Source organism: Phyllobacterium sp. SL163, from assembly GCF_049896885.1.
Taxonomy (GTDB): domain Bacteria; phylum Pseudomonadota; class Alphaproteobacteria; order Rhizobiales; family Rhizobiaceae; genus Phyllobacterium; species Phyllobacterium calauticae.
On sequence record NZ_JAFCVE010000004.1, the window covers coordinates 453153 to 510823 of the forward strand.

General features: G+C 60.2%; 51 protein-coding genes (2 of these 51 cut by a window edge). 27 read left to right on the plus strand and 24 right to left on the minus strand.

Features of this window, described 5'->3' with window-relative positions:
• The 6 genes from ACP7B1_RS11950 to ACP7B1_RS11975 form a co-directional block, all read left to right on the plus strand.
• A protein-coding gene (locus ACP7B1_RS11950; protein ID WP_426136927.1) for an alpha/beta fold hydrolase crosses the window boundary here: on the plus strand, nucleotides 1–273 show its 3' end. It extends 696 nt beyond the left edge of the window; 273 of the gene's 969 nt are visible here — the last part of the coding sequence; the start codon falls outside the window, past its left edge; the stop codon is at nucleotides 271–273.
• Between the two features lie 5 nt (nucleotides 274–278).
• On the plus strand, nucleotides 279–1466 hold the full coding sequence (locus ACP7B1_RS11955; RefSeq protein WP_346306677.1) for a CaiB/BaiF CoA-transferase family protein: 1188 nt from the start codon (nucleotides 279–281) through the stop codon (nucleotides 1464–1466).
• Nucleotides 1450–3099, plus strand: a complete 1650-nt coding sequence (locus ACP7B1_RS11960) for a thiamine pyrophosphate-binding protein (RefSeq protein ID WP_346306678.1) — start codon at nucleotides 1450–1452, stop codon at nucleotides 3097–3099. The genes ACP7B1_RS11955 and ACP7B1_RS11960 overlap by 17 nt, the downstream gene beginning before the upstream one ends.
• Before the next feature lie 74 nt (nucleotides 3100–3173).
• Nucleotides 3174–3920 (plus strand): glycosyltransferase family 2 protein, encoded by a 747-nt coding sequence (locus ACP7B1_RS11965; RefSeq protein WP_403177046.1) that lies wholly within the window; start codon nucleotides 3174–3176, stop codon nucleotides 3918–3920.
• Nucleotides 3913–4233, plus strand: a complete 321-nt coding sequence (locus tag ACP7B1_RS11970) for a lipid-A-disaccharide synthase N-terminal domain-containing protein (protein ID WP_223612700.1) — start codon at nucleotides 3913–3915, stop codon at nucleotides 4231–4233. Before ACP7B1_RS11965 ends, ACP7B1_RS11970 begins: the two co-directional genes overlap by 8 nt.
• 25 nt (nucleotides 4234–4258) lie before the next feature.
• A complete protein-coding gene (locus tag ACP7B1_RS11975; protein WP_346306680.1) occupies nucleotides 4259–5944 on the plus strand; it encodes a glycosyltransferase family 39 protein in 1686 nt (561 codons plus the stop codon).
• Between the two features lie 154 nt (nucleotides 5945–6098).
• Here ACP7B1_RS11975 and ACP7B1_RS11980 read toward each other — a convergent pair whose 3' ends face one another.
• The 8 genes from ACP7B1_RS11980 to ACP7B1_RS12015 form a co-directional block, all read right to left on the minus strand.
• Nucleotides 6099–7418, minus strand: coding sequence for a UDP-glucose/GDP-mannose dehydrogenase family protein (locus ACP7B1_RS11980; protein ID WP_346305239.1), 1320 nt, complete (start codon nucleotides 7416–7418; stop codon nucleotides 6099–6101).
• A 155-nt stretch (nucleotides 7419–7573) separates the two neighbouring features.
• Complete coding sequence (gene mgrA, locus ACP7B1_RS11985; protein WP_346305240.1) at nucleotides 7574–8635, minus strand: L-glyceraldehyde 3-phosphate reductase; 1062 nt, start codon at nucleotides 8633–8635, stop codon at nucleotides 7574–7576.
• A 168-nt stretch (nucleotides 8636–8803) separates the two neighbouring features.
• Nucleotides 8804–9805: an ABC transporter ATP-binding protein gene (locus tag ACP7B1_RS11990; protein ID WP_346305241.1), complete on the minus strand. Its 1002-nt coding sequence runs from the start codon at nucleotides 9803–9805 to the stop codon at nucleotides 8804–8806.
• Between the two features lie 28 nt (nucleotides 9806–9833).
• A complete protein-coding gene (locus ACP7B1_RS11995; protein WP_346305242.1) occupies nucleotides 9834–10901 on the minus strand; it encodes a Gfo/Idh/MocA family protein in 1068 nt (355 codons plus the stop codon).
• A complete protein-coding gene (locus ACP7B1_RS12000; RefSeq protein WP_223612694.1) occupies nucleotides 10898–11737 on the minus strand; it encodes a carbohydrate ABC transporter permease in 840 nt (279 codons plus the stop codon). Before ACP7B1_RS12000 ends, ACP7B1_RS11995 begins: the two co-directional genes overlap by 4 nt.
• Before the next feature lie 12 nt (nucleotides 11738–11749).
• Nucleotides 11750–12700: a carbohydrate ABC transporter permease gene (locus tag ACP7B1_RS12005; RefSeq protein ID WP_223612693.1), complete on the minus strand. Its 951-nt coding sequence runs from the start codon at nucleotides 12698–12700 to the stop codon at nucleotides 11750–11752.
• Nucleotides 12701–12909: 209 nt separating this feature from the next.
• Nucleotides 12910–14169, minus strand: coding sequence for an ABC transporter substrate-binding protein (locus tag ACP7B1_RS12010; RefSeq protein ID WP_223612692.1), 1260 nt, complete (start codon nucleotides 14167–14169; stop codon nucleotides 12910–12912).
• 34 nt (nucleotides 14170–14203) lie between these two features.
• Nucleotides 14204–15115 carry an N-acetylmuramic acid 6-phosphate etherase gene (locus ACP7B1_RS12015; protein WP_346305243.1) on the minus strand — a complete coding sequence of 304 codons (912 nt, stop codon included), beginning with the start codon at nucleotides 15113–15115 and terminating at the stop codon, nucleotides 14204–14206.
• A 197-nt stretch (nucleotides 15116–15312) separates the two neighbouring features.
• Here ACP7B1_RS12015 and ACP7B1_RS12020 point away from each other — a divergent pair, with 197 nt between their 5' ends.
• The 9 genes from ACP7B1_RS12020 (at nucleotide 15313) to ACP7B1_RS12060 (ending at nucleotide 24222) form a co-directional block, all read left to right on the plus strand.
• Nucleotides 15313–16200: a BadF/BadG/BcrA/BcrD ATPase family protein gene (locus ACP7B1_RS12020; protein WP_426136928.1), complete on the plus strand. Its 888-nt coding sequence runs from the start codon at nucleotides 15313–15315 to the stop codon at nucleotides 16198–16200.
• Nucleotides 16193–16981: a GntR family transcriptional regulator gene (locus ACP7B1_RS12025; RefSeq protein ID WP_223612690.1), complete on the plus strand. Its 789-nt coding sequence runs from the start codon at nucleotides 16193–16195 to the stop codon at nucleotides 16979–16981. The genes ACP7B1_RS12020 and ACP7B1_RS12025 overlap by 8 nt, the downstream gene beginning before the upstream one ends.
• A 17-nt stretch (nucleotides 16982–16998) precedes the next feature.
• Entirely contained in the window at nucleotides 16999–18009 is a 1011-nt protein-coding gene (locus tag ACP7B1_RS12030) for an SIS domain-containing protein (RefSeq protein ID WP_223612689.1), read from the plus strand.
• Nucleotides 18006–19175 carry an N-acetylglucosamine-6-phosphate deacetylase gene (gene nagA, locus ACP7B1_RS12035; RefSeq protein WP_346305244.1) on the plus strand — a complete coding sequence of 390 codons (1170 nt, stop codon included), beginning with the start codon at nucleotides 18006–18008 and terminating at the stop codon, nucleotides 19173–19175. The genes ACP7B1_RS12030 and nagA overlap by 4 nt, the downstream gene beginning before the upstream one ends.
• An 81-nt stretch (nucleotides 19176–19256) precedes the next feature.
• Nucleotides 19257–19856, plus strand: a complete 600-nt coding sequence (gene pncA, locus ACP7B1_RS12040; protein WP_223612687.1) for a bifunctional nicotinamidase/pyrazinamidase — start codon at nucleotides 19257–19259, stop codon at nucleotides 19854–19856.
• Between the two features lie 162 nt (nucleotides 19857–20018).
• On the plus strand, nucleotides 20019–21329 hold the full coding sequence (ugpB, locus tag ACP7B1_RS12045; protein WP_346305245.1) for a sn-glycerol-3-phosphate ABC transporter substrate-binding protein UgpB: 1311 nt from the start codon (nucleotides 20019–20021) through the stop codon (nucleotides 21327–21329).
• A 65-nt stretch (nucleotides 21330–21394) separates the two neighbouring features.
• Entirely contained in the window at nucleotides 21395–22285 is an 891-nt protein-coding gene (ugpA, locus tag ACP7B1_RS12050) for a sn-glycerol-3-phosphate ABC transporter permease UgpA (protein WP_288194052.1), read from the plus strand.
• 11 nt (nucleotides 22286–22296) lie between these two features.
• Nucleotides 22297–23145 (plus strand): sn-glycerol-3-phosphate ABC transporter permease UgpE, encoded by an 849-nt coding sequence (gene ugpE, locus ACP7B1_RS12055; RefSeq protein ID WP_346305246.1) that lies wholly within the window; start codon nucleotides 22297–22299, stop codon nucleotides 23143–23145.
• A gap of 6 nt (nucleotides 23146–23151) precedes the next feature.
• Nucleotides 23152–24222: a sn-glycerol-3-phosphate import ATP-binding protein UgpC gene (locus ACP7B1_RS12060; protein ID WP_346305247.1), complete on the plus strand. Its 1071-nt coding sequence runs from the start codon at nucleotides 23152–23154 to the stop codon at nucleotides 24220–24222.
• Between the two features lie 58 nt (nucleotides 24223–24280).
• Here the strand turns inward: ACP7B1_RS12060 and ACP7B1_RS12065 are convergent, their stop codons facing one another.
• From ACP7B1_RS12065 to ACP7B1_RS12085, 5 genes are all read right to left on the minus strand, one after another.
• A complete protein-coding gene (locus tag ACP7B1_RS12065) occupies nucleotides 24281–25063 on the minus strand; it encodes a MetQ/NlpA family ABC transporter substrate-binding protein (RefSeq protein ID WP_374042746.1) in 783 nt (260 codons plus the stop codon).
• Between the two features lie 31 nt (nucleotides 25064–25094).
• On the minus strand, nucleotides 25095–25760 hold the full coding sequence (locus tag ACP7B1_RS12070) for a methionine ABC transporter permease (RefSeq protein ID WP_346307078.1): 666 nt from the start codon (nucleotides 25758–25760) through the stop codon (nucleotides 25095–25097).
• Nucleotides 25750–26790, minus strand: a complete 1041-nt coding sequence (locus tag ACP7B1_RS12075) for a methionine ABC transporter ATP-binding protein (RefSeq protein WP_223613457.1) — start codon at nucleotides 26788–26790, stop codon at nucleotides 25750–25752. The genes ACP7B1_RS12070 and ACP7B1_RS12075 overlap by 11 nt, the downstream gene beginning before the upstream one ends.
• 643 nt (nucleotides 26791–27433) lie before the next feature.
• Entirely contained in the window at nucleotides 27434–28741 is a 1308-nt protein-coding gene (locus ACP7B1_RS12080; RefSeq protein WP_346307079.1) for an O-acetylhomoserine aminocarboxypropyltransferase/cysteine synthase family protein, read from the minus strand.
• A gap of 211 nt (nucleotides 28742–28952) precedes the next feature.
• Nucleotides 28953–30050, minus strand: coding sequence for an NADH:flavin oxidoreductase/NADH oxidase (locus tag ACP7B1_RS12085; protein ID WP_346307080.1), 1098 nt, complete (start codon nucleotides 30048–30050; stop codon nucleotides 28953–28955).
• A 110-nt stretch (nucleotides 30051–30160) separates the two neighbouring features.
• Here ACP7B1_RS12085 and ACP7B1_RS12090 point away from each other — a divergent pair, with 110 nt between their 5' ends.
• Nucleotides 30161–30463 carry an ArsR/SmtB family transcription factor gene (locus ACP7B1_RS12090; RefSeq protein ID WP_223612679.1) on the plus strand — a complete coding sequence of 101 codons (303 nt, stop codon included), beginning with the start codon at nucleotides 30161–30163 and terminating at the stop codon, nucleotides 30461–30463.
• 345 nt (nucleotides 30464–30808) lie between these two features.
• Nucleotides 30809–33151 (plus strand): putative bifunctional diguanylate cyclase/phosphodiesterase, encoded by a 2343-nt coding sequence (locus ACP7B1_RS12095; RefSeq protein WP_426136929.1) that lies wholly within the window; start codon nucleotides 30809–30811, stop codon nucleotides 33149–33151.
• Between the two features lie 44 nt (nucleotides 33152–33195).
• Here ACP7B1_RS12095 and ACP7B1_RS12100 read toward each other — a convergent pair whose 3' ends face one another.
• The 5 genes from ACP7B1_RS12100 to ACP7B1_RS12120 form a co-directional block, all read right to left on the minus strand.
• Nucleotides 33196–34992, minus strand: coding sequence for an acyl-CoA thioesterase (locus ACP7B1_RS12100; protein ID WP_403177145.1), 1797 nt, complete (start codon nucleotides 34990–34992; stop codon nucleotides 33196–33198).
• A gap of 292 nt (nucleotides 34993–35284) precedes the next feature.
• On the minus strand, nucleotides 35285–36085 hold the full coding sequence (locus ACP7B1_RS12105) for an inositol monophosphatase family protein (protein WP_346307083.1): 801 nt from the start codon (nucleotides 36083–36085) through the stop codon (nucleotides 35285–35287).
• A gap of 23 nt (nucleotides 36086–36108) precedes the next feature.
• A complete protein-coding gene (locus tag ACP7B1_RS12110) occupies nucleotides 36109–37170 on the minus strand; it encodes an ABC transporter ATP-binding protein (RefSeq protein ID WP_346307084.1) in 1062 nt (353 codons plus the stop codon).
• The gene (locus ACP7B1_RS12115; protein ID WP_346307085.1) at nucleotides 37167–39395 is read right to left on the minus strand and encodes an iron ABC transporter permease; all 2229 of its coding nucleotides are present in this window, start codon (nucleotides 39393–39395) and stop codon (nucleotides 37167–37169) included. Before ACP7B1_RS12115 ends, ACP7B1_RS12110 begins: the two co-directional genes overlap by 4 nt.
• Nucleotides 39396–39481: 86 nt before the next feature.
• Nucleotides 39482–40510, minus strand: coding sequence for an ABC transporter substrate-binding protein (locus tag ACP7B1_RS12120; protein WP_346307086.1), 1029 nt, complete (start codon nucleotides 40508–40510; stop codon nucleotides 39482–39484).
• 201 nt (nucleotides 40511–40711) lie between these two features.
• Between ACP7B1_RS12120 and ACP7B1_RS12125 the strand changes: the two genes are divergently transcribed.
• Nucleotides 40712–41725, plus strand: coding sequence for a LacI family DNA-binding transcriptional regulator (locus tag ACP7B1_RS12125; RefSeq protein ID WP_426136930.1), 1014 nt, complete (start codon nucleotides 40712–40714; stop codon nucleotides 41723–41725).
• Between the two features lie 6 nt (nucleotides 41726–41731).
• Here ACP7B1_RS12125 and ACP7B1_RS12130 read toward each other — a convergent pair whose 3' ends face one another.
• Nucleotides 41732–43066, minus strand: coding sequence for a diguanylate cyclase (locus ACP7B1_RS12130; RefSeq protein ID WP_346307088.1), 1335 nt, complete (start codon nucleotides 43064–43066; stop codon nucleotides 41732–41734).
• Between the two features lie 209 nt (nucleotides 43067–43275).
• Nucleotides 43276–43782 carry a peptide deformylase gene (locus ACP7B1_RS12135; RefSeq protein ID WP_346307089.1) on the minus strand — a complete coding sequence of 169 codons (507 nt, stop codon included), beginning with the start codon at nucleotides 43780–43782 and terminating at the stop codon, nucleotides 43276–43278.
• A gap of 170 nt (nucleotides 43783–43952) precedes the next feature.
• On the opposite strand from ACP7B1_RS12135, the gene ACP7B1_RS12140 reads away from it, so the two are divergent.
• From ACP7B1_RS12140 to ACP7B1_RS12165, 6 genes are all read left to right on the plus strand, one after another.
• Nucleotides 43953–46130 carry a PAS domain-containing sensor histidine kinase gene (locus ACP7B1_RS12140; RefSeq protein WP_346307090.1) on the plus strand — a complete coding sequence of 726 codons (2178 nt, stop codon included), beginning with the start codon at nucleotides 43953–43955 and terminating at the stop codon, nucleotides 46128–46130.
• Between the two features lie 595 nt (nucleotides 46131–46725).
• Nucleotides 46726–47178, plus strand: coding sequence for a (2Fe-2S)-binding protein (locus ACP7B1_RS12145; RefSeq protein ID WP_346307091.1), 453 nt, complete (start codon nucleotides 46726–46728; stop codon nucleotides 47176–47178).
• A 19-nt stretch (nucleotides 47179–47197) separates the two neighbouring features.
• Nucleotides 47198–49489: a molybdopterin cofactor-binding domain-containing protein gene (locus ACP7B1_RS12150; RefSeq protein WP_426136931.1), complete on the plus strand. Its 2292-nt coding sequence runs from the start codon at nucleotides 47198–47200 to the stop codon at nucleotides 49487–49489.
• Between the two features lie 11 nt (nucleotides 49490–49500).
• Nucleotides 49501–50799 carry a c-type cytochrome gene (locus ACP7B1_RS12155; protein ID WP_346307093.1) on the plus strand — a complete coding sequence of 433 codons (1299 nt, stop codon included), beginning with the start codon at nucleotides 49501–49503 and terminating at the stop codon, nucleotides 50797–50799.
• 64 nt (nucleotides 50800–50863) lie between these two features.
• A complete protein-coding gene (locus ACP7B1_RS12160) occupies nucleotides 50864–51481 on the plus strand; it encodes a TetR/AcrR family transcriptional regulator (protein WP_346307094.1) in 618 nt (205 codons plus the stop codon).
• A gap of 45 nt (nucleotides 51482–51526) precedes the next feature.
• Nucleotides 51527–52747 (plus strand): MFS transporter, encoded by a 1221-nt coding sequence (locus ACP7B1_RS12165; protein WP_403177209.1) that lies wholly within the window; start codon nucleotides 51527–51529, stop codon nucleotides 52745–52747.
• Between the two features lie 3 nt (nucleotides 52748–52750).
• Here the strand turns inward: ACP7B1_RS12165 and ACP7B1_RS12170 are convergent, their stop codons facing one another.
• Nucleotides 52751–53125, minus strand: coding sequence for a DUF4406 domain-containing protein (locus ACP7B1_RS12170; protein ID WP_223612663.1), 375 nt, complete (start codon nucleotides 53123–53125; stop codon nucleotides 52751–52753).
• Nucleotides 53126–53151: 26 nt separating this feature from the next.
• Complete coding sequence (locus tag ACP7B1_RS12175; RefSeq protein WP_346307096.1) at nucleotides 53152–53736, minus strand: NUDIX domain-containing protein; 585 nt, start codon at nucleotides 53734–53736, stop codon at nucleotides 53152–53154.
• Between the two features lie 88 nt (nucleotides 53737–53824).
• On the opposite strand from ACP7B1_RS12175, the gene ACP7B1_RS12180 reads away from it, so the two are divergent.
• Nucleotides 53825–54580, plus strand: coding sequence for a DeoR/GlpR family DNA-binding transcription regulator (locus ACP7B1_RS12180; RefSeq protein ID WP_346307097.1), 756 nt, complete (start codon nucleotides 53825–53827; stop codon nucleotides 54578–54580).
• Between the two features lie 34 nt (nucleotides 54581–54614).
• On the opposite strand, the gene ACP7B1_RS12185 is transcribed toward ACP7B1_RS12180, so the two are convergent.
• Nucleotides 54615–55184 carry a TetR/AcrR family transcriptional regulator gene (locus tag ACP7B1_RS12185; protein WP_346307098.1) on the minus strand — a complete coding sequence of 190 codons (570 nt, stop codon included), beginning with the start codon at nucleotides 55182–55184 and terminating at the stop codon, nucleotides 54615–54617.
• A 92-nt stretch (nucleotides 55185–55276) separates the two neighbouring features.
• Here ACP7B1_RS12185 and ACP7B1_RS12190 point away from each other — a divergent pair, with 92 nt between their 5' ends.
• Both ACP7B1_RS12190 and ACP7B1_RS12195 read left to right on the plus strand, forming a co-directional pair.
• Complete coding sequence (locus ACP7B1_RS12190) at nucleotides 55277–55489, plus strand: hypothetical protein (protein ID WP_346307099.1); 213 nt, start codon at nucleotides 55277–55279, stop codon at nucleotides 55487–55489.
• A 401-nt stretch (nucleotides 55490–55890) separates the two neighbouring features.
• Nucleotides 55891–57024 carry a porin gene (locus ACP7B1_RS12195; RefSeq protein ID WP_346307100.1) on the plus strand — a complete coding sequence of 378 codons (1134 nt, stop codon included), beginning with the start codon at nucleotides 55891–55893 and terminating at the stop codon, nucleotides 57022–57024.
• 354 nt (nucleotides 57025–57378) lie between these two features.
• On the opposite strand, the gene ACP7B1_RS12200 is transcribed toward ACP7B1_RS12195, so the two are convergent.
• On the minus strand, nucleotides 57379–57671 hold the end of the coding sequence (locus tag ACP7B1_RS12200; protein WP_426136932.1) for a hypothetical protein. Its footprint extends 883 nt past the window's final position; only the last 293 of its 1176 coding nucleotides appear in the window; its start codon lies off the right edge, out of view; its stop codon occupies nucleotides 57379–57381.

A 57671-nucleotide genomic window follows, 5' to 3' on the forward strand; every position in this document is an offset into this window, starting at 1 on the left:
CGCCTTGCCAAGGTACGGCGCACCCTGCCCTTCAATCTCGCCGGCGGGGCGGAAGATCCCGCCACGGCCGGGGGCAGCGCCGTGACGCATCTCGGCAGGCGGATGCAGCGGCTCGGCTTCAGCGATGTCACGACCAAAGTTTATGCCGACACCCGCCACGAAGGCTTGAACGAAATCAACCGCGACGTAATCATGCGTGACTTCACCGATTGGGCGGTTCGAGTCGTTCAGCAACAAGCCCCGAAACAAACACTGAATTTGGAGCCACTTTAACAACCATGACTGAAGCTCCCCTCAAAGGCGTGCGTGTCATCGAACTCGCCCGCGTCCTCGCCGGACCATGGGCCGGACAGATTCTGGCCGATCTTGGTGCCGATGTGATCAAGGTGGAGAATCCCGCCGGCGGCGACGAAACCCGCGGCTGGGGCCCGCCCTTCATCACCAGCAAGGAAGGCGAAAACCTCTCTGCCGCCTATTTTCATTCCTGCAACCGCGGCAAGCGCTCGATCACCGTCGATTTCACCTCGCCCGAAGGCCAGGAGACGGTGCGGGCACTCTGCCGCACGGCGGATGTCGTCCTGGAAAACTTCAAGGTCGGCGGCCTGAAGAAGTATGGTCTCGACTATGAAACATTGAGCACCGACAATCCGCGCCTCGTCTACTGCTCCATCACCGGTTTCGGCCAGACCGGCCCCTATGCCAGCCAGGCCGGTTATGACTTCATCATCCAGGGCATGTCCGGGCTGATGTCGGTCACCGGCGAGCCGGACCGCGAACCGCAGAAAGTCGGCCTTGCCGTCGCCGATGTGTTCACCGGGCTTTACTCGGTCATTGCCATTCAGGCGGCACTGGCGCATGCGGCAAAGACCGGCGAAGGCCAGCTGGTGGATATGGCATTGTTCGATGTGCAGTCCGCCGTCATGGCCAATCAGGCGATGAACTATCTCGCCACCGGCAAAAGCCCGAACCGCATGGGCAATGCCCATCCCAACATTTCGCCCTACGAGGTCGTGCCCACCTCCGACGGCCATCTCATTCTTGCCGTCGGCAATGACGGGCAGTTCGCCCGTTTCTGCGCGATCATGGGGCTGGACGGCCTCAGCGCCGATCCGCGCTTTCTCACCAACCGGGCTCGGCTGGAAAACCGGGCCGCACTGACCGCAATCATCCGGGCCGAAACGCAAAAGCGCACGCGCGCCGACCTCCTCGCCGCCTGCGCCCAGAATGCCGTGCCTGCCGGGCCGATCAACCGCATCGGCGAAATGTTCGACGATCCGCAGATCGTCTCCCGGCAGTTGCGTCTCGACCTTGATGATGCCCATGGCAGCAGCATCCCCTCGGTGCGCACGCCGATCGTCATGTCGAAGACACCCCTCACCTACAACAGACCCTCGCCGCGCCTCGGCGAACACAGTGCAGACATTCTCCAGGAATTGAAGGACGCATCCGATGAAAACCGGCGGTGAATTGATCGTAGAAGCCCTGAAAGCCAATGGCGCGGAACAGCTGTTCTGCGTTCCCGGCGAAAGCTACCTCGCCGTGCTGGACGCGCTGGTGGATGCCGATGTGGGCGTGACCGTCTGCCGGGCCGAAGGCGGTGCGGCGATGATGGCCGAAGCCTGGGGCAAACTGACCGGCAAGCCCGGCATCTGCTTCGTCACCCGCGGCCCCGGCGCAACCAACGCCTCGCCCGGCATCCACATCGCCATGCAGGATTCGACCCCGCTGATCCTGTTCATCGGCCAGGTGCAGCGCGATGCACGTGAACGCGAAGCCTTCCAGGAAGTGGAATACCGCCGCTTCTTTGCCGACACCGCCAAATGGGTAGCCGAAATCGACGACGCCCGCCGTATCCCGGAATTCGTCACCCGCGCCTTCTCCGTCGCCACGTCAGGCCGCCCCGGTCCTGTCGTGCTCGCCCTGCCGGAAGACATGCTGACCGACAAGGTCGAAGCGGTGGCCGCACAGGGCTGGCAGCCGGTCGAGACAGGCCCGTCGCCTGCCAGCATCGAGAAACTCGCCGACCTGCTGCAGGGCGCCAAAAAACCGTTCATGATCCTCGGCGGCTCGCGCTGGGACGAAGCGGCCGTGCGCTCCATCACCCGCTTTGCCGAGAAGTGGCACCTGCCGGTCGGCTGTTCCTTCCGCCGCCAGATGCTGTTCGATCACCTGCATCCGAATTATGCCGGCGACGTCGGTATCGGCATCAACCCGGCACTTGCCACACGCGTCAAGGAGGCTGATGTGCTTCTGCTCGTCGGCGGACGTTTCGGCGAAATGCCGTCCTCGGGCTATACGCTGATGGACAGCCCCTACCCCAGGCAGACACTGATCCATGTGCATCCCGACGCCGATGAGCTCGGCCGCGTCTATCGCCCCGCCCTTGCCATCAACGCCGCACCGGATGCCTTCGCCGCGGCGGTAGACCATCTGGCGCCGCCATCGCATATCAACTGGCCCGGCGAGGCGGAAGTTGCCCACGCTGCTTATCTCACATGGTCGACCCCGCCGCAGACCGGACCCGGCAATGTCGCCATGGGCCCGATCATGACCTATCTGGAAAGCGTGCTGCCGGAAGACGCCATCATGACCAATGGCGCGGGCAACTACGCCACCTGGCTGCACCGTTTCCATCGCTTCCGCCGGTTCGGCACGCAGGCTGCGCCGACATCGGGCTCGATGGGTTACGGCCTTCCCGCCGCTGTCGCGGCGAAACGGCTTTATCCCGAGCGGACCGTGGTCTGCTTTGCCGGTGACGGCTGCTTCCTGATGAACGGTCAGGATTTTGCAACGGCGGTGAAATACGGGTTGCCGATCATCGTGCTCGTCATCAACAACAATATCTACGGCACCATCCGCATGCATCAGGAGCGGGAATATCCCGGCCGCGTGTCGGCAACGGACCTGACCAACCCTGATTTTGCCATGCTGGCCCGCGCCTATGGCGGACATGGAGAGACGGTCGAGAAGACGGCTGATTTCGAAGGTGCATGGCAACGCGCGGTGCAAAGCGGCAAACCGTCGATCATCGAAATCCGGCTCGACCCCGAAGCAATCACGCCGGCGAAAACCTTGACGGACATCCGCAATAAGCGTTGATCATTCCCTGTTGAATGATTTGAGGATGGAAAGGCGGCTCTTTCAGTGTTAAGGAGCGCGCCTGACCAGACAATATGAAAGCCTGCACATTGAGCAATCCGGCAATCACAATCGTAATTCCATGCCGAAACGAGGCCGCAAACCTGGCCTTCCTTCTCGATGAAGTGGATGCAGCCATGGAAGGCCGCAGCTACGAAGTGGTGGTGGTCGATGACGGTTCGACCGATGGAACGGGCGACGCCCTGGCCGAACGCATCCGAGCCGGAAAGCCGCTGCGCCATATCCGCCACGACAAATCTGCCGGCCAGAGCGCTGCGGTCCGATCCGGCGTTTTCGCCGCAAGGGGCAAAGTCGTCGTGACGATGGATGGCGATGGCCAGAACGATCCGGCCTATCTGCCCAGGCTCGCCGATGCGCTGATCCAGGCGGGCCCCGCCGTGGGCATTGCCGCCGGCCAGCGCCTGAAGCGCACCGACACCAAGCTCAAGCAGATATCGTCGAAACTCGCCAACAAGCTGCGCGGCGCCATCCTGAAGGACAACACGCGCGATTCCGGCTGCGGGTTGAAGGCGGTGCACACCCAGCTTTTCCGCGAACTGCCGTTCTTCGACGGCTGGCACCGCTACCTCCCCGCGCTGGTGATCCGCGAGGGTTACGGCGTCGTGCATGTGGATGTGGTGGACCGCGAACGCCGCCACGGCAAATCCAATTACGGTATTCTCGACCGCGGCCTGCGCGGTATTCTCGATCTTTACGGTGTGTGGTGGCTGAGAAAGCGCCGCAAGACCGTTCCAACCATCACGGAGATCAGCCATGGCTGACGCATTTAGCAATTGGCTGCACTCGGTCTTTGTCGCCCAGTTTGACGCTTGGATCCTTCTCGGCTTTTTCGCACAGGGCTGCTTCACCATGCGCTTCGTCGTACAGTGGATTGCTTCGGAAAAGGCCAAGCGCAGCGTTGTTCCGGTGACGTTCTGGTTCTTCTCGCTGTTTGGCGGCGTTCTGCTCTTCATCTACGCGATCGTGCGCAAGGACCCGGTGTTCATCGCCGGTCAGGGTTTGGGCCTTGTCGTCTACATCCGCAATCTGTGGCTGATCGCCAATGAGAAAAAGGCAATGACGCAGGACAGCTGAGCCGAAGGCACCGCAAGGTACGATCATGACCCACTCTGACCCTGCTTCTGCGGGTACCGCAAAACTCCGCTTCAGCCACTACCTGCTGCTCATTTTCATCTGCCTTGTGTCGTTCGTGCCCGGAATCGCCGCGATTCCGCCGCTCGACCGGGATGAAGCGCGCTATATCCAGGCCACGCACCAGATGGCGGAAACCGGCGATTACGTCGACATCCGCTTTCAGGATGCCTCGCGCTACAAGAAACCTGTCGGCATCTACTGGCTCCAGAGCGCCGTGCTGAAGGTCACCGGCTATGACCAGACGGCGCCGGTCTGGGTCTACCGGCTCGTCTCGGTCGGCGGTGCCACGCTGGCGGTGCTCGCCACGGCGGCGCTGGGCGCATTCCTGTTCGGCCAGAGCGCCGGGCTGCTCGCAGGCATGGCGCTTGCGGCCATTGTCATGCTCGGCTTCGAAGCGCGCGTGGCGAAAACCGATGCCACCCTGCTCGCCACCGTGGTGTTTGCCCAGGGTGCGCTGGCGTGGATATGGATGGCCAGCCGCAATAACACCCCGGCAAAATGGGCGCCCGCCCTTGTCTTCTGGATCGCAACGGCCATAGGCGTTTTGATCAAGGGGCCGATCACGCCCTTCGTCAGCGTTCTCACAGCCGCCGCGCTCTGTCTCTTCTACCGCGAATGGCAATGGCTGAAGCGGCTGAAGCCCCTAAGCGGCATCGCCATTCTGCTGGTCATTGTCCTGCCCTGGCTCGTCCTGATCACGCTGAAGAGCGGCGGCGCCTTCTTCAACGAATCCGTCGGCAATGACCTGTTGTCCAAGGTCGGCGACGGGCAGGAAAGCCACGGCGCACCGCCCGGCTATTTCGCCCTGATTTTCGTGCTGTTCCTCTGGCCCTTCGGCGTCATGGCCGTGCGCGGCGGTCTGCAGGCGCTCAGCCGTTTCCGCACCGATCCGCGTCTCGCCTTCCTGACGGCCTGGTACATTCCCTACTGGCTGGTCACGGAGATGATCCCGACCAAGCTGCCGCACTATATCCTGCCCGCCTATCCCGCGCTGCTGCTGATGATGGCCTGGGCGGTGGACAGCGGCATTGCCAGCCAGCCCTATCGCGGGCGCTGGCAGATCTGGCTTGAACGGCTGACGCTGCTGGGTCTGGCCATTGCCACGCTGGCGCTGATGGGCGCAGGCACCGTCCTGCCCTTTGTCATGGCCCACACGCTTCCCATTGCGGGTATCATTGCCTTCTTCACCGCAGCGGCGGCAGGCATCTTTGCCAGCGGCCTCGTGCTGAGGGATAATCTGACGCGTGCCATACAGGTGACCGCAGCCTTTGCCATTGTCACGCTGGCTCTGCTCACATGGGGCGTGGCTCCGGCCATCACGCCGATCTGGATGAGCCCGGCCATCAACAATGCCTTCAACGCGGCAAAACCCTGCGCCAACAGCGTGCTGGCATCGGCGGGCTATGCCGAGCCGAGTCTGGTTTTTCTGGCGGGGACAAAGACCATCCTGACCAGTGGTGCAGGCGCGGCAAAGTATCTGCTCGACAATCCCGCCTGCGCGATTTCCGCCGTCGACGAGGGCAGCCAGGTGGAGTTTCTGCGAAACCTGCCGCAGGGGGAAAAATCCGTCGTCGTGGCCGGCAGTGTTTCAGGCATCAACTACAGCAAGGGCCGCAAGACAACCATAACACTGTACAGGGCCGCGCAGTAATCTTATCCGATGGCATATCTTCCGTGCGTGGTTCGACAAGCTCACCATGAGGGAAGCTTGCGGGCTGCAATCAAACCACCGCCCTCATGGTGATAAACCACCTCCCTCATGGTGAGCTTGTCGAACCACGCACCACCACGATGCAAATGTTGTTTTAAACGCCCTGCCCGAGGCGCGGGCGGCCGATGGAGTGGTATTCCAGCCCCGTGCCGTCGATGTCCTGCTCGCCATAGACGTTGCGCAGATCGAACAGGAGATTGCCCTTCATCAGGCTGGCAACCTTCTTCAGATCGAGTGCGCGGTAGGCGTTCCATTCGGTCAGGAGCACGGTAATCCCGGCGCCCTCGACGGCCTCATAGGCGGATTTGCACCAGACGACGCCCGGCAGCACCGGTTCGGCAGCCGAGCGCGCTTCCGGATCGTGCGCGCGCACCGTCAGGCCCGCCTTTTGCAGGGCGGGGATGATATCGAGCGCCGGTGACTCGCGAATATCGTCGGTGTTCGGCTTGAAGGCGATGCCAAGCGCCGCAATGGTTTTTGCACCGCTCCTGGCGGCCGCCGCGATCACCCGTGCGGCCATGGAGTGCTTGCGCTGCTCGTTGACCACGACGACCTGCTCGATCAGGGTCTGCGGCGCATTCATCTTGCGCCCGGTCGCCGCATAGGCGCGGGTATCCTTGGGAAAGCAGGAGCCGCCGAAACCGGGCCCTGCATGCAGGAATTTCGAGCCGATGCGGTTGTCCATGCCGATGGCGCGCGCCACGTCCTGCACATTGCCGCCGGTCTTTTCGCACAGGTCAGCCACCTCGTTGATGAACGTGACCTTCATCGCCAGAAAGGCATTGGCGGCATATTTGATGATCTCGGCATTTTCCAGCGTGGTCACGATCATCGGCGTTTCGCGCAGGTAAAGCGGCCGGTAGACGCGCTTCATGGCATTGGAACCGGGCTCGTCATGCACGCCGACCACAACGCGGTCGGGCCGCAGGAAATCCTCGACGGCCGAGCCCTCGCGCAGGAATTCCGGATTGGACACCATCGAGAACGGCACATCGGGCCGCGCCCGGGCAATATGCGCGCGCACATCGGCATTGGTGCCGACCACGACCGTCGATTTGATTACAATCACCGCGCCCGGCTTCATGGCGGCGGCGATCTCATCCGCGGCGGCATAGATATATTGCAGGTCGGCTTCCCCGTCGCCGCGCCGCGACGGCGTGCCGACGGCGATGAAAATCACATCCGCGTCAGCGACCGTCGATGCCAGCTCCGTCGTAAAGACCAGACGCCCGTCACGGGCATTGCGGGTCAGGAGTTCGTCCAGACCGGGTTCGTAGATCGTCACTTCCCCGGCCTGCAGGCGCTCGATAATGGCCGGGTTCTTGTCGACGCAGGTCACCTGAAAACCGAATTCGGCAAAGCACACACCAGAAACCAGACCGACATAGCCAGTCCCGATCATTGCAATCTTCATCGCACTATCCCATTCGTGACGTCAATTTCGGGCAGACATGTCGCATATTCGCGCGGCGCTGCCAATTGCGGGTTGCATCCCGTTCAAAAAACGCCAGCCACGGGATCGCGGCCAGCGTTTTCGAAGTTTCTTATCTAAAGCGTTTCAACGCGTGTTCAAGCCAGTTTCGGCGGGGTGCGCTCCGGTCCCCGGCGCTCGGCCGACGCAGCCCAGAGGTTGATGTTCGCATCGTTTGCGTAAGTGTCGATTTCGGCAAGCTCGGCATCGGTAAAATCGAGATTTTCCAGAGACTTGACGCAATCGATGACCTGCTGCGGCTTGCTCGCGCCGATGAGCGCGGTGGTGATCCGGCCGCGCCGCAGCACCCAGGCAAGCGCCATCTGCGCCAGAGTCTGGCCGCGCTTTGCGGCAATCGCGTTCAATGCGCGGATATTGGCAAGATTCTGTTCACTGAGGAAGGCCGGATTGAGCGACTTGCCCTGGGCTGCGCGGCTTTCTTCCGGCACACCCTTGAGATATTTGTCGGTCAGCATGCCCTGCGACAGCGGCGAGAACACGATGGAGCCGATGCCGAGTTCTTCCAGCGTGTCGACAAGACCGTCATCCTCGATCCAGCGGTTGATCATGGAATAGCTCGGCTGATGGATGAGGCACGGCGTGCCGAGTTCTTCCAGTATGGCCGCCGCTTCGCGCGTGCGATGCGAGTTGTAGGAGGAGATGCCGACATATTGCGCACGCCCGGAACGCACGATGTGGTCGAGCGCCATCATGGTCTCTTCGAGAGGCGTATCCGGATCGAAGCGGTGCGAATAGAAGATGTCGACATAATCGAGACCGAGCCGCTTCAGGCTCTGGTCGCAGCTGGCGATCATGTATTTGCGGCTGCCCCACTCCCCGTAAGGGCCGGGCCACATACCGTAGCCGGCCTTGGAGGAAATGATCAGCTCATCACGATAGCCCTGGAAATCCGTGCGCAGGATTTCGCCGAATGCTTCTTCGGCGGAACCGGGCGGCGGGCCGTAATTGTTCGCGAGATCGAAATGGGTGATGCCGAGATCAAAGGCCTGGCGGCAGATCGCCTGCTTGGTCTGGTGCGGCGTGTCGTGTCCGAAATTGTGCCACAACCCCAGGGAAATCGCCGGCAGCTTGAGGCCGCTCTTGCCGCAGCGATTGTACTTCATCGTGTCGTAGCGTTTGGAGTCCGCAGTCCATTTCATGATCGATCTCTTCCCTGTCGTCTTGCCTCGGCGCCGAGCCGGACGATTCCCGTTTCAGCGCGCCGGACTATGAACGAAAGTCATAGGGATGTCATGACGTGAAATAGATAAGTCGCTTTGGCAAAATACGTATTCTACGTAAAATACGTATTTTGCACTCAACCCGCATCACGCCTTGATGATCTGGTCGTTGGCATCGAAACGGTATGTCCGCCCGGCATCCGGCGTCGCATAGAGCACCTGATCGACCTCATACTGGTGCTCGCCGAAGAGGCGGACCGTCAGCGGACCGAAATCCGTCTGCAGATAGATGATCGTATCAGCTCCAAGATGCTCCACGTGGATGACCGACCCCTTCCAGGTGCCGGATGTATTGCTGACCTGGATGTGCTCCGGGCGAATCCCGACGGTCTTTGCCGCAGGGTCGCCGAGCTTTGCGCCCTCGACGAGGTTCATCTGCGGCGAGCCGATGAAGCCCGCGACGAACAGCGTCTGCGGTGAATTATAGAGTTCCATCGGCGAGCCGACCTGCTCGATCCTGCCCTTGTTCATGACGACGATCTTGTCGGCAAGCGTCATGGCTTCCACCTGATCGTGCGTCACGTAGATCATCGTCGCCTTCAGCTGCCGGTGCAGGCGGGCAATCTCCAGCCGCGTGTTGACGCGCAGCGCCGCATCGAGGTTCGACAAGGGTTCGTCGAACAGGAAGAGCTGCGGCTCGCGCACGATCGCGCGGCCGATGGCCACGCGCTGGCGCTGGCCGCCGGACAATTCGGCCGGGCGTCGCTCCAGATAATCATCGAGCGACAGCATGGCCGAAGCGATCTTCGTGCGCTCCTTGATTTCCTCCGCGGGTTTGCCAGCCTGCTTCAGGCCAAGGCCCATATTGTCGCGCACCGACAGGTGCGGATAAAGCGCGTAGGTCTGGAACACCATGGCGATGCCGCGTTTTGCCGGCGGTGTGTTGTTGACCTTTTTGCCGTCGATCAGGATCTCGCCCGAGGTCGCATCCTCAAGACCGGCGATCACGCGCAGCAAGGTCGACTTGCCGCAGCCGGACGGCCCGACAAAAATCACGAACTCGCCATCCCGCACCTCGAGATCGATGCCTTTCAGCACGTCCACCTGGCCGAAAGACTTGCGAATATTTTCTATCTTCAAAGAACCCAATGTCTTGTTCCCGTCTTCAAACTTTTAATTACAGGTCTACCGGCTTGCCGGTGCGCACGCTTTCATCCGCCGCAAGGCAGACACTGAGCGACCGCACGGCATCCTGCATGTGGCGGCCCAGGTCGAGATCCTCGCGAATGGCTTTGAGAACAAAGGCCTGCTCCAGGTCGCAAAGCTCCTGATGGCCGGGTTCGCCCGCCATGTTGAGCAGTTCGTCCGGCTTGGCAAAACGCCCGTCCGCACCTGTCCTGGCCGAATGCAGCCGGATGGTCGATGTCTTGGTGTGCGAATCGATGTCATCCGACTTGGCGTTCTGGTCCATGACGATGGACACGCAGCCATTGGGCGAGATCACGTCCTTCACGAAGAAAGCCGTTTCCGAAATCATCGGGCCCCAGCCCGCCTCGTACCAGCCGACGGAATTGTCGTCGAAGAGAACCTGCAGATGACCGTAATTGTACATCTTCGCATCGACCTCGTCGGAAAGCCGCACGCCCATGCCGCGCACCTGAACCGGCGTGGCATCGGTGATCTGCAGCATCACGTCGAGATAATGCACGCCGCAATCGACGATGGGCGACGTGGTCTGCATCAGCGCCTTGTGGGTTTCCCATGTCGGGCCGCTCGACTGCTGGTTGAGGTTCATGCGGAAGACATAGGGTCCGCCGAGCTTGCGGGCTTCCTCGATCAGCCGCACCCATGACGGATGGTGGCGCAGGATGTAACCGATCACCAGCTTTCGGCCATACTGCTTGGCCGCGGCGACCACACGCTGCGCATCGGCGACGGTTGTCGCCAGCGGCTTCTCGACAAAGACGTCGGCACCCGCCGCCATGGCGGCAACGGCATAGTCCGCATGGCTGTCGGAATAGGTGTTGATCGAAACCAGCTCCGGCTTGAGGTCGGCCAGCGCCTGTTCGAACGAGGGGTGGATCGTGTAACCCTGCAATTCCTTGGCCAGCGGCACGACGGAGCGGTTGACCAGCCCGACAATCTCGAAGCCGGGATTGTTGTGATAGGCGAGCGCGTGGCTCCGGCCCATATTGCCAAGCCCGGCAACCAGAACCCGCACGGGCTTTTGCGTATTCGCGCTCATTTGACTGCTCCCGATGTAATGCCGCGGATCAGTTGCCGCGAGAACAAGAAGTAAAGGACGAGCACCGGCAGGATGGCGAGGGTCAGCGCCGCCAGAACGGCATTCCAGTTGGTGACGAACTGGCCGATGAATACCTGCGAACCGAGGGTCACGGTCTTGGTGGCATCGCTTGGCGCCAGGATCAGCGGGAACCACAGATCGTTCCAGATCGGGATCATCGTGAACACGGCGACCGTTGCCATGGCAGGCTTGACCAGCGGCAGCACCAGCCGGAAAAAGATCGAATATTCCGTCAGACCGTCGATACGGCCGGCATTCTTCAGGTCATCCGACACGGTGCGCATGAATTCGGTGAGAATGAACACGGCGAGCGGCAGGCCTTGCGCGGTGTAGACGAGGATCAGCGCGGTCAGGGTGTTGACGAGGCCGGTCGCAACCATGCCCTGCAGAATCGCGACCGTTCCAAGGCGGATCGGGATCATGATGCCGAGGGCGAGATAAAGCCCCATCAGCGAATTGCCGCGGAAGCGGTATTCCGACAGCGCAAAGGCTGCCATGGCGCCGAACAGCAGCACGAAGAAGATTGATACGGAAGTGACGATCAGGCTGTTCTGGAAATACAGGGTGAAATCACCCTGTGTCAGCACCGAGTTGTAACCGACCAGACTGAAGCTGGATGCATTCGGCAGGCCAAGCGGGTTGCGGAAGATCGACGCCCGGTCCTTGAACGAATTGATGATGATCAGGAACACCGGAAACAGCGCGATCAGCGTGTAGATGATCAGGGCGACGTGAACGAAACCGGAGCGGAGGGGTGATGTACGGGCTTTTGCCATGACGGGACCTTCCTAGAACTGGTACCGGCGCATGCGCCGCTGGATGGCAAAGAGATAGATGCACACACCCGTGAGGATGATCAGGAACATCACCGTGGCAATGGTCGCACCCATGGATTTGTCGCCGATCTGCAGCTGGAAGCCGAAGAAGGTGCGGTACAGCAGCGTTCCCAGGATATCGGTCGATCCGTCCGGGCCGGCAAGCGCGCCCTGCACCGTATAGACAAGGTCGAAGGCGTTGAAATTGCCGACAAAGGTCAGAATGGAAATGATGCCGATGGAGGGCAGGATCAGCGGCAGCTTGATCTTCCAGAACTGGCTCCAGCCGGTAATGCCGTCGCATTCCGCCGCTTCGAGAACCTCTTCGGGAATGCTCAGCATCGATGCGTAAATCAGCATCGTCGGAATACCGACATTCTGCCAGACCGAGATAAGCGATACGGTGATGAGCGCCGTGTCGGGCCGGCCCAGCCAGGGTGCGAACAGCGATTTCAGGCCGACGAGATCAAGCAGGTAGGGTGATACGCCCCAGATCGGCGACAGGATCAGCTTCCAGATGAAACCGACGATCACGAAGGACAACAGGGTCGGCAGGAACAGCGCCGTGCGGTAAAAGGCGCCAAAGCGCAGCTTCGGCACCGACAACAGCGCAGCCAAGGCGACGCCGATCGGGTTCTGCACCAGCATGTGGATCAGGAAGAACACGAAATTGTTGCGCAGCGCGTTCCAGAAACTCGCCGACCAGCGCGGTTCGCCGAACAGGGTCTGGAAATTGCCGAAACCGACAAACACGCTCTGCCCGTCAACCACGTTGAACAGCGACAGGCGCAGCGTTTCGATCAAGGGCAGGATCATGATCGCCGTATAGACGATCACCGCCGGCAGCAGGAACACAAGGATGTGCCAGCGCCGTGCGCGTTTGTCCTGACCGCTGTCAGACTGGGAATAGTCGGCCGTGCTCATTAACTCGCAAACCCCTGCTTATTGATTTGTTGGTCATGGAAAACCGGTCCACGACTGCCGTTCGTCAAACGAATGCAGCGGCAATGATTGCCACTTCTGAGCACGTTTTGTTTGGGCCCAAATACATCGGCCTTGGTTTCGCATAAACAAAATGTGCTCGGAATAAGCGAAATGCCGGAGCGGCGCGAACCGCCCCGGCATTCGATTGCTTACTTCGCAGGCTTGTACCAGCTGTCGAGACCGTCCTGCAGCTTCTTGGCTGCAACTTCGGGCGTATCGGTGCCGTTGATCACATTGGCCGATTCAACCCAGGTTTCGTTTTCCAGGTTCGGCTTGCCGCGCGACAGGATCTGATAGGTCGAACGGATCGTCGGCTTGCACTTTTCGCGCCAGGACACGAATTCCTGCGCCAGCGGGTCCTTCATCTTGACAGGCGTCGACGACAGGCTGAAGAAGCCCGGCAGCGCGTTGGCATAGATGTCGGCGAATTCTGGAGAAGCAACCCAGCTGAGGAACTTCTTGGCCGCTTCCGGATTCTTGCTCTTGGCATTCATCGCTGCACCAAGATCGGCATGATCGGAGATGTAGCAGGTGTCGCCGGCCTTCTGCACCGGTGGCAGGAACGCGCCCATCTTGAACTGTGCCTGCGTGTTGAACAGCGAGATTTCCCACGAACCGGCGGGATAGATCGCGGCACGGCCGAGCGTGAACAGGTTCTGGCTGTCCGGATAGGTCTGGGCTTCGAAACCGTCGCCGAGATAATCCTTCCACTTGGCAAGCGTCTTGTAAGGCGCAACCCAATCTGCATCGGTAAGTTTCTGCGTACCCTTGATCAGCGCGGTACGGCCTTCTTCACCCTTCCAATAGTTCGGTCCGATGTTCTGGTAGCCCATGGTTGCGGCTTCCCAGAGGTCCTTCGTGCCCATGGCGAGCGGAATGTAGGTGCCGTCCTTCTTGATCTTGTCGAGAGCGGCGAAGAACTCGGCTTCGGTCGTTGGAACCGCAATGCCCAGCTTGTCGAAGGCATCCTTGTTGTAGATGAAGCCGTGAATGACCGATGCCATCGGCACGCAGAACGTGTCGGAACCGTCATCGGTGCTCCATGCCGCCTTGGCAACAGGCGTGAAGTTTTCCATGCCCGGAAGGCTCTTCAGGCTCGACAGGTTGCCACGCTTGAACTGTTCCAGCGACTTGTCGAACGGACGGCAGGTGATGATGTCACCGGCGCTGCCGGCATCGAAGCGGGCGCCAAGAGCGGCATCATATTCGGTCGGCGGCGTCGGAGCGAACTTGACCTTGATCCCGGGATTCTTCGCTTCAAAGGCCGGAATGAGCTTTTCCTGCCAGATGGCAAGATCGTCCGTACGCCAGCTTTCGATTGTCAGCGTTGTATCGGCGGCATGAGCAAAGCCGGCCGAAGCCAGGATGCTCGTTGCCATGAGCAGTGATTTTAAAGTCGTGCTTCCCATTTTAGTCTCCTGTTGCACCCTTTGAGCAGTGCCGTTAACGAGAGCCGAGGCTCCCTTTCAGTGTCGAAAGCGACGGGCGTAGCCTCTGTTGATTGCTTTCGAGAATGTGTGATGCCTGTTTTGCGTCGGCTGCACCCGCTGCCAGCAGGATTGCGCGCTTTACTGATCCATCGGTTGAAGCCAGATGCTGTTTCGCATCGGCGATGTCGCAGGCGGCGATGGCCGAAACGATGAGAGCGGCGCGTTCGCGCAGCTTTTCATTGTCGGCAACAAGATTGACCATGTAGCCGTCATGCACGTGGCCCAGATGCACGGCCATGAGCGTGGAGAGAAGATTGAGCGCGATTTTCTGCGCGGTCCCTGCCCCCATGCGTGTCGAACCGGCGACGATTTCCGGGGGTGTTTCCAGCGTGATCGCCACGTCGGCATGCCTGAACAGCGGCACAGCCGGATTGTTGGCAATGGCGATGATCTTCAGCCCGCGCCGCTTGGCCTCATCGATGGCCGCCACCGCATAGGGCGTCGTGCCGCTGGCGGAAATGGCAATCAGGCAATCGCCCTGCCCAAGGCCGGCGCCGGCAATGTCGCGGGCGGCCTGCTCGACATCATCTTCATACCCGCCGGCAAGGCGGACAAGACTTTCGATACCACCCGCCAGAAGGATCACCACACGGTCCGGCGCGATGCCATAGGTGCCGGGCAGTTCGAGTGCATCGGCAAGCGCCATCAGGCCGGAGCTGCCGGCGGCGGCATAGGCAATACGCCCGCCCGCAGCCAGGGTTTCGGCGGCAAGCAGCGCCGCCGCGGCAATGGAATCCGTCGCCCGCGCCACCGAAGCCGCTGCCTCGATCTGCGCCTCGTGCAGCAAACGCAAAACATCGGCTGGCGATCGCTCGTCCAATCCGGATGCCTTGTCGTTGCGTTGCTCGGTACGGGTTACCACCACTCGCCTCTCCTCGTTGCGATAATTAATGCCAAAAAAATACCACTTGTCCAGAGGTTCTTAAAAAAATCATGCACTGTTTTTCATACAAGTTAAATTACTCAATAAAATCAGCATGATGAATAAAAGTGGAAAAAACCTGGAATTAACGCTTGGCTATTGGTATTTTATTGGTATTCTATTTTCGGAGGGCAACGAGTGTGAGATATCTCCTGGGAATTGATGGTGGTGGAACAGGCTGCAGGGCAGCCGTGGCCGATATGACAGGCCATGTTCTGGGCATCGGCAAAAGCGGTTCGGCCAACATCATGACCGACATGGAAAACGCGCGCCTGAATATTCTCGGCGCGACAAATGCAGCCTTTGCCGAAGCCGGGATCGATGCCGCAATGATTCCCGCGACCGCGGCGGTTCTTGGGCTCGCTGGCGCCATGGTCGGCGGCAATGGCGAGAAGCTGCGGACAACCCTGCCCTTTCAGCATTCCCTGGTCACATCCGATGGCACGATCGCCCTGCAGGGTGCGCTCGGCGACAATGACGGAACCGTGGTCATCATCGGCACAGGCACCCTGTTCGTCACACGCGAAGGCGATGACATCCGGTTTGCCGGCGGCTGGGGCTTCAAGGTGGGTGATCTTGGCGGCGGCGCGCGAATCGGCCGCGATCTCCTGGAAGAGGCCCTGCTGGCCCATGACCGGTTTCACCCTTCGTCACCCCTGACAGAGGCCGTCCTCCAGCGCTTTGAAAACAATCCTCACCGGATCGTCGAGTTTGCCCACGCGGCACGCCCCAGCGATTTCGGTACGCTTACGCCGCTGGTTTTTGATTATGCTGCCCGCAACGATGCCGTGGCGCTGGCGATTGTGAACAGGGCGGCGGCACAGATCGAAGAGGGGCTCGATGCCATCATGCCATCCGCACAGGAACGCCTGTCATTGATCGGCGGACTGGGGCCATTGTTCGAACAGCGTCTTTCACCCCCGTACCGGGCAAAGCTGCAAAAGCCGCTGCATGATGCGCTGATGGGCGCGGTGCAACTGGCGGTGAAAAACTTCGCGCCGGCGCGCAAGGAGGCCGTGCATGGCTGATGGGTTGATTGATATCCTGCCTTCCCTGAACGACGGCTCCGCCAGCGGCGGCCCGCTCTATGTCAAGCTGCAGCGGCTGATCGAAACGGCTGTCCGCGACGGCATGCTGCAGCCAGGCGATGCCTTGCCGCCCGAACGGGAACTTGCCACCATCGCCGATATTTCGCGTGTCACCGTGCGCAAGGCGGTTCAGGGGCTGGTCAACACCGGCCTGCTCGTGCAGCGGCATGGCTCCGGCACCTTTGTCGCGCCCCGTTCGGAGCGGGTCGAGCAATCGCTGTCGCACCTGACCTCGTTCACCGAGGACATGGCGCGGCGCGGCATGATCGTACGCTCCACATGGCTCGATCGCGGCATCTATCCGCCCTCGCCGGAAGAAATGGTCACGCTCGGTCTTTCCTCGGGCGAGAAAGTTGCCCGCATCAGCCGCTTGCGCGTTGCCAATGACACGCCCATGGCGATTGAACGCGCCGCCCTGTCCATTCAGGTACTGCCCAATCCGGAACTTGTCACGCTGTCGCTCTATGCGGTGCTGGCTGAGGGCGGCAATCGCCCGGCCCGCGCCATTCAGCGCATTTCGGCGGCAATCCTGAAGGAGGCCGATGCCAAATTGCTCGAGGTGCCGGCGGGTTCGGCCAGCCTCAACATCGAGCGCATATCCTATCTCGAATCGGGAAAAGTGATCGAATTTACCCGGTCGATCTATCGGGCGGATGCCTATGAATTTGTCGCGGAGCTGAAGCTCGGCGACTCCTCGGAAATTTCAGGAGCAGTACTTTGACCACCAACGGAACTCTCATGCGCGAAGAAATTCGCTCCATCCCGGATGTAACCGCGCGGTTTCTCGATGCTTCCCGCGATACGCTGGCCAATGCCGGAGCAAGACTGCGCGAGAAGAACCCGCCCTTCCTGGCCTCCATTGCCCGCGGTTCATCCGACCATGTGACAGCCTATCTGAAATACGCAACGGAACTGACCGCAGGCATTCCCGTCGCCTCGCTCGGACCGTCCGTCGCCTCGATCTATGGCATCACCCTGAAACTCGAGAGCGCCGCGACCCTCTCCATTTCCCAGTCCGGCAAGAGCCCCGACATTGTCAGCATGACCAAGGCGGCACGCGAAAGCGGCGCGCTGACGCTCGCCATCACCAATGAAATCAATTCCGATCTCGCCTATGCCAGCGATCTCGCCATCGATATCCTGGCGGGGCAGGAACGCAGCGTCGCCGCCACCAAGACCTTTGTCAGCTCGGCGGTCGCCGGTCTCGCCATGATCGGCCACTGGACGCAGAACAAGGAACTGCTTGCCGCCATCGATGAACTGCCCAAGGCCCTTGCAGCGGCCATCCGTTGCGACTGGTCGCCGTTCGGCGCCGCCATGAAGGGCGAAAATTCGCTTTTCGTGCTTGGACGCGGACCATCCCTTGCCATTGCCAACGAAGTGGCGCTGAAATTCAAGGAAACCAGCGCCATGCACGCGGAATCCTACAGCGCCGCCGAAGTCATGCACGGACCCAAGGCCATCGTCGGCAAGGATTTCCCCGTTCTGGTGCTTGCAGCGCGCGATGCGGCTGAGGATTCAATCGTGCAGGCTGCCGATCGCCTTGCCGAACAGGAGGCCGCTGTCTTCCTGACATCGGCGAAGCCGTCGAAAGCCACCGCATTGCCGTTCATCGCGACGTCGCACCCATTGACGGACCCGCTCACTCTGCTGGTATCATTCTATGCTTTCGTGGAAGATTTCGCCCGCAGCCGCGGATTGAATCCGGACGAGCCACCGCATTTGAGAAAAGTGACTGAAACAATATGAGCACTGTCTATGCACTGACCGGCGCCGACATTTTTGACGGCGAAAACTGGCATGCCGGTTCGGCGATTCTCGTCGATGCCGGCACCATCACCGGTATCGTTGCCCAGGCGGACATCCCTGCGGATGTTCGCCGGGTCGCGCTCAACGGCGGCAAGCTTGTGCCCGGTTTCATCGACGTGCAGGTGAATGGCGGCGGCGGCGTTCTTCTGAACGACGGCCCGAGCGTCGAGGCGATCAGGACCATCTGCCAGGCGCATTTCGCCTTCGGCACGACCGCCCTCCTGCCGACCCTGATCACCGACACCCCCGCCATCACCAATGCGGCGATTGCCGCCGGCAAGGCGGCGGCGCTGGAAAAAGTCACCGGATTTATCGGCCTGCATCTGGAAGGGCCGCACCTTTCCGTCTCGCACAAGGGTACGCACGATCCCGCGCTTATCCGCCCGATGGAGGACAGCGATCTTGTGGCGATCGTGGAAGCCGTGCAGGCACTGCCGGTACTGCTCACCACTGTCGCCCCGGAGACCGTTCCCGTCGACAAGATCAAGGCCATGGTCGATGCGGGCGTCATCGTCAGCATCGGCCACAGCGGCGCAACGTATGAAATGGCGGTCGCGGCCAAGGATGCCGGCGCGTCCATGGCAACTCATCTTTTCAATGCCATGAGCCAGCTCGGAAACCGCAGCCCCGGCGTTGTCGGCGCCATCCTTGAAACCGGCGAATTGTCGGCAGGGCTGATTGCCGATGGTTTCCACGTCAGCAAGGCCTCGATGGCGATTGCCCTGCGCGCCAAGCAGGGTCCGGCCAGGATTTTTCTCGTGACCGACGCCATGTCGACCATCGGCACGGATATCACCACCTTCACGCTGAACGGACGGACGATCCGGCGGCATGACGGCCGCCTGACGCTCGAAGACGGCACGCTGGCGGGAGCCGATCTCGACATGATTTCGGCAGTCCGCTTCGTCCATCGCGAGCTTGGACTTGACCTGGAGGAAGCCCTGCGGATGGCCTCGCTCTATCCCGCCGAGAGCATCCGTATCGATCATCGCTACGGGCGCATTAGCACCGGATATGTCGCCAATATCGTGCATCTCGATGATGCACTTGACGTCGATCACGTCTGGATCGACGGCGATCTGCATTACGCCCGAAACCCGAGTTGACGGGCTTCTCCGATTGGCCATACTGCCATATCCAGTGGAACGAATTTGACATTCGGACCACTGGACAATCGGAGAAATAAAATGGCTGGGGATGCGCTTGTCGTCATCGATGTGCAGAACGATTTTTGCCCGGGCGGTACACTGGCCGTGGATGGCGGAAGCGAAATCGTCCCGATCATCAACAAACTGATCATCCGGTTCGATCACGTCATCCTAACGCAGGACTGGCACCCGGCCGGCCATTCGAGCTTCGCTTTCTCCCATCCCGGCAAGGCGCCCTTCGACACGGTGAAAATGCCCTACGGCGACCAGACGCTGTGGCCGGACCATTGCATTCAAGGTACGCCGGGTGCCGATTTCCATGCGGATCTGCAGTGGACCAAGGCCGAACTGATCATCCGCAAGGGCTTCCGTCCCCACATCGACAGCTACTCGGCGTTTTTCGAAAACGACCGCAAGACCCCGACCGGCCTTGCCGGCTACCTGCGCGAGCGCGGCATCACCAATGTGACCTTTGTCGGGCTGGCGACAGACTATTGCGTCGCCTATTCCGCGCTGGATGCGGTGGCGCACGGTTTTACCGCCGATGTGCTGCTCGATGCCTGCCGCGCCATCGACATGGGCGGGTCACTGGCCGCCATGGTCGCTAATATGCGCAAGGCCGGCGTCACCCTCATCTGACCGGCGCAAAAGTGAACAGCTGAGCATTTTTTCCACAGGCGTTAACCCAGACATTCGACCAAAGTCATAAAACTGTTGTTTCTCTGTCACATAATGAGGATAGTGCCCATAAGCGCATCCAATAAGCGTGTTCCTAACGACGCCTCATTATGGGAGACATACATGACATTTCGCGGCACTTCGCTCAGCCTTGCGCTCGGACTTATCCTCGCATCGTCCACCTCATCCTTTGCCGTCACCGAAATCAGCTGGTGGCACGCCATGACCGGTGCCAACAACGAGGTTGTTGAAACCCTGTCGAAGGAATTCAATGAAAGCCAGAGCGACTACAAGGTCGTTCCAGTATTCAAAGGCACCTATCCGGAAACGTTGAACGCCGGCATTGCCGCGTTCCGTGCCAAGCAGGCCCCGCATATCATGCAGGTATTCGACGCGGGAACCGGCGTCATGATGGGCGCCGAGGGCGCGATCAAGCCGGTGGCCGACATTCTCTCGATGGGCGGCGCAAAGTTCGACAAGAGCCTCTATCTGCCGGGCATCGTCGCCTATTATTCCAAGCCGGACGGCACGATGCTGTCCTTCCCCTACAACAGCTCCTCGCCGATCCTTTACTACAACAAGGATATCTTCAAGAAGGCGGGCCTCGATGAAAACAACCCGCCAAAAACCTGGCCGGAAGTCTGGGAAGCCGCCAAGAAGATCAAGACCAGCGGCGCTGCCAAGTGCGGCTACACCTCGACATGGCTGACATGGATCCACACGGAAAACTTTGCCGCCTGGAACAATGTCTCCTACGGCACCAATGAAAACGGCATTGCCGGAACCGATGTCGAGCTGAAGATCAATGCTCCGCTTTTCGTCAAGCATTTCCAGGAACTGGCCGACCTCGCCAAGGACGGCACCTTCCGTTATGGCGGGCGCACATCCGAAGCCAAGCCGCTGTTCCTGTCGGGCGAATGCGGCATCTTCACCGAATCCTCCGGCGGCCTGGGCGATGTGGTCAAGTCGGGCATGAACTACGGCACCGGCCAGCTTCCCTATGACCCCGATGCCAAGGGTGCACCGCAGAACACGACACCGGGCGGCGCCAGCCTCTGGGTGTTCGCCGGCAAGTCCGACGCGGAATACAAGGGCGTTGCCGCCTTCTTCACCTTCCTGTCGCGTACCGACATCCAGGCCCGCCTGCACCAGGTATCCGGCTATCTGCCGGTGACCCTTGCCGCCTATGAGGACACCAAGAAGTCTGGTTTCTACGACAAGAACCCTGCCCGCGAAATTCCGATCAAGCAGATGATGGGCAAGGCGCCGACGGAAAACTCCAAGGGCGTTCGTCTGCCGAACCTGCCACAGGTGCGTGATATCGAGAACGAAGAGTTCGAGAACATGCTTTCCGGCAAGCAGACCGCCCAGCAGGCCCTCGACAATGCCGTCAAGCGCGGCAATGCAGCCATCAAACAGGCGAACGGCCAGTAAGAGCCGGTTCATGAACGCCCCGTCCGCATGTCTTGCGGACGGGGCTCTTTTCAAGAGGGGCAATCATGGCATCGTCAACGCGTGTCACTTTTCCGAACAAGATCCTGCCATATCTGCTGCTGGCGCCGCAGCTTGCCATCACGATTGTCTTTTTCTACTGGCCCGCGTCCCAGGCCATCCGCCAGTCGGTGCTGCGCGAGGATCCGTTCGGCCTGTCGACCCAGTTCGTCGGCCTCGGCAATTTCAAGCGCATCCTGAGTGACCCCAACTACTTGAACTCGCTACAGGTCACGGTCATCTTCTCCATCGCCACGGCAGTCATTGCCATGGGCTTCGCGCTGCTGTTCGCCGTCATGGCCGACAAGGTCATCCGCGGCAAAGGTGTCTACCGCACCCTGATGATCTGGCCCTATGCCGTCGCTCCGGCCATTGCCGGCATGCTCTGGCTGTTCCTGTTCAACCCCTCGATGGGCACATTCGCCTATATGATCCGCTCCGCCGGTTACAATTGGGACCCGCTGCTCAACAGCAATCAGGCCATGCTGCTGGTGGTTGCCGCCGCCGCGTGGAAGCAGATCAGCTACAATTTCCTGTTCTTCGTTGCCGGGCTGCAGTCCATTCCCAAATCGCTGATCGAAGCCGCCGCCATCGATGGTGCGGGCGAAACCAAGCGCTTCTGGACCATCATTTTCCCGCTGCTTGCCCCGACGACGTTCTTCCTGCTGGTCGTCAACACCGTCTACGCCTTCTTCGACACGTTCGGCATCATTCATGCCGTCACCGGCGGCGGCCCCGGCAAGGCCACGGAGACACTGGTCTACAAGGTTTACAATGACGGCTTCGTCAACCTGATCCTTGGCGACTCTGCGGCGCAATCGGTGATCCTCATGGTCATCGTCATCGGCCTGACGGCGATCCAGTTCCGTTATGTCGAGCGCAAAGTGCATTACGGCTGAGGAGCGCAGAGATGATCCAGAACAATCCCATCGGCCGTCTCGTCGCCCACATCATCCTGATTGTCGGCATCCTGATCGTGGCCTTCCCGATCTACTACGCCTTCATCGCCTCCACCCAGTCGCTGCAGGATATCATGCGGCCGCCGCTGTCCCTGCTGCCCGGCGGGCATTTCTGGGAAAATTACACGACGGCGCTTTTCGGCGGCATCGGCCGCATCGGCGGCGTGAGTGTCGGTCGCCTGCTCATCAACAGCACGATCATGGCGCTGGCGATTGCCGTCGGCAAAATCATCATTTCGATCCTGTCGGCCTATGCCATCGTCTTCTTCCGCTTTCCCGGCCGCATGGTGTTCTTCTGGCTGATCTTCATCACCCTGATGCTGCCGGTCGAGGTCCGCATCCTGCCGACCTACAAGGTCATGGTCGATCTCGGCCTCATCGATACCTATACGGGCCTGACGGTTCCCCTCATGGCATCGGCTACCGCAACGCTCCTGTTCCGGCAGTTCTTCATGACCATACCGGGCGAGCTGGTGGAAGCGGCACGCGTCGACGGTGCAGGCCCATGGCGCTTCTTCAAGGACATCCTGCTGCCCCTGTCCAAAACCAACATCGCAGCGCTGTTCGTCATCCTCTTTATCTACGGCTGGACCCAGTATCTCTGGCCGCTGCTGATGACAAACCGCAATGACATGACGACCATCGTCATCGGTCTGCGCAAAATGATTTCCTTCGCCGATGCCGACACCGAATGGCATCTGGTGATGGTGACCTGCATTCTGGCCATCCTCCCCCCGATCCTCGTCGTTGTGCTGATGCAACGCTGGTTCGTGCGCGGTCTGGTCGAAACGGAGAAATGATCCCATATGGCAAGTGTTGAACTCACCAATGTCCGCAAGGTCTATGCAGGCGGCGTCGAGGCGGTCAAAGGCGTCGACATAGACATCAAGGACGGCGCCTTATGCGTGCTTGTCGGCCCGTCGGGCTGCGGAAAATCGACCCTCCTGCGCATGATCGCGGGGCTGGAATCCATTACCGACGGCACGGTCAAGATCGACGACAAGGTTGTCAACGATCTCGGCCCCGCCGAACGCGACATCGCCATGGTCTTCCAGAATTATGCGCTCTATCCGCATATGAAGGTCTATGACAACATGGCCTACGGCCTGCGCAACCGCGGCATGCCGAAAGACCAGATCGACAAGCGCGTGCGTGAAGCAGCGGCAACGCTGGAGCTGGCGCATCTGCTCGAACGACGTCCGCGCGAATTGTCAGGCGGTCAGCGGCAGCGTGTCGCCATGGGCCGCGCCATCGTGCGCAACCCCAAAGTGTTCCTTTTTGACGAACCCCTCTCCAATCTCGACGCCAAGCTGCGCGGCCAGATGCGGGTGGAAATCAAGAACCTGCAGCGCCAGCTCGGCGTGACCAGCGTTTATGTCACCCACGACCAGCTGGAGGCCATGACGCTTGCCGACATTCTCGTGGTGATGAATGCCGGTGCTGTCGAACAGATCGGCGCGCCGCTGGATATCTACGAAAAGCCCGCCAGCACATTCGTCGCCAGCTTCATCGGCGCCCCGCCGATGAACCTCATTCCGGTGACCGCCGGCGAATCCGGCCTGATCCTGAAGGACGGCACGCGGATCGGCGCCGAGGGGCTTGCCGTATCCGACAAGGATGCGGTGATCGGGTTCCGTCCGGAAGATCTGGAGGTTGCCACCGGCACGGAAAACCACATTGGCGGCCTGCTGCTCGACCTCAAGGTGCTCGGTGTCGAGCCGGTCGGCGCGGAAAGCTATGTCTATGGCATCATTGGGGGTGAGCGGGTCGTCGTGCGGGTTGCCGGCCGTTCCGTATCCCAGCCCGACGATCATCTCAGGGTGATCATCCCCAAGGAAAAGCTGCATCTTTTCGGCGGCAACGGCAAGCGCATCTGAAGACATTAAAGCAAACCACTCCCCTCCACCCACCGGCGAAGGGGAGTGAAAGTGTCGATTACCAAGCTGGAACAGCCGCACCCTTGTACTTGTCGAGGATGAACTGCTTGACCGGATCGGAATGGTAGGATTCGATCAGCGTCTTGACCCAGGGCTTGTCCTTGTCGGCCTTGCGCACGGCGATCAGGTTGACGTAGGGCGCCTTTTCGCCTTCCTTCAGGATCGGGTCCTTCATCGGATCAAGGCCAGCTTCAAGCGCGTAATTGGTGTTGATGGCAGCGGCATCCACATCGTCGATGGAACGCGGCAGTTGGGCAGCATCCAGTTCGACGAACTTGAAGTTCTTCTTGTTCTCGGTGATATCGGCGAGCGTCACCTTGAGGCCTGAACCTTCCTTCAGCTTGATCACACCCTTGTCGGCAAGGATCAGCAGCGCCCGGCCGCCATTGGTCGGATCGTTCGGAATGGCAATCGTCGCGCCATCGGCCAGTGCATCGAAGCTCTTCACCTTCTTCGAATAGACGCCCATCGGGAAATTCACGGTGTTGGCGACATCGACGAGATCGAACTTGCGGTCGGCAATCTGGTTGTCGAGATAGGGCTTGTGCTGGAACGAGTTGGCATCAAGCTCGCCGTCGTTCAGCGCCTGGTTCGGCACGACATAGTCGGAGAATTCGAAGATTTCGATGTCGAGGCCCTTCGGCTTGGCGATTTCCTTGACCTTCTCCATGATCTGCGCGTGTTCGCCCGGCGTCACGCCGATCTTGATCGTTTCGGCCAGAGCGCCCGTCGCGCTGAGCATTGCCGCCACCGCAGCGGTGACGAGGATTTTCTTCAACATTGTACTCTCCTGTTTTAACGTAAACGTGTTTTCAGCGGGGACGGATGCGCTTGTCGAACCGCCGTGCCAGCCGGTCACCGGCGCTCTGCACAAGCTGAACCAGCACGATCAGCACCAGAACCACGATGGCCATCACATCCGGCATGAAGCGCTGATAGCCGTAGCGAATGCCGAGATCGCCGAGCCCGCCGCCGCCGACGGCACCGACCATGGCAGAATAACCGATCAGGCTGACGATGGTGAGCGTCAGGGCCGATGTGATGCCGGGACGCGCTTCGGCCAGCAGAACCTTGAACACGATCTGGGCGGGACTTGCACCCATCGCACGGGCAGCCTCGGTCAGCCCCGGATCGACCTCGCGGATTGCCGATTCAACCAGCCGCGCGATGAAGGGAATGGTTGCGATGGTCAGCGGTACAATCGCGGCGGTGGTTCCGATGGAGGTCCCGGCAATCATGCGGGTGAAGGGAATGATGGCGACGACCAGAATGATGAAGGGCGTCGAGCGGGCCGCATTGACGATAAGCCCGAGCACCTTGTTGACCGAAGGCGCAGCAAAAAGCTCGCCGCGGCCGCTGGTCGCCAGAAAGACACCGAGCGGAATGCCGAACAACGAGCCGATCAGGCCCGCCACGGCGACCATGTACAGCGTCTGGCCGGTGGACTTCACCAGCAGTGCAAAAATATCAGCGGACATAGCCGACAACCTCCGATGACAGGCCGTGATCGGCAAGAAAGCTTCGGGCTTGGACTATCTTTGCCTCATCGGCGAGCAGGGAAACAACCAGCATGCCGAACGGGCGCCCGGCAATCTCGTCGACCGCACCGGCCATTATATTGACCTCGATACCGAGATCGCTGCCGAGCCGCGCCAGCATGGGCTCCGTCGCATTCTCGCCCTTGAAGATGATGCGCAGGATCGTCCGCAAGCCCGGCTCCGGCTTCTCGACCATCTGCCGCGTCAAAAACTCCGGCAGGTGCAGCCCTGCCAATCCACCCAGCAGCGACCGGGTTGTCGCATGGGTATGACCGGTGAACACATCGAAAGTCGGGCCCTGTTCGACGATGCGTCCGCCATCGATAACCGCCACGTGATCGGCAATGGTCTTGATCACTTCCATCTCATGGGTGATCAGCAGAACAGTGAGGCCAAGCTCCTTGTTGATGGTCTTGAGCAGGGCAAGAATCGACCGGGTTGTTTCAGGATCAAGTGCCGATGTCGCTTCATCCGAGAGAAGCAGTTTGGGTTCCGTTGCCAGAGCCCGCGCGATGCCGATGCGCTGTTTCTGCCCGCCGGACAGTTCGGAGGGATAGCGATTACGCTTGTCCGACAGCCCCACCAGATCGAGGAGCGGTGTCACCCGCTTTTCGATGGTCTGTCTGTCGACACCGGCGATTTCAAGCGGCAGGGCGATATTGTCGAAAGCCGTGCGCGACGAAAGCAGATTGAAATGCTGGAAGATCATGCCGATGGAGCGGCGCACGTCGCGCAGCCGCTTTTCATCAAGCTCGGCGATGTTCACCCCGTCGACAACGACGCGGCCGCTTGTCGGCTTTTCCAGCCCGTTGACCAGCCGAATCAGGGTGGACTTGCCCGCGCCGGAGCGGCCGATAATGCCGGTGACGGAGCCGCGCGGGACAATCAGATCGACACCGTCGAGCGCGGCCACTTCCGCACTGGTGCGCCCTGCCGCAAAGCGCTTGGAAACGCCTTCAAACGCCACCATCGGATCAGCCGCCGCGGTCAATCCATCACCGGCAGCCGTTCCCGCCGCTTCTCCCGTCTTCCGTGTCACAACCGTCATCATCATTTGCGCTGCCTGTGCAGCCGCCCTGTTGTCTGTTTGCGACCGTCTATACCGATCCGGTCGACTTTTCGATAGGGCATACGGGCAAGCATGAACATTTTCGATAGTGGAAATCGTGGATTCATCGGCCGGCGGCCGGCATAATGCGTCAAGATCGCGCCAAGCGCATTCGACTATAGTTGAAAATTACTATTCAAAACAACCGCTTACCTCAAATGATTCAACTCTGCATTTCTAGCGGGGCTTTGTGAAAACGGGCAATGGATTGAACAGGCGTTTTACACGTGATCCATTTGAGGGCGAAGCAGCAAGCACCGAGCCAGCCGGTGCATCGGGGAGATGGGCCTCCCCGACCACGGCAATGGCCTTGCTCTCAAAACTGGAGGTGATCTATGCGGAAATTGCCGTTTAGTATCACACTAGTCGCGAAAAGAACCCGGACCGGCTGGCAGCTGATAGTCCGGGTTCGATTTACACTTTAGAAACGAGGGGTGGGTGAAAGCCCATCCCTCACTCCAGAACTTTACAACATCCGCCCCACGATTCCAACCAACCCTGGGTTTCAAGCGGCGAGCGCCAGTTTCGATGCATTCAGGCCGCGCTCCAAATCGCCAAGAATATCATCGATATGCTCAATGCCGACCGAGAGCCGGATGTACCCTTCCGAAACACCGCTCGCCCGCTGTTCTTCCGGCGAGAGCTGGGAATGCGTGGTCGTTGCCGGATGGATGGCGAGGCTGCGGACATCGCCGATATTGGCTACGTGATAGAAGAGTTCGAGCGCTTCGATAAATTTGCGCCCTGCCTGCAGGCCACCCTTGAGCTCGAAGCCGACCAGACCACCAAAACTGCCCGAGAGATATTTTTCCGCCCGCTCGCGATCGAGACCGCTCTGCTGTGATGGATGGATGACCTTGGCGATCTCCGGCCGTTTGGCCAGGAACTCGGCAACCTTCTGCGCATTCTCGACGTGGCGTTGCAGACGCAGCGACAGCGTCTCGATGCCCTGGATAGTCTGGAACGCATTGAAGGGGGACAGCGCCGCGCCAAGGTCGCGCAGCAGCGTAACGCGCGCCTTGATGATATAGGCGACGGGTCCGATGGGTTTGACCGCCTCCGTCCAGACCGCACCGTGATAGCTTGGGTCAGGTGTGTTCAGCGCTGGCTGCCGTTCAGGGAATTTCTCCCAGTCGAACTGGCCGCCATCGACAATGATGCCGCCGATGGAGGTGCCGTGCCCGCCAAGATATTTGGTGGTGGAGTAGACGACAATGGCGGCGCCGTGCTGCAAAGGCCGCGCGATCAACGGTGCCGCCGTATTGTCGACGATCAGCGGAATACCATATTCGCGCCCGATGGCGGCGACTTCGGCAATGGGAAACACGGTGAGTTTCGGATTGGGCAGCGTTTCCGCGTAATAGGCACGGGTTCGCTCATCCGTAGCCCGGCGAAACGCTTCGGGATCCCGGGGATCGACAAAGCGCACCTCGATGCCCTGATCCTTCAGCGTATTGGCAAACAGGTTCCATGTGCCGCCATAGAGATCGGTGGAACTGACGATATTGTCACCAGCCCGCGCAAGGTTCTGCACGGCAAGCGCAGACGCCGCCTGCCCCGAAGAAACCGCGAGCGCAGCAATACCGCCGTCAAGCGCAGCAACACGCTTCTCCAGAACATCGGTGGTCGGGTTACCGATACGCGTATAGATGTTGCCGAGTTCTTTCAACGCGAAGAGATTGGCCGCGTGCTCCGTGTCACGGAACTGGTACGAGGTCGTTTGGTAGATCGGCACAGCCACGGCGCCGGTTGCGGGATCGGCCCGCCAGCCGGCATGCAGGGCGATGGTCTCGGGGTGCAAATGGACTGCCATGGTTTTCGTCCTCGTGTTGGTGCGGAATGATCACCCGAAACACTAGGAGAAGTTGCAATGAGGGAATACGCAGGCCGTTGCTTATTTCAGCGTGTTCGCGAAATCCCATACTAAAAGCGGGGCGCAACGCCCCACTTTATGCCAATCGCGCACCTATGAAACCGGGTATGGAGAATTCCATTCCCGGCTCCATGCTATTTACCCGGAGGGCTCAAGCAGCCCGATAACGTTCCAGCCAATGGGCGTAGGGTGAAGGCAGAACCCAGGCCGGCTTCTCGACGCCCAGTTCCTTGGCGGCGCGGAACGGCCAGTGCGGATCAGTCAGCAGCGGACGTGCCAGCATGACGAGATCGACCTTTTCATCACGGATAAGACCGTCGGCTTCCTGCGGCGTGCTGATGTACCAGGATGTCGAGGCCGGCAGACCGGTTTCGCGGCGGACACGCTCCGCAACGGACCCAAGGAATGCCGGGCCCCACGGAATATTGGTCTTGCCCAGCGAGAAGCCCATGCTGACATCGATGAAGTCGAGGCCATTGGCCTTCAGCTGTTTGACAAGCTCTATGGCTTCGCTGAGGGTTTTTTCGTCCTGCCCGTCATACTCGATGACGCCGAGACGCGCTGTCAGCGGCAGGTTTTCCGGCCAGACGGCCCGCACGGCCTGCACCGTTTCGATGAGGAATCGGCTGCGGTTCTCAAAACTGCCGCCATAGTCGTCGGTCCGCGTGTTGGAATGCTCGGACAGAAAACTCTGCGCGAGATAGCCATGGGCAAAATGCAGTTCGAGCCATTCGAAGCCGGCGGAAAGTGCCCGCTTCGCGCTGTCGACGAATGCCTGCTTCACCCGCTCGATATCGGCCTTGGTCATTGCGTGCGGAACCTTCGACAGCCCGCCGCCATAGGCAATGGCCGAAGGGGCAATCGTTTCCCAGCCGCGCGGATCATCGTCCGCAATATGGTTATCGCCTTCCCACGGCCGGTTCGCGCTGGCCTTGCGGCCCGCATGGCCAATCTGGATGCCGGGAACGGCGCCCGCATCCTTGATGGTCTGAACCGCCGGTGCGAATGCCTTCGCCTGTTCATCATTCCACAACCCAGCGCAACCCGGGGTAATCCGGCCTTCCGGCGACACGGCGGTTGCCTCGACAATCACCAATCCGGAACCGCCACGCGCCAATCCGCCGAGATGAACGTGATGCCAGTCATTGATCACGCCGTCATTTGCCGAATACTGGCACATGGGGGAAACGGCTATTCGGTTGCGTAATGTCACATCCTTCAAGGTGAAGGGGTCGAAAAGAGAGGCCATATATTTACTCCAAGGTGGGGTGCTGCAGACATTCGGGTCCGCTGATATTTCTATAGTTCGATATTATTCGAACAATAGCAATACACAAAATTTTGTGCTAGGATGCGTGCATGAGAGAATATCGCCATCCCCAGATCACCGAAGTGCAGCTCGAATCCGTGCTTTACGCGCTGAGCGACCCCATCCGCCTGTCGATTGTCCGGCAGTTGGCCCGTGAAGGTGAGGCAACCTGCGCCGCGCTTGAGAACGGACGCCCGAAATCCAGCGTGTCGCATCATTTCCGCGTGCTGCGGGAAGCCGGGATCATCAAGACCCGCAACGACGGCACCTCGCGGATCAACGAATTGCGCGACAATGAACTGGCTGAGATTTTTCCGGGCCTGCTGCCGGCAATTCTCGCAGTCCGGGGCTAGGGTCCGGACCCTGGAACAACGCGGCAAGGCGGACCGCTTGAATGATCCGCCACACAGCCGGTGAATGCGCCCGCCTTATACATGGAAGCAACTTTGATTTTTACATGAATTTAACAATACAAGACATCGATATTCTCTTTTATATTTGAATATTCACATTCAATTCGCATCGTCAGCGGAGAAATTACAAAACTTCTTACAAATAATCTCATATTACTCGGGCATAAACCATACAACCATAAAGACATTGGTAACTATTATAAAAAATGGTAAGCAAATTAACCAATGCCGAACGTAATAAAAATAGCATAGGGAAATATGAACTCGCCTTTCTGAGGTCCGTGAGTGCAACTGTCGAATTTCCATACGCCTGACGCTATCCGTTCCATGTTCGGCATGCGGGGAACGATAAATCCTGCCGTCAAGCGGCGGGTCTACGCTGAACAGATGGATGTGGCGCTGCGACTGGCGCCCTTTACCGTCATCGTGGCCATGAGCGTCGTGTTCGTGGTGGCGTTTGTCTTCTGGGATCAGGGACATAGCCTGTATCTGGGCAGTCTGGCGACCATCGTCACCGTCATGACCGCCGCATCGCTGTTTGCCTGCTGGCAATGGTACAAGGTGCCAAAGGTCAAGGAGCTTGGCTTCGCCGGCATCAAATACCTGATCATTATATCCGCATGTTACGGCCTGTGCCTGGCCAGCATTCCACTCATGCTTTTTCTGGAAGCCGACGCCTACCACAGGCTGCTGATCGCCTGCACGGCGGCCGGTCTCATGGCGACCGGCATCGGCGTGGCCGTGGTTCCGTTGGCCGCCATTGCCTTTTCGGGCGCCATCATCACCGGCTCGTTCTTTGCCCTCGCCTCGACCGGCGAGGATTTCTTTCTTTTCATTGCGATCTTGCTGGCCATCTATGCGCTGTTCATCCTGTTCACCATCGTGCACATGAGCAACCTGATCGTCATGCGCACGCTCGACCAGATCAAGGTCGAGCAGCAGAAGGAGGTCATCAGCCTGCTTCTCTATGATTTCGAAGAGAATGCCAGTGACTGGATTTGGGAAACCGACGCCGACCTGAAGCTCCAGCACACCTCGCCGCGCCTGGCACAGATCGCCGAGAAGACCACCAAGCAATTGCAGGGAATGCCTTTCGCGCAACTGTTCAAGGTCGACCAGTCACACGCTGAAGAGGCGGTGAAGGTGGGGTCGATCTGGCAGGCCATTGAAAACCGCACGACCTTCCGCAACCATATATTGCCGATCAATATAAAGGGCGAAACCCGCTGGTGGTCACTGACCGGCAAGGCAATCTTTGACAATGCCGGGCAGTTCTGCGGTTATCGCGGGGTTGGTTCCGACGTGACAGCGGCAAAGCAGTCGGAAGACAAGCTGTCCTATCTCGCCCGCTACGACGTGCTCACCGATCTGCCGAACAGAACCCTGTTCACCGATCAGCTCGCCGAAGCAACCAAGGAACTGGAAACCGGCCTCGCCGGCTTTGCCGTGTTCTGCATCGACCTCGACGAATTCAAGACCGTCAATGACAGCTTCGGCCACGGCATCGGCGACCAGTTGCTGAAGCAGGTCGCGGAGCGTTTGCGCGGCACATCCCCTGCCCGCTACATCGTGGCGCGCCTGTCCGGCGACGAGTTTGCAATCCTGGCCCCCGGCGCCGGCCAGCCCGAAGCGACGGCACTGGCGGAAGATCTCGTGCGCCGCATCTCACAGCCATTCTGGATCGATGGCATCCAGATCAACATCCATATCAGCATCGGCATCGCGCTTGCCCCCATGGACAGCGTCAGCGACATCATGCGCTGCGCCGACCTTGCGCTGTACCGCACCAAGAACGAAGGCCGGAACAGCTATCGCTTCTACGAAGTCGAAATGGATGCGCGGATCGAGGCCAAGCGCGCCCTGGCGATGGATTTGCGCGGCGCGCTGGCGCGGCAGGAGTTCATCCTGCATTTCCAGCCGATCGTGTCGGCCATCACGCTCAAGACCGTCGGGTTTGAAACCCTCCTGCGCTGGAAGCATCCGGTGCACGGGTATATTTCTCCGGCCATCTTCATTCCGATTGCGGAAGAGACCGGCAATATCATCCCCCTCGGCGAATGGATCATCCAGGAGGCTTGCAAGACGGCGGTGTCCTGGCCCGACGACATCCATGTGGCGATCAATATTTCCGCGATCCAGTTCCGTCATTCGGATCTCGCCTCCATCGTTCGCGATGCGCTGACAACCAACAAGCTGAAGCCCAACCGCCTGGAACTCGAAATCACCGAATCCGTGTTCCTTGAAGCCAATGTCGCGGCGATTTCCCTGCTGCGGCAGTTCCGGGCAATGGGTGTAAGCATTGCGCTTGACGATTTCGGCACCGGCTATTCCAGCCTCAGCTATCTGCGCAAGATGCCGTTCGACAAGATCAAGATCGATCAGTCCTTCGTGCGCGACCTCCCGCACAACAGGGGAAGCCTTGCCATCATCCGTGCGGTGATGGGCCTTGGCGCGAGCATGGGCATGAAGATCACCGCGGAAGGCGTTGAAACCCGTGAACAGCTGGCCTGCCTGCAAAAGGAAGGCTGTGATCAGGTGCAGGGCTTCCTGTTCAGCCCGGCGGAGCCGTTTGACAAGACAGCCGACCTCATGTCGTTCGACCGCGACCGCTACGAAGTCGCCAGCTGAGGCGCGTTCTCAAACCCGATGAAGAGAGGAAGCAGCCCGGCGGCTCACGCCTGCCGCTTCGTCTTGTCCTGAACAGTCGGACGATAGCTGGGTGACAGCCGCGAATCCTTTGGCCAGTAGGCCAGGAAGCCTTTGATGACTTCGCCGGGAATATCGAGCGGATTGTACTGATCCCTGTCCACGAACATCAGGGACTGTTCGCCATGGCCGAGCAGGCCTTGCGCTGCGCTGTGGATTTCGTGCTGCAGCGTGACGAATTTGCGGTTGTGCCGGGCGATCTTGATACGAACGCTGATCTGCTCGAACTCTTTCGATTCCCGCCGGTAATCATGGGTGAAGGAACGTGTGAGGATGTAGAACCGCGTCGTCGCCAGATCGAAATCCGGCATGCAGACATTGAAGAACAATTCGCGCGCCTTGCCCACCCAGCGCACATAATTGGCGAAGTAGACGTTCCCGACCGAATTGGTGTCGTCATAGGTCGGGGTGAGATGCATGACGAACCACTCGCCATCGAAACCATGCGACTGCGATATTTCCTCGCCGCCCGACGTGTTTGTCAGCGGGGCAGTGCTCATCATCCGAATGGGCTGGTCGACGATTTCAACCGGGATCGCCTTCGAGCGGGGTCCCACCAGTTCGATGATGACCGGCAAAGCGCCGATCAAGCCGATGAACGGCGACAGGAACAGGAAGCCGGGTACAGGCTGGATATAGCCGAGAACGAAGATCAGCGACGATCCGCAGCCGATCAGGAAGCTCAGCACCGGATCGAATTTCGGTTTCGCGCCCAAAGCCTCGCAAACCAGATTGGCGGACGCGCTGACGAACAGCGTGGCGAAAGGCATCATGAAATACATGAGCGAAAAGTTTGCCGGTACGGCGGCATAGGCAACCCAGGTCGCGCCGATCAGCAGCCACAGCGGCGACGACGCAATGCCATCGGGAATAAGCGCCAGCAGCGGACTGTTGCTGCGCATGTTCTTGCCGCGCAGATACCAGTTCGTCGCGCAATAAAAACTGTCGACCGTCGATGTGAGCGCCGCAATCGTCCAGATCGCAAAGGCAATCGCCAGATAGGGCGCACCATTTTCCGCGGCCAGGACAACCGCTGCGGAAACCGACCCTTGCGCGCTCGGCAGGCCGTCAATGGAAATGATGCTGCCGATGGGACCGACCGTCGACGCGATGGAAGCATTGAGCAGGAGAAAACCGAAGAACAGCAAGGCACCGGCGCCATAGGCGATCCCGACCGACCCGCCCTCGCGCTTGATATAGACCGCCCGCTGCCAATGCTGGATATCGAGCCACGGGCCGAGCAGGAAGCCGATCACCGTCGGCATGACAAGGCCGTAAAAGCGTGCATCGAACTGCTGGAGCGGGACACCGGGATAGTCCGACGTCTGCCGCAGACCGGAAAGCAGCACGAGCCCTGCGGCAACGCCGATCACCGTATAGAGGATATGCAGCTTCTTGATCTGCTCCAGTGAAAGCGCATGGCCGATGGCGCAGGAAGCCAGAAGCAGGAAAGCAACGCCTATTGTCGCGCCCTCGCCCACAATCGGCTGCCACAAATAGGCAACGAAGCCGAAAACCGTCACCACCAGCGCCGCCATCTGGAACAGCAGAAAGACGCCGACATAGCGGTTTTCGATGTCCTTCATGATCTGGTCCGGCGTCCGCTTGCTGCGGCCGAGAATAAAGCCGAACAACCACAGACCACCAACATTCGAGATCGCGAAACCGAAGAAACCAAGCCAGCCATAGGTCAGCGTGACGTGGATGGAATAGAAAAAACCCAGACCCCACAGCCAGGATAGGCCAATTGTAGGCGCCCACATAAGATTTCGCACGAACGTCATGTCTATCCAGCTTTACGAGAGTCGGTGATCGACAACACCAACTTTAATCCACGTTATTCGCTGTAATAAGTCAATGATCTGCTCTTAGCAGTTGCGGAAAGTTTCAAGATTTTTGCTTGCTTTCCCATTGCGAATGCAAGCAGCCTTTATCGGGATTTTTACCCAGCGAAGCACGCGAAATACTGCGGGAACGAGGTCGTACACTCATAAAATCTGGTTGAAATGGTATCAAGCCCGCCAGCGCGGATGCGCCGGCGGTGCGCGGGCGGGATCAGAGGCCCGCGATCTTTCTCAGGTCGTCCACTGCGCCGGAACCGGCGGCAAGAACCGGCGCACCCCGGGTCAACGCCTCGCCCTTTGCCGGGAATGGATGGTGCCAACCGCCGGCTTCCTTGACGAGGCAGTAGCCGGCCATGCAATCCCACGCATGCATGTAGGGCTCGTAATAACCGACAAGGCGGCCAGCGGCGACATAGGCCAGCATGAGCGCGCCCGATCCGTTGCGAATGAAATTGCCGCCGGCTTCCAGCAGCTTTTCCACCAGCGATGCAACGACTGCCGGAGTGACGTGGTGATTGGCGCCGATACCCGTCACCGCATTGCGAATGGTCTTGCTCGGATCGATGGAGAGCGCCTTGCCGTTCAGGGTCGCGCCCATGCCGAGCGCCGACGCATAAAGCTCCTCATTGCACGGGACATAGATGACCCCGACGACGATCTCCTCGCCGCGCAGCGCCGCAATGGAGATGCACCAGGTTGGCATGCCGTTGACGAATGGGCTGGTGCCGTCAATCGGATCGATCACCCAGGTGAACTCGGAGGTTCCCGCGCTGACGCCATATTCTTCGCCAAGCACCGCATCGCCGGGAAAGGCCGCCGCGATGCGGGCGCGGATCAGTTCTTCCACTTCCCGGTCGGCAATCGAAACCACATCCTGCGGATCGGCCTTGGTCTCGATGACCAGCCGCTCGCGCGCATTGAAATGCGCCAGCGCCACGGCGCCGGCTTCGATAGCCATTTTCTGGGCCAGGGCAAAACGGCCCTGCAACTCGGCTTCGGCATGCGATGTCATGATAGTCCTTTGAAAATGCAGTTTCAGTTGTTGATGATGGCGATGCCGCGATGGTGGAAGCCGATGCTGACACTGGTTGCGGGAGGAAGATTGCGGTCTACGGCCGGATCGACCACGAAGAGCGTTCCGGACGCGGTTTCCACTTCATATTCGACGTGATCGCCGAGATAGGCGGCATGCCTGATACTTCCGGCAAACGCACCGTTCTCGCCCGGTTCCAGCGTGATCGCATTGGGCCGCACGGCGAGCTTCGCCGGTCCCGGCCGGGCGTTGCGGCCCGGCACGGTGTGTTCCAGCGTGCCGACACGGATGATGGCATTGCCGCCGTCGCTGCGCAGCACTTCACACGGCACAACATTGGCCTCGCCGATGAAATCCGCAATGAAGGATGAAGCCGGAGCTTCGTAAAGTTCGCGCGGCGAGCCCTGCTGGGCGATGACGCCCTCCTGCATGACGATGATCTGGTCGGACACGGCGAGCGCTTCCTCCTGATCGTGCGTGACATAAACAGCAGTGAAGCCGAGCCGCTGCTGCAACTCACGGATTTCGGTGCGCACGCGGCGGCGCAGCCGCGCATCGAGATTGGACAGGGGTTCGTCCAACAGCAGCACCTGCGGCTCCAGAACCAGCGCCCGCGCGACGGCGACACGCTGCTGCTGGCCGCCGGACAATTCCGCCGGAAGGCGCTGGCCGTAGCCGGAAAGACCAACCTGCTTGAGCCCTTCTTCCGCCTTTTCCCGCGCATCGGATTTCTTCATGCCCGAGGATTCAAGCCCATAGGCGACATTTTCCGCCACCGACATATGCGGAAACAGCGCATAGGACTGGAAGACCATCGAGACATCGCGCTCATTGGCGGGAAGCATGGTGACATCCTTGCCGCCGATCAGGATACGGCCGGCGGAGGGGTGCTCCAGCCCCGCCAGCATGCGCAGGGTCGTGGTCTTGCCGCAACCGGACGGGCCGAGCAGCGTGACCAGCGTGCCGGGCTCGATCGTCAGCGAGAGATCGTGAATGGCTGTGAAATTGCCGAACTGCTTTTTGACATTGGAGAAGACGACGGAGCCGGTGCGATGGGTGGTCATGATGCGGCCTTTTCTTGTGGAGCGGTGGACGGAACGAAGGCTGTCGCAACGCGGTTTTCGCGGCGCAGTTTTCGTTCGCCCACCAGAAGCTGGAAACAGGTGATGATGACGATCATGACGACGATCAGCATCGAGGAGTAGGCCACCGCCACGCCGTACTCGCCGTTTTCGACGAGCCCGACAATATAGGAAGTCGCCATATTATATTCGGCACTTACAAGGAATATGACAGCGCTGATCGAGGTGATGGCGCGCACGAACGAATAGACCAGCGCCGCCACGATGGCCGGGCGCAGCAGCGGCAGGATCACCTTGCGGATGGTGCGGAAACTCGTTGCCCGCAGCGTCAGCGAGGCTTCGTCGAGACTCTTGTCGAGCTGGCTCATCGCCGCCACGCCGCCGCGCACGCCCACGGGCATGTTGCGGAAGACGAAGCAGGCGATCAGGATCAGCGCCGTCCCGGTCATCTCCAGCGGCGGCAGGTTGAAGGCCATGATGTAGCTGATGCCGATGACCGTGCCGGGAATGGCAAAGCTCATCATCAGGGCAAACTCGAAGACATTGCGGCCGACAAAGCGCTGGCGCACGATCAGATAGGCCGTGAGCAGGCCGACGGCTGCAGTCAGCGGTGCTGAAATCAGCGCGATCTTGATTGTCGTCCAGAACGAGTTCCAGGCAACGCCGGTCCAGGCAATGGCGCCATTGCTGAAGCTGAAGGAGAATGCCCGCTGGTAATGTTCCAGCGTCAGCGTGTTGTCGAGACCCCAGGTGCGCACGAAGCCACCGAACAGGATCATGCCGTAGATGACGAGCGTGAACAGGATCCACGGAATGACAATGGCGTGGACACCGATCGACAGGGAGCGCGGCAGGGCGATATGCGCGCCGGAATCGCCCTTGCCGGTGACCGTGGCAAAGCTTTTGCCTGCCAGCCAGACGCGCTGGGCCAGAAATGCGGACAATGTAAAGAACAGGAGAATGATCGCAAGCACCGCTGCCCGCGACGGATCGTTCTGCGAACCGACGACGGCGAAGAAGATTTCCGTCGACAAAACGCCGTGGCTGCCGCCAAGCACCAGCGGATTGCCGAAATCCGCCATGCTTTCGATGAAGCCGATGAGAAACGCATTGGCGAGACCGGGTTTCATCAAAGGCAGGGAAACCCGCCAGAAGGTGCGCCAGCGGTCGGCGCGCAAAGTCTGCGATGCCTCTTCCATCGACGGGCTGACGCCCTCGACGACACCGATCAGGACGAGGAACGAGATCGGCGTGAATGACAGGACCTGCGCGATCCATATGCCGGTCAGGCCGTAGAGCCAGCGGCCGGGCTCGATGCCGAAAAGCTCGGACAATTGCTGCGTCACCACACCGGCGCGGCCGAACAAAAGGATCAGCGCCAGACCGATGACGAAGGGCGGGGTGATGATCGGCAGGATCGTCAGAAGGCGCAGGCCCTTCTTGAACGGGAACCGGGTGCGGGTGGCGACCAGCGCAAAGCACAGGCCAAGGAGGGTGGAACCGGAAGCTGCGAGAATGGCGAGGAACAGCGTGCGCCAAGCAATGCCGCAGCGGTTGCCGCCGACCACGCAATCGAGACTCCAGATCGACGGGTCCTGGATATTGCGCACGAACCCGGAAGGGTCGAACGAACCGTCAACGCTCTGGACCGAGCCGATCAGCATGCTGCCGACGGGATAGAACACGAAGATGGCAACGAGGAAGATGAGGAGCGCAATCGACGCGACGACAAAGGCGTCGCCGCGCAGCACACCGCGTTCGGCCAACCCGAAGGAAAACATCAGGACGAAGGACAGCGCAACCAGACCGGCCCCCGCCCCCATGGACGGCTGCCCGTCGGCGAGCGGCCCGAACAGGCTTTCGCTGATCGCCCAGCTCCAGCCGGTGAAACCGATGGCAAGCCCCTGCAGAACCAGAAAGACAATGCCGGCAGCGCCTGCCCCGATGAGCAGATTGGCCCGCAGCGGCGACACCTTGAACACCCGGGCAGCCAGTCCCAGCGCGAACAACAGCGCGATGACGGCCAGCGACCAGCGGCCATCGCTAGCGATCTGCACAAGGCCGGGCGCTTCCGCCGCACCGGACGGGAATTTGCCCAGCCAGCCAAGGCCGTAGAATCCGCTTTCGATCCTGTACCACGGCACAAGGGCAAACCCGGCAAGGCCTATACCGAGAGCAATGTTCAATCTCCGGTCGCTACGTTCCATTGTGCTACCCAATACTGTCTTCGATGATGGAAATGGCTGGCGTGCCCGAATAGAAATACCGGGCACGCGGAACTGCTGAACTCAGGTCAATTGGCGCTTGCGCCGATTTCCTTGTCCCAGCGGTCAAGCAGTTCCTTGCGCTTGGCCGGATCGCCATAGGTCTTGAAGTCATAATCGATGAGCTTGATGTCTTCGAACTTCGGCGCTTCCGGCGGAACGACCGCCGCCTTGTTCGATGGCAGCTGGAAGGACTTTGCTTCCTTCATGTGCGACTGCACCTCGGCAGACAGCGCCCAGTCATACCATTTCTTCGCCGCATCGAGATTGCGCGCGCCCTTGACGATCGACATGGAGCCGATTTCGTAGCCCGTGCCTTCGCATGGCGCGACGGTTTTCACCGGGAAGCCTTCGACCGTCTGGGCCACCGAGTCGTGCATGAAGACGATACCGAGCGCCGTCTCACCGCGCGCCGCGGCCTTCACCGGGGCGGAACCGGACTTCGTATATTGCGAGACATTGGCATTGAGCTTCTTCAGATAGTCATAGGCCTTGTCCTCGCCCATGATCTGCACCAGCGATGCGAGCGCCGTATAGGCTGTTCCCGACGAGTTCGGATTGGCCATCTGGATTTCGCCCTTGTAGGACGGATCGAGCAGATCGGCCCAGCACTTGGCTTCCTTCATGCCCTTTTTCTTGATGATATCGGTGTTGTAGCCCCATCCCAGCGCCCCGGCATAGACGCCGACGGTCTTGTAGCCGGAACTTTCCGCCTGCTTCTTGGCCCAGTCCTGCAACTGGTCGAGCAGCGGCGATTTGTATTCCTGTGTCAGGCCCTCGGATGCCGCCTGCAGATGCGGATCGCCCGTGCCCGCCCACCAGATATCGGTCTTGGGGTTGCGCGCCTCGGCGCGGATTTTTGCATAGGTTTCGCCCGACGACAGGCGCACCATGTTGACCTGAATGCCCGTATCTTTCTCAAACATGCCCTTCATCAGCTCGCAGATGACGACATCGGCCGAGCAGATCAGATTGAGATTGTCCGCCGCACGCGCCTCCATCGGCATCATCTGGATACCGGCAGCAAAAGCAGCAGCAATGGCAAAGACTGAACGCATGAATTTCTCCTCCCTGAAAAAACGGCACCTCCATGCCGCTGCTTGTTTTGCAAGCGTGTGCAAAAGTTTCACATGCGAACAGTTCATGTCAAGCCGGCTTGTTGGTTTTGTCCGATTAAATTTGAATATGCTTGCCTTGCGGAGAAGAGCAATCGTGTGCAATCTATGGAAAAACCGAATGTTGCCCGGGTGGAAATCTCGTTGAACAAGTCATTCATCAGCGCCGAAGACGTTGCAAAAAGAGCCGGTGTGTCGCGTTCGGCGGTTTCACGCACGTTCACCCCCGGCGCCAGCGTGTCCGACGAGACGCGCCGGCGCGTCATCGAAGCGGCGGATGCGCTCGGCTATCACGTCAACCAGCTTGCCCGCGGCCTGATGCGCAGCGAAAGCGGCATCGTCTGTCTCGTTGCCTCGGAAATGGACACGCCCTATCGCGCCCGGCTGGTGCGGGAACTATCCCATGCGCTGCAGAAGGCCGGCAAGGTGTGCATGATCATCAACACCGACCGCTCTGACGGCAGCGTCGATGCCGCCCTGCGGCAGACGCTCAATTACCGGGCGGACGCGTCGATCCTGCTCTCCGGCCTCCCCGACAAGGCGATCACCAAACTCTGCCTCGACAGCGGGCAGCGCATTGTCCTGATCAACCGGGATGACGAGATCGAAGGGCCGTTCCGCATCAATCTCGATGACAGGCGCGCCGCGCGGGCGGCCGTCAATGCCTTCCTGCGTGCCGGCTGCCGCAGACTGGCCTTTGCCAATTCGGCCGTCGGCACGCCAAGCCTGATGGCGCGCGAACATGGTTTCATTGCCGCCGCCGCCGAATTCGGGCTGGAGGTGAGGGTGATCCGCCATGGCAACACGGTCTATGAGAGCGGGCAGCACATTGCCCGGATGCTGTTCACCCAGCCGACCCGGCCCGATGCGGTGTTCTGCGTCAACGATCTCATGGCGTTCGGGCTGATGGACAGCGCACGCCACGATTTCGGCCTGCGCATTCCCGACGAGCTTTGCGTGACCGGTTTCGACGACATCCCCCAGGCCGACTGGTCGTCCTACGCGCTGACAACATTTGCCCAGCCGGTCGAGGACATCGTCAGAACCAGTGTGGAATGGCTGACCAATGACGCCGACGAATCCGGATTGGACAACCGCTCCGTCAGCCTGCACGCATCGATGGTCTGGCGCAAAACCATCCGCACGCCGGGCCGATAGAACCGCCTAATCCGTGGAAAAACTGCCCCAGACACGCACCCTGCCGCGTCCGGCGCGCTTTGCTTCGTAGAGAGCCCGGTCTGCCAGGTTCACCAAAGCATCCGCGCCGTCCTGCGTGGCGGCGGGCAACTGTGCAAGCGCGCTGATGCCGATACTGACCGATGTCCGGCCAGCCGGAACATCCTCTTGATCCAGATGCAGGCCGGCAACGGCCTCCAGCAAGGTCGTGGCAATGTCCGCCGCCTCATCGATACTGGCGCCCGGCAGCAGCGCCGCAAACTCTTCCCCGCCGAAACGCGCGACAACGCCGGTGCCCTTGCCGATCACCTTGCTGAGGACACGCCCCACCTGCACGAGGCACCGGTCCCCGGCCAGATGGCCATAGACATCATTGTAGGCCTTGAAGTAGTCGATATCGATCATCAGCAAGGCCAGCGGCTGCCCGTGATCACTCGCCCGCTCATATTCCCGCTTGAGCAGGCGGCTGAACTTGCGCCGGTTCGGCAGGCTGGTCAGATGATCGCTTTCCGACAGCTTTTTCAGTTTCCGGTTGGCGTCGAGCAGTTTCTGCTCCAGCTCCATCCGCAACCGCACCGTTGAGGACAACTCTTCTTCAATCTGTTTCTGACCGCTGATGTCGACGCTGGTCGCCAGCAGCCGCAGCGGCGATCCGTCGGGACCATATTCGACGATCTTGCCGCGGCTGAGTATCCATGCCTCGCCGCCATTGCCGCGCGGCACCCGGTAGACCGCTTCGAAATGCGGTTTCCGGCCGCTGACAACATCTTCGAATGCCTGGATCGTGCGGGCCTTGTCATCGGGATGCACGATGTCCCACGCCACGTTCTCCGCCGCCGGGCTGGCCGGGTCCAGCCCGAGCAGGGTCCGGTACTGCGGCGAACGCCAGACCCGGTTCGTCGCAATATTCATATCCCATATCCATTGCCCGGCGCTCTCGAGCGCATAGGTCGTGCGCTGCTCGATTTCGGCCAGTCGCTCGGAAATCTTGGTCATGGTGGTGATATTGGTGTAGGCCACCGAAATTCCCGCCACTTCTCCAAGATCATTGGTCACCGGAGCGGCGGAAATCATCAGTGTTTCAGCCCCCCGCTGCATCGTGTGATCGGGAATGGGCTTTTCCTTCAGGGCCGCCATCAGGCTGGCGCGCAGCAAGGCGGCGTGGTCGGGCACCACATCCTCCACCGACCGGCCAACCGCAAGATCGCTGCTGACATCAAGCATCCGGGAAAGCTGATCGTTGACCGTGACAAAGATGCCGTCGCGATTGAGATAGCAAAGCCCGACCGGGACCTTGTCATAGACGGCTTCAATCTGGAGCAAGCGGTCGCCACCACGCTCATTCTGGGTGTCGAACGGTGAGTTTCGCGACTTACTCGATGGCATTACGCAATCTTCGCTCCTCTGCAGTCACCCACCGCATTATGTCTACTTTGGCGACGGGAGAGCCGGAGCGTCAAGTTAAATACTGCAATCTAAGGTTAATTATCGTTCAGCTGTTCAACCTTGTTACAGGCCGATAAAGCAGTGGTCTAAGCGATCTGGATGCGCTGCTGTTTCTCGAAGCGCTTGATCAACCGGTCGCGCTTGAGCCTCGACAGCCGGTACAGCCAGAAAATGCCGTCGAGCTGATCGATCTCGTGCTGCAGGCAAACCGCAAGCAGCCCGTCCGCTTCCTGCGTCTGCGCCGCGCCGGATATATCCTGATAGCGTATGCGGATGGCCGCCGGACGTTCAACCTCGTCATTCATGCCGGGCATCGACACGCTGCCCTCCATGTTCCTGACCAGCACATCCGATGACCATTCGATCAACGGATTGATGTAGGACCGCATGCCCTGACCATCCGCAAGCTCGATGACGACAACACGTTTGAGAACACCAATATGCGGCGCGGTTATGCCGATGCCCGGTGCATCGCGCATCGTGTCGAGAAGATCGGCAACGAGATGCTGCAAACCGTCATCGAATACGGTGACAATGTCTGCCCTCGCCCGCAGATCGGGATGGGGGAATTTCAAAATCCTGCGGATCGTCATATCGATACTCCAGCCGGGCCGCGTGGCAGATCAGCAACGCACCGGCTTCCTGTTGCCTCAAACCGGTGCCTGAATGCAAGCTTGCTTTACAAGCGGCACCCCGCCCGATAATCCACAGGGGAATACTGCGGTCTTCGTTATCCGACGGACTGACCCAACGAGGCTGATGCATGTCCTCCAGCGAAACCGAGATCAAGCAACAGGTTCTGCCCAAGGGCGCGCTGTATATGACGCTGCTGGCTTTGGCCACGACGATTGCCTCGTTCATCGTCATGATGGGCATCACCAGCATCTCGCCGACGAAAGAGATAACCCAGCTCATCATCGCGGCCAACACCGTTTCGATCCTGCTGCTGGTCTATCTGTCCTATGCCACGGTGCGCAAACTCTTCCTGTTCAAGAACAAGGAAAAGCACAATGACCTGCACACCAACATCGCCTTCATCTTTGCACTCATCGCATCGATTCCGTCGATCATCGTGGCCTGTTTTTCCCTGATCATCCTTGATAACCGGCTGAACTCATGGATCAACGTCGACAACAACAAGATCATCGACATGTCCATCAAGGCCGCGCAGTCCTATACCGAGGACAATGCGCAGAACCTTTTGACCACGACCCTGTCCATGGTCATCGAGCTCGACCAGCGGCGCATGCTTTTCAGCCTGGATCGCGGCGCCTTTTCCGACTGGCTGACCTATGATGCCGGCCGCAACAACCTTTTGGGTGCATCCCTGGTCGATTCGAGCGGCACGCCCGTCGTCAGCGCCAGCCTCATCAACGACCATACCTTGCCGCCGGTGCCCCTGTCGGCCCTGCGCGGCGCCGCCGGCGACCGGCCGGTGCTGATCCCGCCGGGCGCCACCAATCTCGTCGGCGCGGTGATCAAGACGCAGGCCCTGCCCGATCTCTATCTCTACACCGTGCGCACGATCGATCCCTCGGCCCTCAACAACATGCGGATCATGACGGACAACAACAGCGAGTACCAATCGCTGGCCAGCAACCGCAAGAACACGCAGATCGCCTATGCGCTGCTTTACATCGAACTGACGCTGCTGCTGCTGCTCACCGCCGTCTGGACGGGCATCGCGGTAGCCAACCGCGTGGTCCAGCCGATCCGCCTGCTGATCGGGGCGGCGGAAGAAGTGGCAACCGGCGATTTCGACGTCTCGGTCCCCGTGCGCGGCTCCGATGGCGACATCGGCTCGCTCTCCCTCACCTTCAACAACATGGTGCAGCAGCTGAAGACCCAGCACACCGACCTGATTTCCGCCAAGGAGCAGATCGACGAGCGCCGGCGCTTTACCGAAGCCGTGCTTTCGGGGGTGACCGCCGGGGTCATCAGCGTCAACACCGAAGGCGACATCGCCGTTATCAACCGGCCGGCGGAAACCATGCTGCTGGGTGATCACGTCTCCACCATCGGCAGCAACCTGACGGAGCTCCTGCCGGAGTTCGGCGAAGTGTTCACCACGGCGCGTGACAGCGGCCGCTCCTCGAGCCGCAAGCAGATCGCCATGACCCGCAACGGCGTCGCCCGCTCCTTCAACGTCCAGATCACCCGGGAAGACGCGGACACGCACAACACGTCCTACGTGGTGACCGTTGACGACATCACCGATCTGGTGGCCGCGCACCGCTCCTCCGCCTGGGCCGATGTGGCCCGGCGCATCGCCCATGAGATCAAGAACCCGCTGACCCCCATTCAGCTTTCCGCCGAACGGCTGCGCCGCCGCTATGGCAAGGTGATCACCGAGGACCGCGAGGTTTTCGACCAGTGCACCGAGACCATCATCCGGCAGGTCGGGGATATCGGCCGCATGGTGGACGAGTTTTCCGAATTCGCCCGCATGCCCAAGCCGCAACTGGCGGCGACTGACATCCGCGATGTGCTGCGCGATGCATCGTTCCTTGTCGAAATCAGCAACAGCCAGATCAAGTTTGCCCACGAATTCGCCGACGAACCGCTGATCGGCAATTTCGACAGCCGCCTTTTGGGGCAGGCATTCGGCAACATCATCAAGAACGCGTCGGAATCCATCGATGCGGTTCTGCAGTCGGGCGCCATCAGCGAAGGCCATATATTGGTGCGGGCCATGGCTGCCGGTCCTTCCATCGTTGCCGAGGTGCTGGACAACGGCAAGGGCCTGCCGGCTGAGAACCGCCACCAGCTGCTGGAACCCTACGTGACCACCCGCGAAAAGGGAACGGGACTTGGCCTGGCCATCGTCAAGAAGATTGTCGAGGATCACGGCGGGCAACTGGAAATGCACGACGCACCGGCCAGTTTCCATGCGGGGCGCGGTGCCCTTGTACGAATGGTCTTTCCAAGAGTGGTCGTTTAACGAAAAGTTAACGCAATTTCACGGCTCCGATATCAAATGTGATGATTCTGTGGCGGACAACAAATTGAGCGGCACATCCAAAAGTGTTATTATCCGCTTGCTGTTATCCGGATGGCTGAACACCCGTTCCGCACGCTCCGGCAGCAGGACATGAATCACTCCGAGCAAAAACGATCGTTGGCCATCAGAGTCAGCGGCGGGTGTTCGTGATCCTTGAGAACGCGCCGGATTATCCGGCTACGCTCAACAGGAGGCAGGCGATGCGACACGTTAAGGAAAATGGCGATTTATCCAATTGGATGACGTGCTCGGTCATTTTGTTCGGTGCACTGATGGTGACTGCGGTTATCCTTGCAATCTGATCATCCGATAAATATCGCAGATCAATCTCCGGCGATACGCAAGCGAGCGTATCGCCTTTGATTGCTGTTTTGCCGGCGCACCCTTCCACCCCGTGACATCGCAAGTGCGACCGGTGCGATCACCTTCCCGTTACTACCTCTGGTAAGCACCGCTTTTCTGTGCGAACAATCGCATACGCTGCGTTGACTTTGACACCTGTCCCACGGGATGCGGATAACCGAGGAGCGGCCGAATGATAGCCCTGAATATAAACGGCGAAGAGCGCAATGTGGACGTGCCGGAGGATATGCCTCTGCTCTGGGTGCTGCGTGACGTGATTGGCCTGACCGGCACCAAGTTCGGCTGCGGCATTGCCCAGTGCGGCGCCTGCACGGTGCAGCTCGACGGGCGGCCCGTACGCTCCTGCGTCCTGCCTGTCGCTTCCGTCGGTGCCCGGAAGATCACGACGATCGAGGCGATCGGCGCCACGCCGGCGGGCAAGAAGATTCAGGACGCCTGGCTTGACCTCGAAGTCATCCAGTGCGGCTACTGTCAGTCCGGGCAGATCATGTCTGCCTCGGCCCTGCTCGATCGCAATCCCGACCCCAGCGACCGGGATATCGATGCGGCCATGTCCGGCAATATCTGCCGGTGCGGCACCTATACCCGGATACGAGCGGCGATAAAACAGGCCGCGAAGGCCTGAGGAAATGGAGATAGCCAGCATGAGCAAGCCATCCTCCTCCCCGAAAACAGCCACCTCGCGCCGCGCCTTCCTGCAGGGCGGCGGACTGCTTCTGGGATTTGCATTGTTCGGCGCGGGCATCAAACCGGTGCTTGCTGCGAGCACCGCACAGCCGGTTGACGGCGATGTCACCGCCGCCTTTGCGCCCGATGCCTTCATCCGCATCGGCACGGACGGGCTGATCACCCTCATCCTTCCCAATATCGAAATGGGCCAGGGCACCCATACCGGCGAAGCGACGCTGATTGCCGAAGAACTGGAAGTCAGCCTCGATCAGGTGAAGGCCGTCGATGCGCCGCCGAACGACAAGCTCTACGCCACGGCAGCTTTGGGCGGACAGGCGACCGGCGGCTCCACCTCCATGCGCGCCACGTGGGAACCCCTGCGCAAGGCCGGTGCAACCGCGCGAATGATGCTTGTTGCCGCAGCCGCCGCGGAATGGTCCGTACCCGTGAGCGAATGCGTGGCCAGGCTTGGCGTGGTGACCCACCAGCCAACCGGACGCCAGCTTGCCTATGGCGCGCTTGCCGACGCGGCAGCCAGGCAACCCGTGCCGGCCGAGGTAAAACTGAAGGACCAGAAGGATTTCCAGCTGATCGGCAAGTCGAGCCGCAGGCTGGACACGCCGGGCAAGGTCAACGGCGCCGTGAAATACGGGATCGATATCCGCGTGCCTGACATGAAGGTGGCAACCGTCGCCGCCTGCCCTGTCCTCGGCGGCAAGCTCGGCGATGTCGACGACAAGGCCGCGCGTGCCATTCCCGGCGTGCGCGATGTCGTCCGGCTGGACAACGCCGTCGCCGTAATCGGCGATCATTTCTGGGCGGCAAAAAAGGGCCTGGAAGCCCTCGACATCACTTGGGCCGAAGGGGCGAACGCCAACCTAGCCAGTGCCAACATCATGGCGGCGCTGAAAGCCGCATCCGAGCGCAAGAAGCCGATCATGGCGCGCCAGGAAGGCGATGTGGACGGCAGAATGAAAGCCGCCGTCAAGAAGGTCGAGGCAACCTACGAGCTGCCATTCCTTGCCCATGCCCCGATGGAGCCGATCAACTGTGTCGTGCATGTGCGGCCCGACGAGTGCGAAATCTGGGTCGGCACCCAGGTCCCGGCTATCGCGCAAGGCCTCGCTGCGAAAGTGACCGGCTTTCCCCTGGAGAAAGTCATTCTGCACAACCAGCTCATCGGCGGCGGCTTTGGCCGGCGTCTCGTGGCGGAATCCGTGGCGCAGGCTGTCGCCATCGCCAAGCAGGTGAGCTATCCCGTCAAGATCATCTGGACCCGCGAAGAGGACATCCAGCACGACCTTTACCGCCCCGCCTATCACGACCGCATAGCCGCGGGGCTCGGTGCCGACGGATTGCCGACCGTCTGGGTCGACCATGTCGCCGGCGGCTCGGTGCTCGGAAACTACATCCCGAGCGGCTGGCCCGAGGACAAGCTCGACGATGACGCGGTCGAAGGCGCGGCCAAGCCACCCTACGACCTGCCGGTCATCCAGGTCGACTGGGTGCGCGAGGACCCGCCTGTTCCCATCACCTGGTGGCGCGGGGTCGGCCCCACGCACAATGTCTTCGTGGTTGAAAGCTTCATGGATGAACTCGCCCATGCGGCGGGCAAGGACCCGGTGGAATATCGCCGTGCCCTGACCAAGAACCAGCCGCGTGCGGCGGGCGTGCTTGAACTTGTCGCCGAGAAATCCGGCTGGGGAACGCCGCTTGCCGCTGGCATGGGCCGGGGCATCTCCCTGCACGATGCCTTTGGCAGCTACATGGCCGCGGTGCTGGAAATCTCGGTTTCTCCGGCAGGCGAAATCACGCTGCACCGCGCCGTTGTGGCCGTCGATTGCGGCATCACCATCAACCCCAATACGGTGGAAGCACAGATCGAAGGCGGGCTGATCTTCGGTCTTTCCGCCGCGCTCTACAGCGGCATCACCTTCACCGATGGCCGCGTCGATCAGAGTAATTTCCACGACTACCGCATCCTGCGCAACAATGAAGCGCCGAAGATCGAAATCCACCACGTCAAGAGCAGCGAATCCCCGGGCGGTATCGGCGAGACCGCAACGGTTTCGGCGGCGCCCGCCCTCGCCAATGCCATCTTCGCGGCCACCGGCAAGCGCCTGCGCACGCTGCCCTTCAACCGCGACGCGTTGAAAACCGACGGCACCGACAAGAAAAGCGTGTCGATGATTCCTCCGCTCGCGGCGCCTCTGGCGGCAGCATTGGCGAGCGCAAAACCGGCCGATACCGAACTCGAAAAGCTGTGAGACCCTGAATCATGAAAAGACTCGGCCTCCTCCTGCTCGCCGTCGTGGTTGTCATTGCGGCAGGCGTCGCGATCTTCCTATTCAAGCCGGCCTCCCTGCCGGATGTTTCCGCGGCACAGGCGAAGCTGCCGACAGGACAGGCGCTGATCGATCGCGGTGAATATCTCACCCGCGCCGCCGATTGCGTTGCCTGCCACACCACCGCCGGCGGCAAGCCCTATGCCGGAGGTCTCGCGTTCAAACTGCCGTTCGGCACGATCTATTCGCCCAACATCACGGCGGACAAGGAGACGGGCATCGGCAATTGGAGCGATGCGGAATTCGTGCGCGCGCTGCATCAGGGCATCGACAAGGACGGGCAGAATCTCTACCCCGCCTTTTCCTATGCGGCCTATGCCCAGATGACGACGGAAGATGCACTGGCAATCAAGGCCTATCTCTTCAGCCTGCCGCCGATCAAAGCCGACGCGCCGAAGAACGAACTGGGTTTCCCCTTCAACCAGCGCTATGTCATGCGCTTCTGGAACCTGCTTTTCGTGCCGAGCGGCCCGCTGCAGCCCGACCCGGCGCAGACGGCTGAATGGAATCGCGGTGCCTATCTGGTCGAAGCCATGGCCCATTGCGGCGAGTGCCACACCCCGCGCAACGTGTTTTACGCCGTCGATAATGGCAGAAAATTCGCCGGGGCCGAACTGCAGGGCTGGAAGGCCTACAATATCAGCTCGGACATGCGCACCGGCATCGGCGGCTGGAGCGACCAGCAGCTTTTCGACTACCTCTCGAAAGGCCATGCGGAAAATCGCGGCGCCGCCACCGGCAGCATGGGGGAAGCCGTCGACTTCAGCCTGCGCCATCTGACGCCGGAAGACATCAAGGCCATCGTCACCTATGTGAAATCGGTGCCGCCGCAGACGTCCACCGACAATGCGGTTGTCGAAGCGGAACCGGCTGCGCTCACCGCATCCACCGCCTATGCCCCTGCTGCGGACGCGCAGGATGGGCTCGGGCTCAAGCTTTTCCAGGGTGCCTGCGCCAGCTGTCACGGCTGGAACGGCGAGGGTCTGCAAACGCCCTATGCCGCGCTGAAAGGCAGCCGGACCGTCAACGATCCCGACGGGACCAACCTTATCCAGGTTATCCTCAAGGGCGCGCACATGACCACGCCGCAGGGCAGGCAATCCATGCCGGCCTTCGCCAACGCCTATTCGGATGTCGAGATCGCGGCGCTGAGCAACTACGTACTGGGGCATTTCGGTGGCAAGCAATCGGCCATTACCCCGGCGGATGTGGCCAAGGCGCGCACGCAATAGACCGAAAGGCAGGATATCTGAGATAACACTTGATTTAGGGAATGATCATTTCCTATATTAGGGCATGACCGAAACCATTGCATCAGACACCATGCGCGGCCGTGGCCGCCCCCGCGAATTCGACATGAACGAAGCGCTCGACAAGGCTTTGCGCGTCTTCAGCGAACGCGGCTACCACGCCACCTCGATCGGCAATCTGACCGACGCCATGCAATTGGCTTCGGGCAGCGTCTACAAGGCGTTCAAGGACAAGCGCGGCGTGTTTCTGGCCGCCTTTGACCGGTACCGGACCGTGCGCAGCGGCAAGCTGCGCGCCGTCATTGATACGGACAAGACGGGCTATGAACGCATCCGTGACGCCTTGACCCTTTATGCCGATGTCTCACATGGCCAGACAGGAAAATTGGGCTGCCTTGTCGTCAGTTGCGCCAGCGAGCTGGCAACGTTCGATCCGGAAGTCGCGAAAAAAGTCGCGGCTGCCATGGATAGCAATGAAGCCGTGCTACGGGACCTGATCGAGCTGGGCCGGAATGACGGCTCGGTGCCCGCCCATGTCGATGGCAAGGCGACGGCGCGGCTGCTGCTCTGTCTGGTGCAGGGCATGCGCGTTGTCGGAAAAACCGGCCGTACACGCGATGAAATGATGGCCGCCGTCGGCGTGGTCATGAAAACCCTGACCTGATCGCATCCATCAATAAACTCTCAATTCCCTCCCAAGGAGTTACCCATGTCGTCCCCCCATACAGACGCCCCGTCTGATCATCCGGCCATTTCCCCGTGGCTGACGCTGCTGCTGGCGACCGCCTGCGGGCTGATTGCCGCCAATCTCTATTACGGCCAGCCACTGGCCGGGCCCATCAGCGCGGAACTTGGCATGTCGCCGGCAGCCGCCGGCCTCATCGTCACGCTGACGCAGATCGGCTACGGCCTCGGCCTGCTGCTGATCGTGCCGCTGGGCGATCTGTTCGAAAACCGCCGCCTGATCCTGACCGTCATTTTCGCCGGTGCCGCGGCGCTGCTCGCTGCCGGACTGGTCACCCATCCCCTGCCATTCCTCGCCGCCGCCCTCTTCATCGGGCTCGGCTCGGTCGCCGTACAGATCCTCGTCCCCTACGCCGCCCACATGGCTCCGGAAGCCGCACGCGGCAAGGTTGTCGGCAATGTCGTCAGCGGCCTGATGCTGGGCATCATGCTGGCGCGCCCCGCCTCCAGCTTCATCGCGCAGTTTTCCTCGTGGCACGTGGTGTTCTATCTTTCCTCCGCCACGATGATCGTCCTGATGATCGTGCTGGCATTGGCCCTGCCGAAGCGGGTTCCCGCCTCGAAACTCGCCTACCGCCACCTGCTGTCATCCATGGGCCGTCTGGCGGTGACAACGCCGATCCTGCAGCGCCGCGCGCTGTATCAGGCCTGCATGTTCGGCGCCTTCAGTGTGTTCTGGACCACGACACCGCTGCTGCTGGCCGGACCGGAATTCGGCCTGTCGCAGGGTGGCATTGCCCTGTTTGCGCTGGCCGGTGTTGCCGGCGCCATTGCTGCCCCCATTGCCGGACGCTGGGCCGATCGCGGCCTGACGCGCCCGGCAACGATCTTTGCCTTGCTGCTGGTATCGGCATCGTTTCTGATGACGCATCTGGCGCCGCATGGCTCGGCACTGGCGCTCGGCCTGCTCACGGCAGCCGCCATCCTGCTCGACTTTGGCGTCACCACCAATCTCGTGCTGGGACAGCGGGCGATCTTCTCGCTCGGACCAGAATACCGCAACCGCCTGAACGGGCTTTACATGGCGACATTCTTTGCCGGCGGCGCCATCGGTTCGGCCGTCGGCGGCTGGGCCTTTGCCCATGGCGGCTGGTGGCTGACCTCCTGGATCGGCTTTGCCCTTCCGGTGCTGGCGCTTCTCTATTTCACCACGGAAAAGCGCGCCGTGCTGGTGCCCGCCACATGAAACTCAGTGCGGGGCTGCCAAAGCCCCGCAGCCCGGCACGTCCTCCAGCCGGTAATAGACCGGGATACCCCGCTCATTGGCAAGGCGGACATCATTGTCCGCCCCCTTTGAATCACCGGGCAGGCGCAGGATCGCATCGCACAGCGCGATCAGCCGCCCGGCCGCCGGATGGAATATCTGGTCGTAGAGCGCATCGCCGATCGTCTTGCCGCCCGCCGCATGCCATACGGGCAAGGCCACCCATTCGCCGATCATCGGCAGATGTCCGGCCTGAAACAGCGGCCAGGACACCTCCTCCAGCCGCTTGAGATTGTCAGCCATCTTGCCGGCATCGTCATTGGTTCCGGACCGGTATGGCCCGGCGATCAGAATAAGCATGGTCTTCTCCGTGTGTTTTGTGAGGATCAAGCGAAAATGTGCAGGGCGGCGTGCTGCAGCAGCATGATTGTCTTGCCGTCCTGAATGGCGCCGCTGCCGATCATGGCCAGTGCCTCGTCAAAGGGCAGTTCGAGGACATCGATATCCTCGCCCTCGGCTTCTTCGCCGCCGCCATCCGAAACCTGGTCCGACGAGGCGTATTCCCCGACAAAGAAATAGAGCTTTTCGGTCACCGACCCCGGACTCATGAAGGCTTCGAAGACTTTGCGCACATGCTGCACGCGATAGCCGGTCTCCTCCTCCGCTTCCCTGCGGATGCGCACCTCCGGCGAGATATTGTCGAGCAGCCCGGCGGGCGCCTCGATCAACAGCTCGCTGCAGCCATTGACAAAGGCGGGATAGCGGAACTGGCGCGTCAGGATGACCGTGCGCCGCGCCCTGTCATAAAGCAGGATCACCGCGCCATTGCCGCGATCATAGGTTTCCCGGTTCTGCGTCTGCCACGTGCCGTCGCGGCGCAGATAATCGAATGTCGTCTTTTTCAGCACGAACCAGTCATCGGCAAGAATTTTCACGGTCCGGATACGGACACGGTCGGCAAGCTTGGTCATTGGGCACCACCATGGGACAGGATCGACTTGATAAAACGTGCAACTTCGTGCAGAGTCAAGAAATATCGTGCAATATTTTGAGGACCACATGCTGACGCAACAGCGCAAGGCGCATATTCTCGCGGTTCTGAAGGATACAGGACAGGTGGTCGCCAAGACCCTGAGCGAGCAACTCAACCTGTCGGAAGATACGATCCGCCGGGATTTGCGCGAGCTGGCGGCGGAGGGACTGTTGCAGCGGGTGCATGGCGGAGCTCTGCCCGCCTCGCCTGCCCTTGCCGACTTTTCGGGACGCCAGGCCATTGCCACCGATGGAAAGAAAGCCATCGGCCGCGCCGCGGCAGCCATGATCCGGCCCGGACAGGTGGTGTTTGTCGATGGCGGCACGACGGCCGTGCAGCTCGTCCGCCATTTGCCGCCGGGGCTCGAGGCAACCATCGTCACCCATAGCCCCAGCATCGCCGTCGAGCTCGTGGCTCATCCCGGCATGACGGTGGAGATGATCGGCGGGCGGCTGTTCAAGCATTCGGTCGTCGCCGTGGGTGCATCGGCCATCGAATCCATCGCCCGATTCCGCGCCGACATCTATTTCATGGGCGTCACCGGCATTCACCCGGAGATCGGCCTGACGACGGGCGATTCCGAAGAAGCTGTCATCAAGCGAGCCTTGTCCCGCCATGCGGCGGAAACCATCGTTCTCGCCTCCTCCGAAAAACTGGGAGCCGCATCGCCTTTCGTGATTTTGCCGATGAATGAAGCACAGGGCCTGGTTGTTGAACGCAGCACGGCGGAGGAAACCATCGCAGCCTACCGCACGGCGGGGATGACCGTTACCAAGGCTTAGAGCCCGTCCTGTTCCAATAGAGAAAGGAAGGGCTCTAGAGGGCAGCTTCGTTTTCGGCAATCAGGTTCATCACCTGGTCAAACGGCTCGCGCGAGCGCAGCATCCGCGCCAATATCCAGGCACCTTCCAGCGACACCAGAATTTTCATGGCGAATGCCCGCGCGTCCTTGTCAGGGTAGAACCGCGCGATCTGTTCGGCGAAACTGCTGATCCAGCCTTCCATGACCTCCTTGATCGCCAGCGACAGCCGCTCGGATTTTGGTGTGGTATCCAAAAGCACGCTGGTGATGGGACAGCCGAGGGTCCAGCCGGAGGCCTCGAATGAATCGTAGAGACGCGCGATCATCAGTTCCGCCCCGGCCCGGAACGTCGGCGCATCGCGAAAACTCTTGTTCAGGACGTGAATGATGTAACCGCCGGCACTGCGCACCGCGTGCTCGGCCAGTTCTTCCTTGCCGCCGGGAAAGTGGAAATAGAAGGATCCCTTGGGAGCCTTTGCCTTGGCGATGATCTCGGTCAATCCCACACCGTGATAGCCGTGCGCCTGGAACAGGACGACGGCGGTATCGATAAAGCGGGTCTTTGCATCTGATGGACGTGGCATGGGCCTATTATGCATATTGTATGGCGATCGGTCTAGTGCTAGGTTCTATGGCGATTGCCATAGAACGAACGGCACATTCAGGGAGAATGCCGATGTCTGACCAGCACGAACGCCATTTGACAGGGTGCGAAGCAGCGCCCGCACCATCAACAGTTCCCCCACTGTGGCAACGATTGCTTGATCTCAGCGGTTATTCCGCCCTGCGCAGCCTTGGCGGGCGCAAGCCGGAGACGAGGATGCCGCAAGGCTGGGACGGTCTGGAACCATTCGATCTCTTGCGGGGATGGCAGTGCGGCGAGGACTGAGTAGCAAGAAGAAACCAGAATTGTCCGGAATGGTCACAAGCCAAGCCGCAAGGCCTTACTCCTCAAGCATTTCCGGAATTTATACCGGGTAAAATACAGGGACAAAGTATATTCTCAATTTTATACGCCATTATAAGTTGTAATATGCAACCGCAAACACCGTGATTCGACCAGATATATCGGTGATAAGCGATTGTCTTGATGGAATCGCCAAATACCACCAATTATTTCCATTTATTTTACAATGGTTTAATGTTGCAACCTGTGAATTGACGTCAAATTTGTGACATAATTGCAACGACGAGCGCCCAACCGTTATACAACTTGGAGTTGGCAGTTGCTGTCCTCGGTAAAACTGCACTAAGCAGTATAGGTCAATCAAGACCTTTTGGGGGACCAATATGACTATCAGAAGTATTCTACTGGGCTCAGCTGCAGCTCTCGTTGCAGTATCCGGCGCCCGCGCTGCTGACGCAGTTGTTGTCGCCGAGCCGGAAGCTGTCGAATATGTTCGCGTTTGCGATGCATACGGCAAAGGCTTCTTCTACATTCCAGGCACCGAGACCTGCCTGAAGATCGGCGGCTATGTCCGTTACGACGCCAAGGGCGGCGATGACGTGTACTCCGGCGGTCACGTGAATAATGGTAGCGATCCCAATGGCGATGGCACCTATTTCAAGCGCTCGCGCGCTGTCGTGCGTTTCGATGCCCGTTCGGAAACCGAACTCGGCACGCTGCGTTCGTACATTGAAACACAGTTCAACTACGACAACGGCGCCAACAAGGGCGCGTCGATTCCTCACGCCTATATCGAACTCGGCGGCTTCCGCATCGGTACGACGGATGAAGTCTTCGGTTCGTGGACCGGTTATGCCGGCGACGTGCTGAACGACGACGTGATCAACTACCAGTCCGGTCAGTCCAACCAGGTCAGCTACACCTTCACGGCTGGCAACGGTTTCTCGGCAATCATCGCTGCTGAACAGGGTTCGGGCAGCTATGCCGCCATTGATCCTGTAACGGGCCTTCCGATTACAGGAACCTCCCGGTCCTACCAGATCGACGATTACATGCCGCATGTTCTCGCCGGTGCGAAGTATGAACAGGCTTGGGGCGGTATTTCGGGCGTCGTCGGTTATGACTCCGTTATCGAAGAATGGGCTGGCAAGCTCCGTTTGGACGTGAAGTTCACCGACACTGTCAAGGCATTCGTCATGGGCGGCTATCAGTCGAACTTTGATGACTCCGGCAGGAACCAGAACTGGTTCGGCACATGGACCGGTGACTGGGCTGTTTGGGGTGGCCTGTCCGCCAAGGTTTCCGACAAGGCAACCGTCAACGCACAGCTCGCTTACGAATCCGAAGGCACATACTCGGGTACTTTGAACCTTGCTTACGAACTGGTTCCTGGCTTCACGATCACGCCGGAAGTCACGTACACCAAGTTCGACGGCCTGCGTAAGGCTGCCTCGATCGCCAATGGCGGCAACGACGATGCGTTCGGCGGCATGATCCGCTTCCAGCGCAACTTCTAATCCGCTGCGATTTGGAGATATCCCCGGGGGCTCGCCCCCGGGTTATACGGCCACGGCCCAAAAAGCATTTATCAATTGTACCTGGCCATGTAGAAGGACTGCATGTCCGGGTCTCGATGATGAGATCTCCAGTCACGTCATTACCTTGGAACGGTGGGCCGCAAGCCCGCCGTTTTTTGGCGTTTGGCGAAGGTTTCCGCAATGGACATGGCGGGCCTGATTGAAACGATCACGGTCGGCCGTTCTCCGGAAAAAGAGCATTGGCTCCGCCCTTCTCCGGCATTTTTCAAGGATTGGCACCGCACCGAAAATCCGCAAACGTTTCACAGCAACCATGCCTTGATATATCGGCGTTCAGATCGAAACTGAGCCGCGGCGTACCCATCTGGTCGGAACTCCGAGAAGCCGATTCACAATACGCAACGGGTATGTAATTTTCCAGGAATAGCTGCGCTGCAGTTGGACCAGCGTTTCATTCAAAGCCTGGGTCGTCGAACGGGATGAACCGAGATTGACTTGCAGAGATTCAATTTCTGTCTGCAGCTGTTGCAAGCACTGATCCACCGACGCCTGCTTAACCCGCAGTTCTTCGATCAATTGCTGGCGTTGCGTGATTGCGTCCTCGGCAATGCGCAACTGTTCATTCA

What these genes read in the sequence shown, in the direction of transcription:
- ACP7B1_RS11955 (WP_346306677.1), top strand. Translation starts at nt 279, where the DNA reads ATGACTGAAGCTCCCCTCAAAGGCGTGCGTGTCATCGAACTCGCCCGC.
- ACP7B1_RS11960 (WP_346306678.1), top strand. Translation starts at nt 1,450, where the DNA reads ATGAAAACCGGCGGTGAATTGATCGTAGAAGCCCTGAAAGCCAATGGC.
- ACP7B1_RS11965 (WP_403177046.1), top strand. Translation starts at nt 3,174, where the DNA reads ATGAAAGCCTGCACATTGAGCAATCCGGCAATCACAATCGTAATTCCA.
- ACP7B1_RS11970 (WP_223612700.1), top strand. Translation starts at nt 3,913, where the DNA reads ATGGCTGACGCATTTAGCAATTGGCTGCACTCGGTCTTTGTCGCCCAG.
- ACP7B1_RS11975 (WP_346306680.1), top strand. Translation starts at nt 4,259, where the DNA reads ATGACCCACTCTGACCCTGCTTCTGCGGGTACCGCAAAACTCCGCTTC.
- ACP7B1_RS11980 (WP_346305239.1), bottom strand. Translation starts at nt 7,418, where the DNA reads ATGAAGATTGCAATGATCGGGACTGGCTATGTCGGTCTGGTTTCTGGT.
- mgrA (WP_346305240.1), bottom strand. Translation starts at nt 8,635, where the DNA reads ATGAAATGGACTGCGGACTCCAAACGCTACGACACGATGAAGTACAAT.
- ACP7B1_RS11995 (WP_346305242.1), bottom strand. Translation starts at nt 10,901, where the DNA reads ATGAGCGCGAATACGCAAAAGCCCGTGCGGGTTCTGGTTGCCGGGCTT.
- ACP7B1_RS12000 (WP_223612694.1), bottom strand. Translation starts at nt 11,737, where the DNA reads ATGGCAAAAGCCCGTACATCACCCCTCCGCTCCGGTTTCGTTCACGTC.
- ACP7B1_RS12005 (WP_223612693.1), bottom strand. Translation starts at nt 12,700, where the DNA reads ATGAGCACGGCCGACTATTCCCAGTCTGACAGCGGTCAGGACAAACGC.
- ACP7B1_RS12010 (WP_223612692.1), bottom strand. Translation starts at nt 14,169, where the DNA reads ATGGGAAGCACGACTTTAAAATCACTGCTCATGGCAACGAGCATCCTG.
- ACP7B1_RS12025 (WP_223612690.1), top strand. Translation starts at nt 16,193, where the DNA reads ATGGCTGATGGGTTGATTGATATCCTGCCTTCCCTGAACGACGGCTCC.
- ACP7B1_RS12030 (WP_223612689.1), top strand. Translation starts at nt 16,999, where the DNA reads ATGCGCGAAGAAATTCGCTCCATCCCGGATGTAACCGCGCGGTTTCTC.
- nagA (WP_346305244.1), top strand. Translation starts at nt 18,006, where the DNA reads ATGAGCACTGTCTATGCACTGACCGGCGCCGACATTTTTGACGGCGAA.
- pncA (WP_223612687.1), top strand. Translation starts at nt 19,257, where the DNA reads ATGGCTGGGGATGCGCTTGTCGTCATCGATGTGCAGAACGATTTTTGC.
- ugpB (WP_346305245.1), top strand. Translation starts at nt 20,019, where the DNA reads ATGACATTTCGCGGCACTTCGCTCAGCCTTGCGCTCGGACTTATCCTC.
- ugpA (WP_288194052.1), top strand. Translation starts at nt 21,395, where the DNA reads ATGGCATCGTCAACGCGTGTCACTTTTCCGAACAAGATCCTGCCATAT.
- ugpE (WP_346305246.1), top strand. Translation starts at nt 22,297, where the DNA reads ATGATCCAGAACAATCCCATCGGCCGTCTCGTCGCCCACATCATCCTG.
- ACP7B1_RS12060 (WP_346305247.1), top strand. Translation starts at nt 23,152, where the DNA reads ATGGCAAGTGTTGAACTCACCAATGTCCGCAAGGTCTATGCAGGCGGC.
- ACP7B1_RS12065 (WP_374042746.1), bottom strand. Translation starts at nt 25,063, where the DNA reads ATGTTGAAGAAAATCCTCGTCACCGCTGCGGTGGCGGCAATGCTCAGC.
- ACP7B1_RS12070 (WP_346307078.1), bottom strand. Translation starts at nt 25,760, where the DNA reads ATGTCCGCTGATATTTTTGCACTGCTGGTGAAGTCCACCGGCCAGACG.
- ACP7B1_RS12075 (WP_223613457.1), bottom strand. Translation starts at nt 26,790, where the DNA reads ATGGTGGCGTTTGAAGGCGTTTCCAAGCGCTTTGCGGCAGGGCGCACC.
- ACP7B1_RS12080 (WP_346307079.1), bottom strand. Translation starts at nt 28,741, where the DNA reads ATGGCAGTCCATTTGCACCCCGAGACCATCGCCCTGCATGCCGGCTGG.
- ACP7B1_RS12085 (WP_346307080.1), bottom strand. Translation starts at nt 30,050, where the DNA reads ATGGCCTCTCTTTTCGACCCCTTCACCTTGAAGGATGTGACATTACGC.
- ACP7B1_RS12090 (WP_223612679.1), top strand. Translation starts at nt 30,161, where the DNA reads ATGAGAGAATATCGCCATCCCCAGATCACCGAAGTGCAGCTCGAATCC.
- ACP7B1_RS12100 (WP_403177145.1), bottom strand. Translation starts at nt 34,992, where the DNA reads ATGTGGGCGCCTACAATTGGCCTATCCTGGCTGTGGGGTCTGGGTTTT.
- ACP7B1_RS12105 (WP_346307083.1), bottom strand. Translation starts at nt 36,085, where the DNA reads ATGACATCGCATGCCGAAGCCGAGTTGCAGGGCCGTTTTGCCCTGGCC.
- ACP7B1_RS12110 (WP_346307084.1), bottom strand. Translation starts at nt 37,170, where the DNA reads ATGACCACCCATCGCACCGGCTCCGTCGTCTTCTCCAATGTCAAAAAG.
- ACP7B1_RS12115 (WP_346307085.1), bottom strand. Translation starts at nt 39,395, where the DNA reads ATGGAACGTAGCGACCGGAGATTGAACATTGCTCTCGGTATAGGCCTT.
- ACP7B1_RS12120 (WP_346307086.1), bottom strand. Translation starts at nt 40,510, where the DNA reads ATGCGTTCAGTCTTTGCCATTGCTGCTGCTTTTGCTGCCGGTATCCAG.
- ACP7B1_RS12135 (WP_346307089.1), bottom strand. Translation starts at nt 43,782, where the DNA reads ATGACGATCCGCAGGATTTTGAAATTCCCCCATCCCGATCTGCGGGCG.
- ACP7B1_RS12140 (WP_346307090.1), top strand. Translation starts at nt 43,953, where the DNA reads ATGTCCTCCAGCGAAACCGAGATCAAGCAACAGGTTCTGCCCAAGGGC.
- ACP7B1_RS12145 (WP_346307091.1), top strand. Translation starts at nt 46,726, where the DNA reads ATGATAGCCCTGAATATAAACGGCGAAGAGCGCAATGTGGACGTGCCG.
- ACP7B1_RS12150 (WP_426136931.1), top strand. Translation starts at nt 47,198, where the DNA reads ATGAGCAAGCCATCCTCCTCCCCGAAAACAGCCACCTCGCGCCGCGCC.
- ACP7B1_RS12155 (WP_346307093.1), top strand. Translation starts at nt 49,501, where the DNA reads ATGAAAAGACTCGGCCTCCTCCTGCTCGCCGTCGTGGTTGTCATTGCG.
- ACP7B1_RS12160 (WP_346307094.1), top strand. Translation starts at nt 50,864, where the DNA reads ATGACCGAAACCATTGCATCAGACACCATGCGCGGCCGTGGCCGCCCC.
- ACP7B1_RS12165 (WP_403177209.1), top strand. Translation starts at nt 51,527, where the DNA reads ATGTCGTCCCCCCATACAGACGCCCCGTCTGATCATCCGGCCATTTCC.
- ACP7B1_RS12170 (WP_223612663.1), bottom strand. Translation starts at nt 53,125, where the DNA reads ATGCTTATTCTGATCGCCGGGCCATACCGGTCCGGAACCAATGACGAT.
- ACP7B1_RS12175 (WP_346307096.1), bottom strand. Translation starts at nt 53,736, where the DNA reads ATGACCAAGCTTGCCGACCGTGTCCGTATCCGGACCGTGAAAATTCTT.
- ACP7B1_RS12180 (WP_346307097.1), top strand. Translation starts at nt 53,825, where the DNA reads ATGCTGACGCAACAGCGCAAGGCGCATATTCTCGCGGTTCTGAAGGAT.
- ACP7B1_RS12185 (WP_346307098.1), bottom strand. Translation starts at nt 55,184, where the DNA reads ATGCCACGTCCATCAGATGCAAAGACCCGCTTTATCGATACCGCCGTC.
- ACP7B1_RS12190 (WP_346307099.1), top strand. Translation starts at nt 55,277, where the DNA reads ATGTCTGACCAGCACGAACGCCATTTGACAGGGTGCGAAGCAGCGCCC.
- ACP7B1_RS12195 (WP_346307100.1), top strand. Translation starts at nt 55,891, where the DNA reads ATGACTATCAGAAGTATTCTACTGGGCTCAGCTGCAGCTCTCGTTGCA.